At 36.8% G+C, this 57,671-nt stretch carries 58 protein-coding genes; 24 read left to right on the top strand and 34 right to left on the bottom strand.

The window, feature by feature from the left end:
* Nucleotides 1-73: 73 nt before the first annotated feature.
* Entirely contained in the window at nt 74-1,267 is a 1,194-nt protein-coding gene (gene sucC, locus GJU43_RS17505) for an ADP-forming succinate--CoA ligase subunit beta (protein WP_026986007.1), read from the top strand.
* Between the two features lie 383 nt (nt 1,268-1,650).
* Here sucC and GJU43_RS17500 read toward each other — a convergent pair whose 3' ends face one another.
* Nucleotides 1,651-2,454 carry a DUF5694 domain-containing protein gene (locus GJU43_RS17500; RefSeq protein WP_154342378.1) on the bottom strand — a complete coding sequence of 268 codons (804 nt, stop codon included), beginning with the start codon at nt 2,452-2,454 and terminating at the stop codon, nt 1,651-1,653.
* Nucleotides 2,455-2,896: 442 nt separating this feature from the next.
* Here GJU43_RS17500 and GJU43_RS17495 point away from each other — a divergent pair, with 442 nt between their 5' ends.
* Nucleotides 2,897-3,715: a sensor histidine kinase gene (locus GJU43_RS17495; RefSeq protein ID WP_229655077.1), complete on the top strand. Its 819-nt coding sequence runs from the start codon at nt 2,897-2,899 to the stop codon at nt 3,713-3,715.
* A 1-nt stretch (nt 3,716) separates the two neighbouring features.
* Nucleotides 3,717-4,421 (top strand): LytTR family DNA-binding domain-containing protein, encoded by a 705-nt coding sequence (locus tag GJU43_RS17490; protein ID WP_154342374.1) that lies wholly within the window; start codon nt 3,717-3,719, stop codon nt 4,419-4,421.
* A 442-nt stretch (nt 4,422-4,863) separates the two neighbouring features.
* Here the strand turns inward: GJU43_RS17490 and GJU43_RS17485 are convergent, their stop codons facing one another.
* The 4 genes from GJU43_RS17485 to GJU43_RS17470 all read right to left on the bottom strand — a co-directional run bounded on the left by GJU43_RS17485 (nt 4,864) and on the right by GJU43_RS17470 (nt 8,345).
* Nucleotides 4,864-5,328, bottom strand: a complete 465-nt coding sequence (locus tag GJU43_RS17485) for a DUF1456 family protein (RefSeq protein WP_154342372.1) — start codon at nt 5,326-5,328, stop codon at nt 4,864-4,866.
* 152 nt (nt 5,329-5,480) lie between these two features.
* The gene (locus tag GJU43_RS17480; protein ID WP_154342370.1) at nt 5,481-6,512 is read right to left on the bottom strand and encodes an aminotransferase class I/II-fold pyridoxal phosphate-dependent enzyme; all 1,032 of its coding nucleotides are present in this window, start codon (nt 6,510-6,512) and stop codon (nt 5,481-5,483) included.
* A gap of 5 nt (nt 6,513-6,517) precedes the next feature.
* A complete protein-coding gene (locus GJU43_RS17475) occupies nt 6,518-7,528 on the bottom strand; it encodes a dipeptide epimerase (protein ID WP_154342368.1) in 1,011 nt (336 codons plus the stop codon).
* A gap of 16 nt (nt 7,529-7,544) precedes the next feature.
* Nucleotides 7,545-8,345 carry an alpha/beta hydrolase gene (locus GJU43_RS17470; RefSeq protein ID WP_154342366.1) on the bottom strand — a complete coding sequence of 267 codons (801 nt, stop codon included), beginning with the start codon at nt 8,343-8,345 and terminating at the stop codon, nt 7,545-7,547.
* Between the two features lie 56 nt (nt 8,346-8,401).
* Here GJU43_RS17470 and GJU43_RS17465 point away from each other — a divergent pair, with 56 nt between their 5' ends.
* Nucleotides 8,402-8,803: a TerB family tellurite resistance protein gene (locus tag GJU43_RS17465; protein WP_154342364.1), complete on the top strand. Its 402-nt coding sequence runs from the start codon at nt 8,402-8,404 to the stop codon at nt 8,801-8,803.
* Here the strand turns inward: GJU43_RS17465 and uvrB are convergent.
* From uvrB to GJU43_RS17425, 8 genes are all read right to left on the bottom strand, one after another.
* Nucleotides 8,800-10,791, bottom strand: coding sequence for an excinuclease ABC subunit UvrB (uvrB, locus tag GJU43_RS17460; RefSeq protein WP_154342362.1), 1,992 nt, complete (start codon nt 10,789-10,791; stop codon nt 8,800-8,802). The genes GJU43_RS17465 and uvrB overlap by 4 nt on opposite strands.
* Before the next feature lie 82 nt (nt 10,792-10,873).
* The gene (locus tag GJU43_RS17455) at nt 10,874-11,818 is read right to left on the bottom strand and encodes an alpha/beta fold hydrolase (protein WP_154342360.1); all 945 of its coding nucleotides are present in this window, start codon (nt 11,816-11,818) and stop codon (nt 10,874-10,876) included.
* Nucleotides 11,819-11,922: 104 nt separating this feature from the next.
* Nucleotides 11,923-12,873 carry a 23S rRNA (adenine(1618)-N(6))-methyltransferase RlmF gene (gene rlmF, locus GJU43_RS17450; RefSeq protein ID WP_154342358.1) on the bottom strand — a complete coding sequence of 317 codons (951 nt, stop codon included), beginning with the start codon at nt 12,871-12,873 and terminating at the stop codon, nt 11,923-11,925.
* Nucleotides 12,874-12,985: 112 nt separating this feature from the next.
* The gene (locus GJU43_RS17445) at nt 12,986-13,648 is read right to left on the bottom strand and encodes a thiamine diphosphokinase (RefSeq protein ID WP_154342356.1); all 663 of its coding nucleotides are present in this window, start codon (nt 13,646-13,648) and stop codon (nt 12,986-12,988) included.
* Between the two features lie 67 nt (nt 13,649-13,715).
* Nucleotides 13,716-14,159 carry a DinB family protein gene (locus GJU43_RS17440; protein ID WP_154342354.1) on the bottom strand — a complete coding sequence of 148 codons (444 nt, stop codon included), beginning with the start codon at nt 14,157-14,159 and terminating at the stop codon, nt 13,716-13,718.
* 20 nt (nt 14,160-14,179) lie between these two features.
* Nucleotides 14,180-15,001 (bottom strand): DUF4249 domain-containing protein, encoded by an 822-nt coding sequence (locus GJU43_RS17435; RefSeq protein ID WP_154342352.1) that lies wholly within the window; start codon nt 14,999-15,001, stop codon nt 14,180-14,182.
* A 36-nt stretch (nt 15,002-15,037) separates the two neighbouring features.
* Nucleotides 15,038-17,419 (bottom strand): TonB-dependent receptor, encoded by a 2,382-nt coding sequence (locus GJU43_RS17430; protein ID WP_154342350.1) that lies wholly within the window; start codon nt 17,417-17,419, stop codon nt 15,038-15,040.
* Nucleotides 17,420-17,551: 132 nt separating this feature from the next.
* Nucleotides 17,552-19,774: an NADP-dependent isocitrate dehydrogenase gene (locus GJU43_RS17425; protein WP_154342348.1), complete on the bottom strand. Its 2,223-nt coding sequence runs from the start codon at nt 19,772-19,774 to the stop codon at nt 17,552-17,554.
* Between the two features lie 399 nt (nt 19,775-20,173).
* Here GJU43_RS17425 and GJU43_RS17420 point away from each other — a divergent pair, with 399 nt between their 5' ends.
* Entirely contained in the window at nt 20,174-20,584 is a 411-nt protein-coding gene (locus GJU43_RS17420) for a helix-turn-helix domain-containing protein (RefSeq protein WP_154342346.1), read from the top strand.
* 656 nt (nt 20,585-21,240) lie between these two features.
* Here the strand turns inward: GJU43_RS17420 and rplS are convergent.
* A complete protein-coding gene (rplS, locus tag GJU43_RS17415) occupies nt 21,241-21,591 on the bottom strand; it encodes a 50S ribosomal protein L19 (protein WP_059116142.1) in 351 nt (116 codons plus the stop codon).
* Nucleotides 21,592-21,845: 254 nt separating this feature from the next.
* On the bottom strand, nt 21,846-22,529 hold the full coding sequence (trmD, locus tag GJU43_RS17410; protein WP_127336879.1) for a tRNA (guanosine(37)-N1)-methyltransferase TrmD: 684 nt from the start codon (nt 22,527-22,529) through the stop codon (nt 21,846-21,848).
* Between the two features lie 247 nt (nt 22,530-22,776).
* Here trmD and GJU43_RS17405 point away from each other — a divergent pair, with 247 nt between their 5' ends.
* The 10 genes from GJU43_RS17405 (at nt 22,777) to GJU43_RS17360 (ending at nt 29,538) form a co-directional block, all read left to right on the top strand.
* Nucleotides 22,777-23,139 carry a hypothetical protein gene (locus GJU43_RS17405; protein ID WP_154342344.1) on the top strand — a complete coding sequence of 121 codons (363 nt, stop codon included), beginning with the start codon at nt 22,777-22,779 and terminating at the stop codon, nt 23,137-23,139.
* A 72-nt stretch (nt 23,140-23,211) separates the two neighbouring features.
* The gene (locus tag GJU43_RS17400; RefSeq protein ID WP_229655076.1) at nt 23,212-23,679 is read left to right on the top strand and encodes a nuclear transport factor 2 family protein; all 468 of its coding nucleotides are present in this window, start codon (nt 23,212-23,214) and stop codon (nt 23,677-23,679) included.
* Between the two features lie 34 nt (nt 23,680-23,713).
* Nucleotides 23,714-24,592, top strand: coding sequence for a sugar phosphate isomerase/epimerase (locus GJU43_RS17395; RefSeq protein WP_154342342.1), 879 nt, complete (start codon nt 23,714-23,716; stop codon nt 24,590-24,592).
* Nucleotides 24,593-24,618: 26 nt separating this feature from the next.
* A complete protein-coding gene (locus tag GJU43_RS17390; RefSeq protein ID WP_154342339.1) occupies nt 24,619-25,206 on the top strand; it encodes a hypothetical protein in 588 nt (195 codons plus the stop codon).
* A gap of 19 nt (nt 25,207-25,225) precedes the next feature.
* Nucleotides 25,226-25,924, top strand: a complete 699-nt coding sequence (locus GJU43_RS17385; protein WP_154342337.1) for an aspartate/glutamate racemase family protein — start codon at nt 25,226-25,228, stop codon at nt 25,922-25,924.
* A 6-nt stretch (nt 25,925-25,930) separates the two neighbouring features.
* Complete coding sequence (locus GJU43_RS17380) at nt 25,931-26,482, top strand: NADPH-dependent FMN reductase (protein ID WP_154342335.1); 552 nt, start codon at nt 25,931-25,933, stop codon at nt 26,480-26,482.
* 7 nt (nt 26,483-26,489) lie between these two features.
* Nucleotides 26,490-26,837, top strand: coding sequence for a cupin domain-containing protein (locus GJU43_RS17375; protein ID WP_154342333.1), 348 nt, complete (start codon nt 26,490-26,492; stop codon nt 26,835-26,837).
* 145 nt (nt 26,838-26,982) lie between these two features.
* Complete coding sequence (locus GJU43_RS17370) at nt 26,983-28,131, top strand: MFS transporter (protein ID WP_229655075.1); 1,149 nt, start codon at nt 26,983-26,985, stop codon at nt 28,129-28,131.
* Nucleotides 28,132-28,191: 60 nt separating this feature from the next.
* Nucleotides 28,192-29,124 carry a peptidylprolyl isomerase gene (locus tag GJU43_RS17365; RefSeq protein WP_154342328.1) on the top strand — a complete coding sequence of 311 codons (933 nt, stop codon included), beginning with the start codon at nt 28,192-28,194 and terminating at the stop codon, nt 29,122-29,124.
* Nucleotides 29,125-29,217: 93 nt separating this feature from the next.
* Nucleotides 29,218-29,538 carry a c-type cytochrome gene (locus tag GJU43_RS17360; RefSeq protein ID WP_154342327.1) on the top strand — a complete coding sequence of 107 codons (321 nt, stop codon included), beginning with the start codon at nt 29,218-29,220 and terminating at the stop codon, nt 29,536-29,538.
* An 86-nt stretch (nt 29,539-29,624) separates the two neighbouring features.
* Here GJU43_RS17360 and GJU43_RS17355 read toward each other — a convergent pair whose 3' ends face one another.
* A complete protein-coding gene (locus GJU43_RS17355) occupies nt 29,625-30,179 on the bottom strand; it encodes a thioredoxin family protein (RefSeq protein WP_154342325.1) in 555 nt (184 codons plus the stop codon).
* 130 nt (nt 30,180-30,309) lie between these two features.
* Nucleotides 30,310-31,203: an alpha/beta fold hydrolase gene (locus GJU43_RS17350; RefSeq protein WP_154342323.1), complete on the bottom strand. Its 894-nt coding sequence runs from the start codon at nt 31,201-31,203 to the stop codon at nt 30,310-30,312.
* Between the two features lie 132 nt (nt 31,204-31,335).
* On the opposite strand from GJU43_RS17350, the gene GJU43_RS17345 reads away from it, so the two are divergent.
* A complete protein-coding gene (locus tag GJU43_RS17345) occupies nt 31,336-31,671 on the top strand; it encodes a tRNA-binding protein (RefSeq protein WP_154342321.1) in 336 nt (111 codons plus the stop codon).
* 118 nt (nt 31,672-31,789) lie between these two features.
* Here the strand turns inward: GJU43_RS17345 and GJU43_RS17340 are convergent, their stop codons facing one another.
* From GJU43_RS17340 to GJU43_RS17325, 4 genes are all read right to left on the bottom strand, one after another.
* Nucleotides 31,790-32,341: an alpha/beta hydrolase gene (locus tag GJU43_RS17340; protein ID WP_154342319.1), complete on the bottom strand. Its 552-nt coding sequence runs from the start codon at nt 32,339-32,341 to the stop codon at nt 31,790-31,792.
* 18 nt (nt 32,342-32,359) lie between these two features.
* Nucleotides 32,360-33,190, bottom strand: coding sequence for an alpha/beta hydrolase (locus tag GJU43_RS17335; protein WP_154342318.1), 831 nt, complete (start codon nt 33,188-33,190; stop codon nt 32,360-32,362).
* Nucleotides 33,191-33,338: 148 nt separating this feature from the next.
* Complete coding sequence (locus GJU43_RS17330; RefSeq protein ID WP_026981839.1) at nt 33,339-33,707, bottom strand: PUR family DNA/RNA-binding protein; 369 nt, start codon at nt 33,705-33,707, stop codon at nt 33,339-33,341.
* A gap of 68 nt (nt 33,708-33,775) precedes the next feature.
* Nucleotides 33,776-35,554: an ABC transporter ATP-binding protein gene (locus GJU43_RS17325; RefSeq protein WP_154342316.1), complete on the bottom strand. Its 1,779-nt coding sequence runs from the start codon at nt 35,552-35,554 to the stop codon at nt 33,776-33,778.
* A 204-nt stretch (nt 35,555-35,758) separates the two neighbouring features.
* Here GJU43_RS17325 and GJU43_RS17320 point away from each other — a divergent pair, with 204 nt between their 5' ends.
* The 3 genes from GJU43_RS17320 to yajC all read left to right on the top strand — a co-directional run bounded on the left by GJU43_RS17320 (nt 35,759) and on the right by yajC (nt 38,558).
* Nucleotides 35,759-36,868 (top strand): Glu/Leu/Phe/Val dehydrogenase, encoded by a 1,110-nt coding sequence (locus GJU43_RS17320; RefSeq protein ID WP_154342314.1) that lies wholly within the window; start codon nt 35,759-35,761, stop codon nt 36,866-36,868.
* A 343-nt stretch (nt 36,869-37,211) separates the two neighbouring features.
* Nucleotides 37,212-38,123 carry a transcription antitermination factor NusB gene (nusB, locus tag GJU43_RS17315; RefSeq protein WP_154342454.1) on the top strand — a complete coding sequence of 304 codons (912 nt, stop codon included), beginning with the start codon at nt 37,212-37,214 and terminating at the stop codon, nt 38,121-38,123.
* Nucleotides 38,124-38,282: 159 nt separating this feature from the next.
* Nucleotides 38,283-38,558 carry a preprotein translocase subunit YajC gene (gene yajC, locus GJU43_RS17310; RefSeq protein ID WP_154342312.1) on the top strand — a complete coding sequence of 92 codons (276 nt, stop codon included), beginning with the start codon at nt 38,283-38,285 and terminating at the stop codon, nt 38,556-38,558.
* 143 nt (nt 38,559-38,701) lie between these two features.
* On the opposite strand, the gene GJU43_RS17305 is transcribed toward yajC, so the two are convergent.
* The 3 genes from GJU43_RS17305 to GJU43_RS17295 all read right to left on the bottom strand — a co-directional run bounded on the left by GJU43_RS17305 (nt 38,702) and on the right by GJU43_RS17295 (nt 41,823).
* Nucleotides 38,702-39,289: a YdeI family protein gene (locus GJU43_RS17305; RefSeq protein WP_154342310.1), complete on the bottom strand. Its 588-nt coding sequence runs from the start codon at nt 39,287-39,289 to the stop codon at nt 38,702-38,704.
* Nucleotides 39,290-39,293: 4 nt separating this feature from the next.
* A complete protein-coding gene (gene pepT, locus GJU43_RS17300) occupies nt 39,294-40,568 on the bottom strand; it encodes a peptidase T (protein ID WP_154342308.1) in 1,275 nt (424 codons plus the stop codon).
* A gap of 121 nt (nt 40,569-40,689) precedes the next feature.
* Entirely contained in the window at nt 40,690-41,823 is a 1,134-nt protein-coding gene (locus GJU43_RS17295) for a formylglycine-generating enzyme family protein (protein ID WP_154342306.1), read from the bottom strand.
* Nucleotides 41,824-42,071: 248 nt separating this feature from the next.
* Between GJU43_RS17295 and GJU43_RS17290 the strand changes: the two genes are divergently transcribed.
* Entirely contained in the window at nt 42,072-43,106 is a 1,035-nt protein-coding gene (locus GJU43_RS17290) for a quinone-dependent dihydroorotate dehydrogenase (RefSeq protein ID WP_154342304.1), read from the top strand.
* On the opposite strand, the gene GJU43_RS17285 is transcribed toward GJU43_RS17290, so the two are convergent.
* Both GJU43_RS17285 and GJU43_RS17280 read right to left on the bottom strand, forming a co-directional pair.
* The gene (locus GJU43_RS17285) at nt 43,092-43,808 is read right to left on the bottom strand and encodes a DUF3307 domain-containing protein (protein WP_154342303.1); all 717 of its coding nucleotides are present in this window, start codon (nt 43,806-43,808) and stop codon (nt 43,092-43,094) included. The two genes, GJU43_RS17290 and GJU43_RS17285, sit on opposite strands and share 15 nt — an antisense overlap.
* A gap of 4 nt (nt 43,809-43,812) precedes the next feature.
* Nucleotides 43,813-44,418 carry a hypothetical protein gene (locus GJU43_RS17280; RefSeq protein WP_154342301.1) on the bottom strand — a complete coding sequence of 202 codons (606 nt, stop codon included), beginning with the start codon at nt 44,416-44,418 and terminating at the stop codon, nt 43,813-43,815.
* Between the two features lie 218 nt (nt 44,419-44,636).
* Between GJU43_RS17280 and GJU43_RS17275 the strand changes: the two genes are divergently transcribed.
* From GJU43_RS17275 to guaB, 4 genes are all read left to right on the top strand, one after another.
* Nucleotides 44,637-45,503, top strand: a complete 867-nt coding sequence (locus tag GJU43_RS17275) for a hydroxymethylglutaryl-CoA lyase (RefSeq protein ID WP_154342299.1) — start codon at nt 44,637-44,639, stop codon at nt 45,501-45,503.
* Between the two features lie 104 nt (nt 45,504-45,607).
* Nucleotides 45,608-46,138, top strand: a complete 531-nt coding sequence (locus GJU43_RS17270; RefSeq protein WP_229655074.1) for a hypothetical protein — start codon at nt 45,608-45,610, stop codon at nt 46,136-46,138.
* Nucleotides 46,135-47,535: a DUF5723 family protein gene (locus tag GJU43_RS17265; protein ID WP_154342295.1), complete on the top strand. Its 1,401-nt coding sequence runs from the start codon at nt 46,135-46,137 to the stop codon at nt 47,533-47,535. The genes GJU43_RS17270 and GJU43_RS17265 overlap by 4 nt, the downstream gene beginning before the upstream one ends.
* 261 nt (nt 47,536-47,796) lie before the next feature.
* Nucleotides 47,797-49,269, top strand: a complete 1,473-nt coding sequence (guaB, locus tag GJU43_RS17260; protein WP_154342293.1) for an IMP dehydrogenase — start codon at nt 47,797-47,799, stop codon at nt 49,267-49,269.
* Between the two features lie 59 nt (nt 49,270-49,328).
* Here the strand turns inward: guaB and GJU43_RS17255 are convergent, their stop codons facing one another.
* The 8 genes from GJU43_RS17255 to GJU43_RS17220 form a co-directional block, all read right to left on the bottom strand.
* Nucleotides 49,329-49,829: a hypothetical protein gene (locus GJU43_RS17255; protein WP_154342291.1), complete on the bottom strand. Its 501-nt coding sequence runs from the start codon at nt 49,827-49,829 to the stop codon at nt 49,329-49,331.
* Between the two features lie 153 nt (nt 49,830-49,982).
* Complete coding sequence (locus tag GJU43_RS17250) at nt 49,983-50,855, bottom strand: L,D-transpeptidase (RefSeq protein ID WP_154342289.1); 873 nt, start codon at nt 50,853-50,855, stop codon at nt 49,983-49,985.
* Nucleotides 50,856-50,935: 80 nt separating this feature from the next.
* Nucleotides 50,936-51,886 (bottom strand): alpha/beta hydrolase, encoded by a 951-nt coding sequence (locus tag GJU43_RS17245; protein WP_154342287.1) that lies wholly within the window; start codon nt 51,884-51,886, stop codon nt 50,936-50,938.
* A 58-nt stretch (nt 51,887-51,944) separates the two neighbouring features.
* Nucleotides 51,945-52,529 carry an NUDIX domain-containing protein gene (locus GJU43_RS17240; RefSeq protein WP_154342286.1) on the bottom strand — a complete coding sequence of 195 codons (585 nt, stop codon included), beginning with the start codon at nt 52,527-52,529 and terminating at the stop codon, nt 51,945-51,947.
* A 54-nt stretch (nt 52,530-52,583) separates the two neighbouring features.
* The gene (locus GJU43_RS17235) at nt 52,584-53,855 is read right to left on the bottom strand and encodes an adenylosuccinate synthase (RefSeq protein ID WP_154342284.1); all 1,272 of its coding nucleotides are present in this window, start codon (nt 53,853-53,855) and stop codon (nt 52,584-52,586) included.
* Between the two features lie 97 nt (nt 53,856-53,952).
* Nucleotides 53,953-54,411: a Fur family transcriptional regulator gene (locus GJU43_RS17230; protein WP_026981862.1), complete on the bottom strand. Its 459-nt coding sequence runs from the start codon at nt 54,409-54,411 to the stop codon at nt 53,953-53,955.
* Between the two features lie 185 nt (nt 54,412-54,596).
* Nucleotides 54,597-55,139, bottom strand: a complete 543-nt coding sequence (locus GJU43_RS17225; RefSeq protein WP_154342282.1) for a hypothetical protein — start codon at nt 55,137-55,139, stop codon at nt 54,597-54,599.
* A 20-nt stretch (nt 55,140-55,159) separates the two neighbouring features.
* Nucleotides 55,160-57,379 (bottom strand): bifunctional (p)ppGpp synthetase/guanosine-3',5'-bis(diphosphate) 3'-pyrophosphohydrolase, encoded by a 2,220-nt coding sequence (locus tag GJU43_RS17220; RefSeq protein WP_154342280.1) that lies wholly within the window; start codon nt 57,377-57,379, stop codon nt 55,160-55,162.
* Nucleotides 57,380-57,671: the final 292 nt, after the last annotated feature.

Raw genomic sequence — 57,671 nt, 5'->3', positions numbered from 1 at the left:
ATTCAGTTGAATTTTGCTATTTTTGTCGCACTTTTATTCTGAAATAAATTCAGAACCAGACAAATTCTATATTATGAACATACACGAATATCAAGGAAAAGAAATTTTAGCGAGTTACGGAGTACGCATTCAACGCGGAATTGTGGCTAACAATGCAGTTGAAGCTGTAGCTGCTGCAAAACAATTAACTGCCGAAACCGGTACAGGATGGCACGTAATTAAAGCACAAATTCACGCAGGTGGCCGTGGAAAAGGTGGTGGAGTGAAGCTTGCTAAAAACTTACAACAAGTTGAAGAAATTGCAGGACAAATTATCGGAATGCAATTGATTACACCTCAGACTTCTGCTGAAGGTAAAAAAGTAAACAAAGTTTTAGTAGCAGAAGATGTTTACTATCCTGGTGAAAGTGAAACTTCTGAATTTTATGTTTCTGTTTTATTAAATAGAGCTACTGGTCGTAACATGATTATGTATTCTACTGAAGGTGGAATGGATATTGAAGAAGTTGCTGAGCACACACCACACTTAATTTTTACTGAAGAAGTTGATCCTACTGTTGGATTACAAGGTTTTCAGGCAAGAAGAATTGCCTTTAACTTAGGTCTTTCAGGAAATGCTTTCAAAGAAATGGTGAAATTCATCGATTCATTGTACAATGCTTACATTGGTTCTGATGCTTCTATGTTTGAAATCAACCCGGTTTTGAAAACTTCAGATAACAAAATTATGGCTGTTGATGCTAAAGTAAATATCGATGATAATGCTTTATACAGACAACCAAAATATGCTGAGATGCGTGATATCCGTGAGGAGAACCCAATCGAAGTGGAAGCTAAAGAAGTAGGTTTAAACTATGTAGATCTTGACGGTACTGTAGGATGTATGGTAAACGGAGCAGGTCTTGCAATGGCAACTATGGATTTAATTAAATATGCTGGTTTTGAGCCTGCTAACTTCCTTGACGTCGGTGGAACTGCTGATGCAAAACGTGTTGAAACGGCTTTCCGTATTATTTTAAAAGATCCTAACGTAAAAGCTATTCTGATCAATATTTTTGGTGGAATCGTTCGTTGTGACCGTGTGGCACAAGGAGTTGTTGACGCTTACAAAAATATGGGTGATGCTATTAAGGTGCCAATTATCGTTCGTTTGCAAGGAACAAATGCTGAAATTGCAAAAGAATTAATTGACAATTCAGGTATGCCAATTTTATCAGCTGTTCAATTTCAGGAAGCTGCTGATCAGGTTAAAGCTGCATTATCTTAATCAAATAAGAAATCAATTATATAAAAAATCCTTCCGAATATCGGAGGGATTTTTTTTTAAAGTTGTCTTAACCGCAAAGGACGCAAGGTTTTTTTATTTATAGGAGTCTATACAAACGCAAAGTTCGCAAAGCAATCTGCATAAGGATTTGCGAATATAGCCCGCGGTTTCAACCGCGGGGATCCTCAGAAAATTGTATCATATCACATTGTGTATCCGCGGTTGAAACCGCGGGCTATATTTGAAAACCAGATTTGTAATTGTAATCTTTTTAAAACGCAAAGTTCGCAAAGCTTTATCATACTAGCTTTGCGAACTTTGCGTTTATGAGTACAATACAAGGGTCTAATCTTTGCGTGCCTTGCGGTTAAATTCTCTGTTTGTTATTTTAAAACCGTCGCCAGTTCTATAATTTCGAAATTAGGATCATGCGTAACAAATTCCCTTAGCATAGCTGTATGCCCGGCTCCCAGTAAAACCATTATTTTGTCATCTTGGCTTTCAGTAAGTTTCTGAATTAAAGCATACATATAAAGGTTTCTTCTGTACCATTCCGAAACTAAATAGGCGCCAATAAAATTGTCTGTTTTTCCACCTTTAATAGCTGTTTCAAGATACCAGCTAATATTATGTTCATTTGATTTTCGAGTATTAATATCCAAAAGTAATTCGGTTAAAGAATATTTGGCAATTTTTTGATTTTGATCTGTTTCGTATTGTTTCATAATCTCCTGATTCTTTTTGATTAAATCGAGCTGATTGGCTTCTTTCATTCCTTTTACTAAACTGTCGTAAGGAAAATCGGCGTTGTTGTAGTCAATTCCGAATAACTTTTTATGGCCTAATTTTTTAGCCGACCTTAAAGCTACCTGTACTATTTCATCGGCATCTTTGTGAAGTAAACTATCTGCATTGCTGGCATAGAATTGATCCAGTTTAGCTTGTCTTTCATAGTTCCATTCCACAAATATTTTATCGGGACTAAATTTTTTAATTTTATTGGTGATGTTTTCTAATTCTTTCTGGCTTTTATCAGACATAACATTAAACGTGTTTACTTTCGCAACATCATGTCCGGGATTTTCAAAATGGAAGGTTCCAAGTAATAAAATTTGTTTCTTTTTGGATTGAGCTGAAAGAGAATGAAATGCAATAAAAAGGACTAGTAATAAGGCGATTTTTTTCATGATGATTTGTTTTAAATTCAGAACAAACATAGCAGTGTTTTTCAGGAGTAATTTTGATATTTGATAAAGGGGTCTTTTTAGTTTATAAAAAGCCCTATTGTGTGGATGAAAATTTTCGTGTACGGTTTTTTATAGTTCATCCCGGGAAACAGAGGTTTTGTATAAATATGGTTTTGATTTGAAGTCATAATTGTATTTTTGAAATAATAATAACTCAACCATGAAGTCAAAGATTCCATTTTATTACCATATTTTTCTTTTTCTAGGATTGTACTTTACTTTTTACCTGTGGGATTTTGGAGTGAACAATAAAAAGTTAGATTTCATTTTTAGCAATCTTTATTTTCTGTTTAATCTAAGTTTTGTCGGATCTATTTTCGTTGTATATCTTTTTAATTTCTATACTTTTTGCGATTGGTTTTTGAATAGGAAAAAGATCTTTTTGTACGTATTAAGTATTCCGTTTTCGTTACTGATTTTCGGAGGAGTTCGTTATTTTTTGCAGGAAGTGGTTGTTTTTGAAATTACGGGAATTCATAATTACGCAGTCCAGAGCCGGGAAATAACCTATTACATCCGGGATAATTTTTTCTTCGGATTGCCGTCTGTCACCCTAAGTGCTATAAGTTATTTGTTTTTTCAGTTTCAGGAGACACAAAAACAAAATCAGCAGTTACTTTTAGAGAATAAAAAGGCAGAATTCCAAATGCTGAAATCACAGTTGAGTCCGCATTTTTTATTCAATACCTTAAATTCCTTTTACAGCCAGTTACTTGGTAAAAACGACGAGATTGCCTCAGATGTTTTAGTCCTTTCGGATTTGCTTCGTTATGTCGTTACTGAGACAGATAAGGACGAAGCAATACTTTCAAAAGAAATCCAGTTTATAAAAAATTATATTCATTTGCAGCAAAAGAGATTTGAAGATCAGCTTTATTTAAATTTTACCCTAGAAGGAGCGTATTCAGATGAAAAAATATTACCCGCAGTTTTAATTCATTTTACAGAAAACGTTTTTAAACATGGAAAGCTCAATGATCCGGAGAAAAAAGCAATAATTTCCATTCAGATTGAAGCAGGTTTTTTAGAAATTTCTACCTTTAATTATACTGCTGAAGGAGAAAATTATTACTCCACCGGAATAGGTTTTGATAATCTTGTGAGACGTTTGGAATATGCCTATAAAAATCAATTTCTTCTGGAAAAAACAGCAGAAAACAATACCTTTAAAATGTATCTTAAAATCCCTTTAAAAAAATAAAATGAAGCTCAAATGTATAATTGTGGATGATGAACCGCCAGCTACCCGTATTTTGAAAAACTATGTGGAAAAAGTTTCTTTTCTTGAAGAAATCGGAATTTTTAATGATGCACTGAAAGCATTGGACTTTTTAAATTCCAACAAAGTAGACGTTCTTTTTCTGGATATTCAAATGCCTCAATTAACCGGATTACAGCTTTCCAGAATTATTTCAAAAGACATTAAAGTTATTTTTACAACAGCATATCCGGATTTTGCATTAGAAGGCTTTGAACTAAATGCTGTTGATTATTTGCTCAAACCAATTGCGTTTGAACGTTTTTATCAGGCTGTTTCTAAACTTAACACTGAACTAAAAACAGAAGATGTTACAAGCAATTCATCTGATTTTATATTTATTAAAACAGATGGGAAAAATAAATTTCAGAAATTATTTTTAGACGAGATTTTATATATAGAAAGTCTTCAGAATTATGTTTGTATCCATACTGTAAAGCAACAGATTATTACACATTCTTCTTTAAAAAATGTAATTGAATCATTGCCCGAAAAGAACTTTATCCAAATACATAAATCGTATGTGGTGGCTTTTAAGCAAATTGAATCTACAGATAGTTTTTCGGTTTTCATCAATGCCAAAGAATTACCCATTGGAGCGACTTTTAAAGATGCTTTTTTTGAACGAATAGATCAGAATAAGATATAAGAGGGTTATTTAATTTTGAAGTTGGTTTAACCGCAAGGCACGTAAGGTTTTTTATTTATCAAAGCCTATATAAATGCAAAGTTCGCAAAGCTATCTGCATAAAGATTTGCGAATGTAGCCCGCGGTTTCAACCGCGGGTACGCAATGTGATATGATACAATCTCTGAGGATTCCCGCGGTTGAAACTGCGGGCTATATTTAAAATTAGGATCTTTTTTAAACAGAAAAGTTCGCAAAGCTATCTGCATAAAGATTTGCGAATGTAGCCCGCGGTTTCAACCGCGGGTACACAATGTGATATGATACAATCTCTGAGGATTCCCGCGGTTGAAACCGCAGGCTATATTTAAAATTATGATCTTTTTAAACAGCAAAGTTCGCAAAGCTATTCAATTACAGCCTTGCGAACTTTGCGTAAATCGTAGCGCCCTTTGCGGTTAAATTATTTTTTATTCTTCCCGTTTTTGTAAACCACTTTTTCTACCACCTGTACTTTAGGCGCCGTTTTGGTGTTGTTTTTCTTGAACGGTTTTTTAGCAGCAGGACCATTTTTAGAAGGTGCTTTGTCGCCTCTTCCTTTTTCGGCATCTTTTGCGCTTGCTTTAAATTCAGGTCTTTCTTTTGTGCTGTCTTTCTTCGGAATTTCTGCTTTATGCTTTGCTAAAACATCATTCGGGTTCTTAGGGTTTTCTTTAGTCCCTCTTAAATGAATTACTAATCCATTCAGGAAGTTACGCAAAACCTGATCACCGCATTCCATATAGTTTTCATGATCTTCTGCTCTGAAAAAAGCTCCTAATTCTGATTTTGTAATTCTAAAATCTACTAATTCTAAAATCTCAACTATTTGGTCATCACGGAGCATCAAAGCCACGCGAAGTTTTTTTAGGATATCGTTGTTCGTCATCGTTTAATTTTTTACAAAGGTACGTTTTAAAAGTAATTTGATTACAATTTATTGAACCGGGGTGCTGTTTTTTGCCACGAATTCCACCAATTTACACGAATTGCATTGTATTTAGAAATTAATTCGTGGAATTAGTGGCATACTTTTTTACATTATTTAGAATTACAGGCGTTTAAGATATTTACTAATTTGTCCAGATCTTCTTTGAGATGATTCGCCGTAACGACAATTCTATTGATGTCTTTGGAATTTTCCTGATACCTGAAATTGGCAATAATAATTTTATTTGCCTTTAGAATTTCAGTGATACTTTCAATTTCAATATAAATCAACGGATACGTTTTATGAAATTTGATGTTTTCATTTTTGATTAGTCTGGAATCGATATACTCCAGGTTTTCTATTAATTTCTGGTGCTGAACTTTATAAATTTCACGAGCTTCTGCCAGCGTTTGTACAAAAGCAGGATTCATTCCGGCTGCAGAAATAAAAATGTCCAGATTTTTTATCTGATTGATGAAATTTAAATCGCCTGCAATCACGCCACCCGTTAAGCCGAAAGCCTTTCCCAAAGAAGAAACCATGATTTTTCGTTTAACCGGGAATTGTATTTCATTATAAATTCCACAGCCATTCTGACCTAAAATTCCAAGGGAATGTGATTCGTCAATAACCAGCGTGATTTCTTTATGCTTGGGGATTTCTTTTAAAACCGATAAATCAATTGGTTTGGTCTGATAGGAAGGAACCCCATCCGTAAGAATCGTAATTCGTTCCTGCTTTGCATCTAATAATCGCGGATTGATTGCATTAGCTTCAAAAACAGGAAGGCTGTTACGGGACTTAATGGCAGGATGTGCGTCTGGGAAATGAAAATAACAATCGGTTTCTTTGTTCAGTTCCTCAATTACCATTTTTCCTGCAAGCATTCCCGACGAAACCGTAACGGCTGCTTCCGCTTTGATATGTTGCGCTAAAAACGCTTCGCCATCGTCATAAGCGGTCACTTTTACGTTTGCGCTTCTGGAACTTCCGTACGTTGTTCCCCAGCGTAAAATGTTTTTAACGGCCAATTGCTGAAATTCTTTGTGGACCGATAAACCCAAATAAGCAGTTCCGCCAAAATACAAATAGAGTTCCTGGTCTATTTCGATAATGCGATCCGGAAATTGGCTGACTTTCATTTGAACTAAATTAAAGTTACTCCGGTTCCGTTTAGTTCAGAATAGTGGATTACGCCGTTTTTTATGGTGACACCGGTTGCAATATCCTGCGCTAAAAGCAATGCGCCGTCCATATCTACATAATCCAGTTGCGGTAATAAATGGGCGATTGCCGAAATTCCCACCGTAGATTCGGTCATACAGCCCACCATGGTTTTCAATCCAAGTTTTTTAGCTTCCTCGATCATGCGTTTTCCCGGAGTCAGTCCGCCGCACTTGACCAGTTTGACATTTACACCGTGAAAATAGGTATGGCATTTTGCAACATCTTCTTCAATAATACAGCTTTCATCGGCAATAACAGGCAAAACGGAATGTTTGTACACTTCTTTGTGGGCTTCCCAATCGTCTGCTTTCATCGGTTGTTCTAAAAACTCAACCCCTAATTTTTTTAATTCAACGGCATTGTTAATCGTTTCATCCACTCCCCAGCCACAATTGGCATCGATTCTGAAAATGGCATCCGTATGTTTCCGTAATTCTTTTACAATGGCAATATCTTCCTGGGTTCCCAGTTTAATTTTATAAATCGGCCACGGCAGTTCCTTCATTTTAGCCAACATTTTTTCGATTGAAGCAATTCCGATGGTGTAATCGGTCATTGGGTTTTTATCGGGAGAATAGCCCCACAATTCATATAATTTTTTCCCTTTTTTGCGGGCATACCAGTCATTATAAGCCAGATCCAGAGCGCATAAGGCAAACATGTCGTGTTTTAAGAAAGGATATATTCTGGACCAGAAAGTTTCGGGAGTTTCGTTTTCGGTACTTTCAATACGATTTCTGATGGCTTCTAAATCCTGCATCATGACCGGAACCGTTGTTTTGTAATACGGATTGGAAGTGGCTTCTCCAAAACCGGAAAAACCATCGCTTTTGAGTTCAACAATCAGTGAAGGCTGAAAATCAATAGATTCCCTGGAAATGGTAAAAGTATGTTTTAGTTGTAGATTGTAATCTCTTAATATCAATTCCATAATGTGTTGTTTTAATTTAATATTTCAGCCATGAAAGTGCGCCAACAAAGCTGTCACGCCAGAGTTTTTCATTATGTTCCCCGCCTTTTACAATTTTTGATTTGGTAAGATGCAGGCAATAACAACGTTTTGTATCTAATAAACGTTCCATTTTGGTCATGTCTTGCACCATATTCTCATCTTCTTTATCACCGCATAAAAAGTAAATTTTGGTCTTGATTTTGTGCGTTTTTTCCGTTAAGGTGTAAATGTCTTTCGAGAACCAGAAAGAAGGGGAAAATACAGCGGCTTTGCCAAAAACTTCCGGGTATTTTAAAATGGCGTAATACGAAACCAGTCCGCCAAGAGAACTTCCCATAATGATGGTATTTCTGGCTTTTGGTTTGGTCCTGTAGTTTTTATCTATGTATGGTTTTACTGTCTTTACGATAAAATCGAGATAATTATCTGCATTTCCGCCACCGTATTTTTCATTTTTGAAGGGCGTTAATTCATCGATTCGTTTTTCGTTTCCGTGTTCTATTCCGACAACAATTACCTTTGCTTTTAGGCTGTCCAGTTTTTCATCGACATTCCATTCGCCCACATAAGAAGTTTTGGCATCAAACAAATTCTGCGCGTCGTGCATATAAATCACGGAGTATCTTTGGTCTGAAGCGGCATAATTTTCAGGAAGATAAATCCAGATTTTTTTTGTGGTTTTCAGCTGCGGGGCTTCCATGGTAAAAGTAGAAACGTTTTTGGAGGCGGTACTTTCCTGAGCCCTTCCGCTAAAGATCAGGAGTGAAAAGATAAAAAAGAAGAATACCCGATTCATATGCTCTATTGTGTTTTAGATTTAAAAACAATATTTTAGCTAAAAATAATAAATTGATGGATACCGAAGCACAAAAGAGAAGTTTACTTTTAGAAATGATTGCTTTCTCAACAGTCGATGGCCAGCTGCATAAAAGGGAATTGGACTTTTTGTGGCTCGTAGCCCAGGAATTGAATATAGATAAAAAAGATTTCCGGGATTTATTTCATCAGGAAAACCCTCCGGTAACGATAAAATCTGAATTTCAGCGCATTCAGCAATTCTACAGGCTGGCTTTGATTATGCATTGCGATGGTGTTTTGCATGAAAAAGAGGCTAAAGCGATCCAGCAAATCGCAATAGAAATGGGTTTGAACCCCAATGCTACCAAACGCATCCTGGATTTGATGCACAAAGCACCGAATGCTATGATCAATCCTAAATTATTATTGAAAGTTTTTCAGGAACAACACAATTAAGGCAATTGTTCCTGTAGTTTTTTAATATCATCACGCAATTTTGCGGCCTGTAAAAAGTCCAGATCCTTGGCTGCTTTTTCCATTGATTTTCGTTTTTCACGTATCATTTTCTCCAGATCCGGTTTAGACATATATTTAGTGTCAGGTTCTGCAGCGGCTGTCAAAGTATGTCCCAGTTCATAATCTACTAATGGATTTTTAGTAAAAGCACTTTCGATTTTTTTGTTTAAAGCCTGCGGTGTAATATTGTGCTCGGTATTGTAATTGATTTGTTTGGTTCTTCTGTAATCCGTTTCGTCGATCGTTTTTTGCATACTCGCTGTAATTTTGTCGGCATACAAAATCGCTTTTCCATTCAGGTTTCTTGCGGCACGACCAATGGTCTGAGTCAGGGATCTGTGGCTTCTAAGGAAACCCTCTTTATCGGCATCAAGAATGGCAACAAGCGAAACTTCTGGTAAATCCAAACCTTCACGAAGTAAATTCACACCAATTAAAACATCAAAAAGACCTTTTCGTAAGTCCTGCATGATTTCGATACGTTCTAATGTGTCGACATCAGAGTGAATGTAACGACAACGGATATTTACTTTGGTTAAATACTTGGCTAATTCTTCGGCCATTCTTTTGGTTAAAGTAGTCACCAGAACCCTTTCGTCTAATTCACAGCGCACCTGAATTTCTTCGATCAGATCATCAATCTGATTTAAACTCGGACGTATTTCTATAATCGGGTCCAACAATCCAGTCGGACGAATCACCTGTTCGACGTAAACACCATCTGTTTTTTCCAGTTCATAATCGGCAGGAGTTGCCGATACATAGATTACCTGATTTTGCAATGCTTCAAATTCTTCAAATTTCAGTGGCCTGTTGTCCATTGCAGCAGGCAAACGGAACCCGTATTCCACAAGGTTTTCTTTCCGGCTTCGGTCGCCTCCGTACATGGCGTGAACCTGCGAAACGGTTACGTGACTTTCGTCAACGACCATCAGATAATCTTTAGGAAAATAATCTAAGAGGCAGAAAGGTCTTGTGCCGGGTAATCTTCCGTCAAGGTATCTTGAATAATTCTCGATTCCGGAGCAATACCCCAGTTCACGAATCATTTCTAAGTCAAAATTGGTCCGTTCTTCCAGACGTTTTGCCTCCAGGTGTTTGCCTGTTTCTTTAAAATAATCGACTTGTTTGACCAGATCCTGCTGGATTTCCCAGATAGCACCCTGTAAAACTTCCGGAGAAGTCACAAACATATTGGCGGGATAGATCGTCAGCTTTTTAAATTTTTCAATGACCTGAGAAGTCTTGGCGTCAAAAGATTCGATTTCTTCAATTTCATCTCCAAAAAAGTGAATCCTGAAAGCATCATCAGCATAACTTGGATATACTTCAACCGTATCTCCCTTAATTCTGAAAGTTCCGGGTGTAAAATCAGCTTCTGTTCGCGCATATAAACTTTGCACCAGACTGTGCAATAACTTCGTTCTTGAAATGACCTGATCTTTTTCGATGGCGATTACGTTTTTCTGAAACTCGACCGGATTTCCGATACCGTACAGACAGGAAACAGAAGCAACCACCAAAATGTCACGACGACCGGAAAGGAGCGAAGAAGTAGTGCTTAAACGCATCTTTTCAAGTTCTTCGTTGATCGATAAATCTTTTTCGATGAAAACCCCCGTTACCGGCATAAAAGCTTCCGGCTGATAATAATCGTAGTACGAAACGAAGTATTCCACCGCATTATTCGGGAAAAACTGTTTGAATTCCGAGTAAAGCTGGGCCGCCAAAGTCTTGTTATGGGCTAAAACCAAAGTCGGTTTCTGCACTTCCTGAATCACATTGGCTACTGTAAATGTTTTACCGGAACCCGTTACACCCAGCAAGGTTTGGTATTTTTCACCATCAACAACTCCTTGTGCTAATTTTTGAATGGCTTGAGGCTGATCGCCTTTTGGACTATAATCTGAGGAAACTTGAAACTCCATTTTTGAGGGATGAAAATTTTAGTTTTGTAAAGATACAAAGTTTGAATCCTATAAAATAGTGCGTTGAAATTAAAAATTCAGACTATTTCAAAAAATCAACAATCGCATCGTTTACAATTTTGGGTTGATCTATGGTTAAAAAATGCCCCGCATCTTTTACGGTTTTGGTTTTGGCGTTGACTAAATATTTTTGGGCTCTTTCCAGGCTTTCCTCAGAATTGATCACATCCGTATCGCCAATTAAAACCAATACCGGATTTGAAATCGACTTTAGTTCATCATCTGAAAAAGGATGCATTTTGAGCATGCTGGAATTGGATTTTGCATATTTGTTGGCCAGATAGAATTGTCTTCTGTATACCGGATTGATATTCTCGGGATGGGCAGCAAAAGTTTTTAGTGTTTTTCCGAATTTCTTTTCACTCGGAAAAAGTTTAAGCATCAGGGCAGAAGATGTTTTGCCGACTTTGTCAATAAATTTAAAGGTTTGTGCCGGACTCAGTAAAACTACTTTGTCAATTGAATTTGTTTTTTGAGTAGCCAGTAAAGTCGCAATCCAGCCACCTCTTGAAGCACCGATAATATCAAAGTTTTTCAGTTTATAATGATTGAATATTTCGTTGTACCAAATTGCAATTTCTTCTGATGAAAGCGCCTTCGAGGTCATAGTCGATTTTCCCGGTTCCATCAGGAAGTCAATGGCGTAGACGCGGTAGGTTTTGGCTAAAGCTTTAATGTTGGGATACCACATGGTAGAACTGGCGTCCATACCGTGAAGCAAAACCAGGTCTTTACCATTTTTTGGTCCGGCCATGACCACATGGGCGGTGCCGTAGGAGGTTTTTATATTTTCTTCTGTATACGGAATACCCCATAGTTTCAGGGACTTGTCGTAGGTAGTAATATAGGCGTTTTTGTCTTTTCTGGTTTGAAAGATGTAATCGTCAAATTTGGCCTGTTTTGTAGAAGAACAGCCTGCAAGCAAAAGAAATACCAGAAACCTGAAGAGTAATTTTGTAATATTCATAAAATTCAATTTACACTAAAGGTACTTTAAAAAAGTCCGGATGGGTATTAGAATTTTATTTTAAAGTATCAAAATTACAATGTGCACAGTTGTAAATTAATGACTTAAATTTTCCAGGTTTTCTGCTGGGCTTCCGTTAAGAACGTCCAGGCTACAATACGGCTTGTTTTTTGGCCCTGAGCCATGTCAATCGTTTTGATCGAAGCTGCATTTACTTTGTTTAAAGTTTTATAAATGCTTGAAAGATTCTCCCTTTTGGAGACCAGCGTAGTAAACCACAAACACTGCATCGGGTATTTGGCGCTTTCGTAAATCATTTGGGTTACGAAACCAATTTCACCGCCTTCACACCATAATTCGGCATTATGGCCTCCAAAGTTTAAGACAGGATTTGTTTTTTTCTTTTCTTTTGGATTCAGGTTGGAAACTTTCCTTACAGTACTTTGATTCGCATCCTCAGCCGACGCATGAAAAGGCGGATTACAGATGGTAAACGTAAAACGATCCTCGGGTGTTATGATGTTTTTGAAAATAAACCGCGCTTCGGTTTGCTGTTGCAGGCTTATGGCGTCTATCAGTTTTGGATTGGCTTCAATGATTTTACTGCAATTTTCAATTGCTTTGGGATCGATATCTGTCCCTACGAAATTCCAGTCGTAAATCGCATGGCCTAATATCGGATAGATACAATTAGCGCCTGTTCCGATATCCAGTCCTAAAACGGAAGACCCTTCAGGCATAATTCCGTTGTTGGTTTCGGCTAATAAATCGGCGAGGTAATGAATATAATCGGCACGGCCGGGAATGGGCGGGCAAAGATAATTGGCCGGGATATCCCAGCCCTGAATGTCATAATAGGTTTGTAATAATGCCCTGTTGAGCATTTTTACCACTTTGGGATCACTGAAATCAATAGTTTCGATGCCATGAACGTTTATCGCGACATGGTTCTTTAATTCCGGACAATTCGAAATAAGAAGTTCGAAATCATATCGGAAACGATGCAGATTTCTGGGATGTAAACTGTTTTTTTCGGAATTGTCTATTGCTTTCATTTTGTAAATTTCCGTGCAAAGATAGTCATTCCTTTCGGAGGAAATGAGTTATTGAAAATCCAATTTTTTAAATTCCAAAATCTAAATTCCAAACGCGATAAATGTCCCGTGTCTAATCCATACATTCCATGAGCAGTAAATCACCATCAGTATGTGTAATGGTTACGAGACCATCGTTTGCAACGGAATTACTGCTGCCGGTTCTGTAGCCAATGGTAAGCGTATCATTTTCCAGCGGATACTCTAAATTGGTAGAGAAAATACCATTTACCACTCCAATCGGTATTAATGAAATCGGTGTTTTGGCCGTATACCATTTTTCGAATTTAGCAGGCAGCAAAAATATTTTGGAATGATCGTCGAGAATGACAATTTTAAGTAAATTTCGGTAACGAACGATGTTGGTTAAATTCGTTATCGTATGATCGGCACGTCTTCCGGTGGCCCAAACCACGTTTGCAGCCGGGATTTTACGAGCAATCAAATAATCAAAAGCCTTCTCTAAATCTGTTTTGTTTTGGTCCGGAGCATATACAATTTCAATCGGATATTGCGCTGATTTATAGCTTTCAGGATCAAAACCACGGTCAAAATCTCCTAATAAGACGTCTACTTTTATACCCAGATCAATAACTCTTTCGATAGCGGAATCGAGAACGATAACCAACGGTGACCATTCGAGTAACTGACCTAATAATTCCGGATCGCAGGCAGCTCCGTTGGCAATGATTAAAGCGGGTTCCTGGTCGTCGCGTACGATATGGTGTGAAGACATTTTTTGATTTAATTTTGATTTTGAAATGTCAAAGATAGGGAATCCCGCAAACTTAGTGCCCGGAAGCCTAATCTAATAATCTTCTGTGATAATTGATTTGTCCTAAGTGATACGCTAAATGTGTGGAAAGATGCACCAGAAAAAAACCGGTCGTCATTTCTTTTTCAAAAACAACCAAAGGATAAATAGCGTCTAAATCAGATGGGGTTAGTGTGTCAAATGCTTTTTGGACTACTAAAATAGTGTCTTCAATCTTTTGTATCAATTCGGCTTTCGGAATGTCTTTTAATGAAAATTCCAGTTCGCGATTTCTGAGATAGCCGGTTTTTCCAATTTCTCCTCCAATATACGTATTGATGTTTCCGATAAGATGCAGGCAAAGATTTCCGGCTGAATTTGAAATGTTTTTGTCGATTGCCCAGATTTGGGTTTCATTTTGATACGACTCAATCTCTAGTTTCAATTTGGTAAGATCGCGGTCAAAAAGCGATTTTAGGGTTTCGATTAGCATAAATCTGGTTTTTGTTTGTATTATTCTATTATGTATTTTTTGACATCAATTTCGCTAAGAGAAAAGTACCCTAGCGGAAAGTTAGATTTATCACTGATGTTGATAATATTGCCTTTTACGGTTGCTGGAGGGGACTGAAATGGCCCTCCAACATTGCTTCCGGCAATGCTCACTAAGATGTTCATATAATTGTAATATTGTTCGGAAATTCCATAATGTACGATCTCAATCTGATCGCCTGCTTTTAAGTCATCATCATCGGAGCTGCTGTAAATTTCGTTTCCCTGGTAAAATTTATCCTCAGAGGCATAAAACGTAGAGGTCACTTTACTGGAATAGGTGTATTTAAATAAATAGAAATTATCTTCATTTCCGGGATCATTATAAAACGCTTTGACTTCAATGTCTTTTCCGGTAAAACCGCCTTCGTTGTTTTGTTCGATGCGTGTAATGGGCGCTACAGATTTCATGGTTTCACTTGCTGTATAGGTGATGCCGTTGGTCACTACAGTTAATGTATACTGTCCGTTGATTACAGGTTTGAAATTATTGCAGACATAACGTCCGGTTTTGGAAACCTCAGTAAAATTGAATTGTTCGTTCTGACTGTTTCTTATAAAAACAACTGCACCTGAAACAACCGGAATCTGATTTTCAAAATAACCCGTCGTTGTGGTTAATTTTATGGATTGCTGTGCCCCATTTGTTCCTTTTCGCCAGTTGATGGCTGCTTCAATAACTAATTTGGGAGGAGCAGTATCCAGATCGACATCCACAACTTCTTCGCAGCTTGTAAAGAAGATTGACATAAAAAGTACGATTAATAAGGTTGCTTTTTTCATGATCTATTTTTTGTTTTCTTTTTACAGAAGAATTTTTTAAAATTTAAAATTATAACTAACGGCAGGTACAATTCCGAAAATGGAAGTTTTTACGGCCTCATTTGCTCCGCTATCCACATTTTGTCTGAAATTTATCGAAGCGGCATTCTGTCGGTTGTATAAATTGTAAATGCTGAAAACCCATTCGCCTTTCCAATTTCTGTTTTTATTTTTTCTTGAAGTTAAAGTGGCTGAGACATCTAAATGGTGATAGGCCGGAAGACGGTTTTCATTCCTTAGTCCGTAGTTGGGAACTTTAATTCCTAAATATTCATATTGCGAATTTGGATAGGTGACCGGTTGTCCGGACTGTAAAGCAAAATTAGCACCAAAAGACCATTTGTCGTTTAAGTTGTAGGCAGATGTAATGGCTAAATTATGTGTTTTATCATAAGCAGAACTGTACCATTGCCCGTTGTTGATTCCGGTTTCTTCAGGAGTTCTTCCGGGGGTTTGCTGTTCTGATTTTGAGAGGGTGTACGAAATCCATCCGTTAAATTTGCCTTCATTTTTCTTAAACATAACTTCTAAACCGTAGGCTCTCATTTGCCCGTTTAGAATAACCTGTTCGATAGCATCGTTGGCAATTAAATCGGCACCGTCAATATAATCCAGTCTGTTTTGAATTTTCTTATAATACGTTTCCACTTCAAGCGAATAAGCCCCGTTATTGAGGTTCCTGAAATAACCCAGCGCGATCTGATCTGCAATTTGAGGTTTTATATATTTATCACTCGGCATCCAGACGTCAAGCGGAGTCGGGGATGAGGTATTCGAAATTAACTGAAGATATTGCGCCATTCGGTTATAACTTGCTTTAAAAGACTGATCATCATTTAATTGATAGGAAATAGCAAACCTCGGTTCTAAATTATTATAGTCCTGAATTACTTTGTTTTTACCAAAATAAGCTGTTGAAGTCGGCTTGCCTTTTTCGTAGATCTCTGTGTTTGTATTAAAAACAACGGGATTGTTATTTGCATAATAATTAACCGTAGAAGAACCCAGACGATAAAATAAACTGTAACGCAATCCGTAAGCGATGGTTATTTTTTTAGAAACCTGACTTTCGGCATCCAGATAAACAGAAGGTTCAAAAGCATATTTTTTATCTAATTGGTCCGGATTAATTCCTGAGGCCTCTCCGGTTGGTTTGATCGTTCCCGGATTGAATTCGTAATAAATGCCGCTTAACCCGTAGTTGAGTTTGAATTTGTCTGAAATATAATGTTTGAAATCGTATTTGATATTGTAATTTTTGATTCCTGAATCCCATTTGAATCCCACGAAATCCAGATCAAGACCGTAATAATAGTCGCTGTAAATCAGGGATAAATTAGAGAATAATTTATCGGAGAACAAATGATTCCAGCGCAGGTTCAGGGTTGCGTTTCCGTACGTGTTCGAAAAACTTTTGTTGATGCTGAAGACATCACGGCCAAAATAGCCGGACAGGTATAAACTGTTGTTGTCGTTTACCTTATAACTTAATTTGGTGTTTAAATCATAAAAATAGGCCGCATTATCTTTGTTGTCCTCTGATAATTTTAAAAATAAATGAGCGTAGGAAGCTCTTCCTCCAATCAAAAAGGAACCTTTGTCTTTTACCAGAGGTCCTTCAGCCAGAAGCCGGCTGGAGATTAATCCGATTCCGCCATTCATATGAAAATCTTTGCTGCTTCCGTCCTTCTGGTAAATATCTAAAACCGAGGATGCTCTTCCTCCATATCGCGCAGGAATTCCGCCTTTATATAATTTTAAATCTTTAATAGCGTCCGGATTAAAAACCGAGAAAAAACCAAATACGTGGGAAGAATTAAATATAGTGGCTTCATCCAGTAAAATCAAATTCTGATCGGCACCACCGCCACGGACATTAAATCCGGAAGCGCCTTCACCCGCATTCGTAACACCCGGAAGTAATAAAATCGATTTTAAAACATCGACTTCGCCCAAAACCACTGGCATCTTTTTGATAGTTGCAATAGAGAGTTTATTGGTACTCATTTCAGGAGATTTAATGTTGGCTTTTCCTTTATTATCGGTAATGACCACCTCCTGAAGTTCTTCTCCACCTTCATTCAGGGAGAAATTATTTTTAGTATTTTGATTTAAGTTAATTGTTTGCTGAATAGATTGATAACCCACATAACTGATTTCAATTTGTTGTTCCCCGGCAGGAACGGTTAACGAATAAAAGCCATATTCATTGGTTGTCGTTCCTATTTTTAAGGATGGAATGTAAATGTTGACGCCAATTAAGGTTTCATTGTTTTTATGGTCCGTGATAGTGCCGCTTAATGTGAATTTTTCCTGAGAAAAGGAGGTAAAGGAAGATAAAATAATGATAAGAAATACGATACTATTTTTTGAAATCATTGTATTGGTTTTGAATTACATAGTTAGGAATTCTTACGAAATATTACCGTGGAACGATTGTTAAACATTAGTTAAGAAAAAAAGGCAGCCGATCAGGGCTGCCTTAGATATAGAGGTAAAAATACTGACGTATTATTTTATTTCAGCAAGAATGGCATTGAATGTGGCACTAGGGCGCATTGCTTTGCTCACTAACTCAGGAGTTGGCTGATAGTAACCGCCAAGCGTTTGTGGTTTTCCCTGCGCTCCGATTAATTCCTCGTTAATTTTAGCTTCGTTCGCTTCAAATTGAGCAGCGATCGGAGTGAAAATAGCTTTTAATTCAGCATCTTTATTTTGGGCAGCCAAAGCCTGAGCCCAATAGAAAGCAAGGTAGAAATGAGAACCACGGTTGTCAATCTGTCCTACTTTACGAGCCGGAGATTTGTCATTTGCCAGGAATTTATCGTTGGCCTGATCTAAAGTTTCAGATAAGATAATGGCTTTAGAATTGTCTAAAGTCTGTCCTAAATGCTCCAGAGAAGCACCAAGCGCTAAAAACTCTCCTAATGAATCCCAACGTAAATAACCTTCTTCTGTAAATTGCTCCACGTGTTTTGGAGCAGAACCACCTGCACCGGTTTCGAACAAGCCGCCACCATTCATCAAAGGAACGATAGAAAGCATTTTAGCTGAAGTTCCTAATTCTAAAATCGGGAATAAATCAGTCAGGTAATCACGTAAAACATTTCCAGTTACAGAGATCGTGTCTAAACCTTTGATGATTCTGTCTAAAGTAAATTCAGTTGCAGCAACAGGGTTTAAGATACGGATATCTAAATTTGTTGTATTGTGATCTTTTAAATATTTCTGAACTTTTACGATTAATTCTCTGTCATGCGCTCTGTTTTCGTCTAACCAGAAAACAGCAGGAGTATCTGATAAACGTGCTCTGTTTACAGCCAGTTTAACCCAGTCCTGAATAGGAGCGTCTTTTGCCTGACACATTCTGAAAATGTCATTAGCTTCAACGTCCTGCTCCATTAAAACAGTTCCTTTATTGTCTAATACACGAACAACTCCGTCAGTACTTATTTGGAAAGTTTTGTCGTGAGATCCGTATTCTTCTGCTTTTTGAGCCATTAAACCTACGTTAGGAACACTTCCCATTGTTTTCGGGTCAAAAGCACCGTGTTTTTTACAGAAATTGATAGTAGCTGTATAAATTCCGGCGTAAGCACGATCCGGAATAACCGCGATTGTATCTTGTTGTTTTCCGTCTTTGTTGTACATCTGACCTGAAGTACGAATCATTGCCGGCATAGAAGCATCAACAATAACATCAGAAGGAACGTGCAGGTTTGTAATTCCTTTTTCAGAATTTACCATTGCCAAAGCCGGTCCGTTTTCGATTGCTTTTGTAATGTCAGCTTCAACTTCTGCCTGTTCCGGTCTTCCCGCAATTTTTGCGTAGATATCACCTAAACCATTACGGGTATCAATATTTAATTCAGTGAATAATTTTTCATATTTTTTGAAAAGATCAGCAAAATAAACTTCGACGATAGCGCCAAAGATAATTGGATCTGAAACTTTCATCATTGTTGCTTTTAAATGCACAGAAAGTAAAACACCTTCTTTTTTTGCATCAGCGATAGCTCCGGCAACAAAAGTTTTTAAAGCTTTTAAGTGCAATACAGAACTGTCGATGATTTCACCAGCTTTTAGAGGAGTACTTGCTTTTAAAACAGTGGTAGTACCGTCTTTTGCCACGAATTCGATTTTTACATCATTAGCCTCTGCAACAGTAAGTGATTTTTCACTTCCGTAGAAATCACCGTCCGGCATTGAAGCTACCTTTGTTTTGGAGTCAGCAGACCACGCACCCATTGAGTGTGGATTTGCTTTTGCAAAATTCTTAACCGCTCTTGGAGCTCTACGATCTGAATTTCCTTCACGTAAAACAGGATTTACGGCAGAACCTAACACCTTAGCGTATTTTGCTTTAATTTCCTTTTCAGCATCGTTTTGAGGATCTTCCGGGAAATTAGGGATATTGTATCCGTGCGATTGCAATTCAGTAATAGCAGCCTTTAATTGTGGTACTGATGCTGAAATGTTTGGTAATTTAATGATGTTAGCTTCCGGTTGCGTCGCTAACTGACCCAATTCTGCTAATGCATCTCCCGTTTTCTGAGCCTCTGTAAGAACTTCAGGAAAGTTAGATAAAATTCTGCCTGCCAAAGAGATATCTCTGGTTTCAATAGCGATACCGGCTGTAGCAGTAAAAGCCTGAACAATTGGTAGCAAAGAATAGGTCGCTAATAATGGCGCCTCATCCGTTAAGGTGTAAAAAATCTTTGAATTCTGTGTCATTTTTTTTTTTTTTTATAATCGTATCGCCAAGGGATGGCGATGTAAAAGGTATATTCGGCTCAGAATGAGCGGAGCAAATATAATAAAATCACTCCGAAAACGGTATAGTTTTACCAAGAATTACCGAAATTATCAGATTGTTATTTCGGGCTCGTTTAATTATCAAATCGATGATTTTGGTATTAAAAAATTACAGTTTTGATGAATCACAGGTAAAAGTCACCAATTTTGAAAAAGAGAAAGCTTTTCAGTTATATAAAAATAGTTTAAATTTGTATTTTTGTATGAAAAATTGTACGTTTGTATCGATAAAAAAACAGACATTAAAAGGGTAGCCTACATTGTGGAATATCTTTTTACAAGTTGTTTGTTATTAAACTTAATTATTATCTTTGAATTATGAGCACACTAACCAAACCAAGTCATATTGGCCGAAAAATCAGCCGTATTCGTGAACTGAGAGACATGAAACAGGAAGCTTTAGCACAGGCTTTAGGGACTAATCAGCAGGCTGTTTCAATTATAGAAAACAGTGAGACTATTGATGAAGAAAAGCTTGCAGAAGTTGCAAAAGCGCTTGGCGTTACCGTAGAAGCAATCAAGAATTTTTCAGAAGAAAATATGACTAGCTATTTTAATAGTTTCCATGATAACAGTTTTACAAATGGAGCATTTAATGCAAATCATTGTAATTTCAACCCATTGGATAAATTAATCGAAACTTTCCACGAAAAAGAAAAGCTTTACGAACGTTTGCTACAAGCTGAAAAAGATAAAATTGAATATTTGGAAAAACTATTGAAAAAGTAGGATACCCATTTTTCATTAAAATACAAACCGATGCTTTATAAGTGTCGGTTTTTTTATTTGGGTGTGTTCGCCGCGGCGAATCGGGCTATCCGTTTCAAGTCCTCGTACTTCCTTCGTCAGGCTGCGGGCTTTCCACTTCTGTCTCTCACGTAATCTAAGAAACCCGACAGGTTTTAAAAACCTGTCGGGTTTAGCTTGACTTGTCATTTCGACCGAAGGGAGAAATCTCCGCAAGAAACTCGACAAAGATTGGTCATTTTAGGAACGGAGTTTCTCACGAAGATTTCTCCTCCGTCGAAATGACAAGATTAAGCAGATAAAATCCGTTTTAATCTGTGTTTTCGCAAAGCGAATCCGCGTCATCCGTGTTCAATATTGTCGCCAATCTTTGTCGAATCCCGCGTGTGATTTCTCCTCCGTCGAAATGACAAACTAAACGAAAATATTGTTATGAAAACGATTGTCCTAGCCCCGATAGAAGTGGAAATCCTTTTGTGTAATGAAATGGAGCAAAAGATTGAAACGAATTGCTTCGCCAGTTCGCACTTTCAGGCTCGGGTGCGGGATTAGCTCCTGAAAAATTTAAAAATTAAGCACAAAAAAAAACTCGTTTCAAATAAATGAAACGAGCTTTTTTATAATAAAGAGATAATTGATTATCTTCTTTTATCTTTAATCTTAGCTTTTTTACCAGTAAGTTCTCTGAAGTAGAAAATTCTAGCTCTACGAACAGCTCCTTTTTTGTTGATTTCAATTTTTTGTAAAGCTGGTAAGTTTACCGGGAAGATACGCTCAACTCCGATAGCTCCAGACATTTTACGAATAGTGAAAGTTTCTGTGTTACCAGAACCTCTTCTTTGAATTACAACTCCTTTAAAAAACTGAGTTCTTGTTTTTTCACCCTCTTTAATTTCGTAGAAAACTGTGATAGTATCTCCAGCTCCGAAAACAGGGAAATCTTTTTTCTCAACTAATTCGGTTTGAACGAATTTCATTAAATCTGCCATGATATCTTTAATTATGGTTTTTATTATAGAGCAACATTCACGGATCTCGCCAGAGGTTAGTCTAATTCGGGTGCAAATGTAATTAAAAAAAGTTAAATTCCAATAAATTTAAATTCCAAATTCCAATTTCTTAACTAGTTGACTGTTTGGCGATTGTTAGTCTCGGTTTTCGGTTTTCAGTTTTCAGTCTTGGTTTTCACATTCCTACAACTGAGACTGAGACTGAGACTGAACACTAATATTGCGACTGAAAACTACTCCTGTCCTTCCAACAAGTCCGGTCGCCTGTTCTTGGTATGTTCATACGCCATATCTTCGCGCCATTTGTCGATTTTGGCAAAGTGGCCGCTGGTTAAAACTTCGGGAACTTTCCATCCTTTATAGTCTGCAGGTCTTGTGTATATAGGTCCTGAAAGTAAATTATCCTGGAAACTATCTGTCAAAGCTGAGGTTTCATCGCTTAGAACCCCCGGAATTAATCGGATTAGGGCATCGGATAAAACCAAAGCGCCTAGTTCGCCCCCGGATAACACATAATCGCCAATCGAGATTTCTTTGGTAATAAAATGATCGCGAACACGCTGATCTACACCTTTATAATGACCGCATAGAATGATGATATTTTCATACATCGACATCGTGTTGGCCATTTTTTGGTTCAGCGTTTCTCCGTCAGGGGACATATAGATGATTTCGTCGTACTCCCGTTCGCTTTTCAGATGCGTGATGCAGGCATCGATGGGTTGTACGGTCATGACCATTCCGGCACCTCCGCCAAACGGATAATCGTCGACACTTTTCTGTTTGTTGGTAGTGTAATCCCTTAAATTATGAAAATGAACTTCTACCAGGCCTTTGTCAATGGCACGTTTCATGATCGAAGCCTCAAACGGGCTTTTTAATAATTCCGGCAAAATCGTTATGATGTCAATTCGCATTTTTTTTCTTCAATAGTGTAAGCGGCAAAGATACAAAGTAAATATTTGTGAATTTTAAAGATTTAAAAAATCAGGAAATAACATGGTAAATGTCAATTTCAGATGTAATGCAGAAGCTTTTTTTTGTGAGAATCCTCTTTGTGAGTTAAAATAACATACTGATAAACAAATTGTTGTGTTTTTTACAAAGAAAAAACAGTACTTTTATGTAAGAAAATTGAAATACCACTAATAAATCTGAATTCTGATGAAAAAACACTATATATTGATCGTTATACTGTTGCTTAATGCAGCATGTACGAGTACGAAAAAATCCATGGATAGCTGGGTCGGAAAAACAAAACAAATTTTTATTAAGAATTCCGGACCACCTGTTCGCACCTTTCGCAATGATGACGGAGAAATACTTCTTTATGCCGATCAGGTTTATAAGAAAGCAGATAATACAAATGGATCTCCAATGACTGCCTCAAACTATTGGGAATATCTGTTTGTCTATATAAATAACGAAGGAAAAGTCACTTCCCTGAGAAAAGAAAAACAAAATTACCCACCACAACAAATTGATGCGAGCTTACTAAAGAACACAAATTCAATTAGTGCCAAATAAAAAAAATCTTCCGCAGAATGATTCCTTTTTTTACTTAATTTAGGATACGATATAAAATCCTCTAAATCCTAAATGATGAAGAAAGTATTTTTGGTATTAAGCACAGCGCTATTAGTTGGTTCCTGCAATAATCAGGTAAAATCACCCAATTTAGATCCAACTGAAAAAGAAAAAATAGTAAAACAGTATTTTGCGTATTTCAACAAACATCAATGGAAAGAAATGGCAGCGATGTATGCTCCTGTATCCGATTTTAAAGATCCGTCGTTCGGTAAAGAAATGATTACGCAGACCAGAAAACAAACTATTGATAAGTACGCATCGCTTGAGGCTGTTTTTCCGGACCTGCATGATGAAATTGTCAATATCTATCCTTCAGATGAGAAACATATTATTGTGGAATTTGTTTCCACCGGAACGGCTTCGGACGGATCAAAATTTAAGCTGCCGATCTGTACTATCTTTACCATTGAGAACGGAAAAATAACAAAAGATTTTACTTATTTTGATAATTTCGATGATTCTAAATCTAATAAATAAGGTTAGTTTTACTTTCTTAATTACAAGATAAAAAATGACTTCCAGACGTACTTTTATAATCAACGGCAGCCTTGCTACTGCGGCAGTTTTGGCTGTGCCGTCATTCGCTTTTACTATGAAAAAAAAAGAAATTGGTCTGCAATTGTATACGTTGCGGGAAGAACTTCCAAAAGATATAAAAGGCACTTTAGAGAAAGTGTCTTCAGCCGGATTTACAACTGTGGAGACGTATGGTTTTTCGATCAGGGACCAGTTTTGGGGACTTACACCAGCTCAGTTCAAAGAAATACTGGACATAAACCACTTAAAAGCAGTAAGCGGACATTATGGCGTAGGTTCTTTTTTGGCTGATGGAGAAACAACGGAACTTAAAGCGGCAATTGCAGCTGCGAGAACTTTAAAAAGTGACTATCTTACCATTCCGTGGGTTGATCCGCCTTTTAGAAAAAACAGCGATGATTATAAAAAAATTGCCGGCCGCTTAAACGAAGCCGGTAAAATGTGTCGGGATGCAGGTCTGAAATTAGCGTATCACAATCATGATTTCGAATTTGAAAATCATAACGGAGTTACAGGTTATGAAATTTTACTAAAAGATACTGATAAGGACCTCGTATATTTCGAAATGGATTTATACTGGGTGGTGTATGCCGGGAAAGATGCGTTGCAATTATTTCGGGAAAATCCAGGACGTTTTACCATGTGGCATGTAAAAGACATGGATAAGTTTAAACCGGCTTTAAATACCGAAGTTGGTTCCGGATCGATTGATTTTAAACCCATTTTTAACGAAGCAGAACAGGCCGGAATGAAATATTTTTTTGTAGAACAGGAGAATAATTTTGCTCCTGATTCTTTCGATTCCATAAAAAAAAGCTGTGATTTTATTCTGAATAGCCTAACCCTTAAATAATTAAAATCGTAAACAATAAAAAACGAATGGAACTAAATGTAAAAAGAGAGGTGGAAAGAGCAATTGGCGGATTGTTTTTCATGATTATAAATACAGTAATATGGACGTTAATTGCCGAATATTATTTAGAAAATAAAGACAATAAAATGGTTGGATTACTGATTGGGATGGTCATTCTGGTCTTTTTGTTTTTTTATGTTCGTTTTACAAAATTTCAAAAAACAATACCTGATACTGCTGTTGAGAGTAAAACGCAGGAAGAAGAAAAAAAGGACAAACGTTTTCTTTGGATTTTGGGTCTGGAGGGATTAGGAATCTTTTTGGCAAAAAACATACTCATCAATATCAATCACAACGAATTGTTCATTCCGTTTTTTGCCTTAATAGTCGGCCTGCACTTTTTTCCTTTAGGGAAATTGTTCAAAAGGAAGTTCGATTATTATATGGGAATCTGGACTTCTACAGTGGCGATTATCGGACTTTATATGATAATTGAAAAAGTGACAACGGTAAATTTTGCCAATGCAATCGTGAGTATCTGCTGTGCCATTTCAACGATTTGTTATGGCGTAAAAATGATAGTAAGCGGTCAGAAAGCAATACAAAATAAATAAAAACTCATAACTGAGAAATATGAAAAAACTAGGACTTGTAGGAGGGATCAGCTGGGTTTCGACCATTGATTACTATCGATTTATAAATGAAGGAATCAACGAAAAATTAGGGGGTCTTAATTTTGCCGAATGCATTATTTATTCTTTAAACTTTGATGATTTTCAAAGAAATAACACCAATGGAAATTGGGATGCCACTTTCGAATTGCTTTTAAATGCCTGTAAAAGCCTCGAAAAAAGCGGTGCTGATGCCATTGTTTTATGCGCCAATACGGCCCATGCAGTTTCAGACCGGCTGGAACAGGAAATTAAATTGCCTGTTATTCACGTAGCAACAGCTACCGCAAACGCCATTAACAAACAAGGATTAAAAAAAGTCGGTTTACTGGGGACGAAATTCACGATGGAAATGGAGTTTTACATCAAAAAACTGGCAGAAAACAATATAGAGGCCATTGTTCCTTTCCTTCAGGACGAAAGAGATTTTATTCAGCAGACCCTGAAAGAAGAGTTAGGACGCGGAATCATCAAAGAACAAACCAAAAGAGCCTATCTTTCTATTATTGAAAAACTTATTGAGAACGGTGCCGAAGGAATTATTCTGGGCTGTACCGAAATTCCGTTGTTAATCAGTCAGGAAGATGTTTCGGTTCCGGTTTTTGATACTACTAAAATTCATTCAGAAGCAGCCGTAGATTTTGCTGTTTCAGCAGAGTAAATCGAAATGACGGGACAAAAGGAAAAAATACTGGCTATTTCAGGAAGTACCAGAAAGAATTCCAGTAATTTTAAAATTCTGAAATTCATTTCTGAAAATATAAATAAGGAATTTGAGGTTGAACTATTTGAAGAGCTCGAAAGTCTTCCGCATTTTAATCCTGACTTAGATACCGAACATCCACCTGAAGCAGTTGTTAAGTTCAGGAGTAAAATTGCAGAAGCAGCAGGCGTATTGATTTGCACGCCTGAATATGTTTTCAGTTTGCCGGGCAGTCTGAAAAATGCATTGGAATGGTGCGTTTCAACAACCGTTTTTTCGAATAAAAAAGTGGGTTTGATTACCGCTTCGGCATCAGGAGAAAAAGGGCACGAACAATTAGGTTTAATCATGAAAACCATTGAAGCTAAATTTACGGATGAGACCCAACTTTTGATACAGGGAATCAGAGGAAAATTAAATGCTGAAGGAACTATTACAGATGAAAAAACGTTACATGCTATTTTAGCATTCATTACTAATTTTGAAAAAGAAATCGGGGAAGTTAAATTAAAATAAAAAGAATATGCAAAGTTCAGAGACGAGCAAAGAATTTATAAAAGGTGACGAAATAGAGTGGGAAGTTGTCGGAGAAGGCATTAAACGAAAAATTCTGGCTTATAACGATCAGGCCATGCTGGTGAATGTTCACTTTGAAAAAGGCGCTATTGGTGTTTTGCACGAACATTATCATACGCAGGTCACTTATATTTCCAGCGGTACATTTGATGTGACGATCAGCGGGGTTACAGAGACTTTAAAAGAAGGAGACAGTTTTTATATTCCGCCGCATGCGATTCATGGAGTGTTATGCCTGGAAAGCGGTACTTTGACCGATGTTTTTAGTCCGTTGCGTGAGGATTTTTTGAAATGATAACGTTTTGAATCGCAATAGAATTGATAAATGAAGCCGTTAACTGCATTGTAGCGTTGCGAAATTTATACTTTTTTTTAAGTTTAGGTTACAATTAGAATAGTATTTTTGCAAAATGAATCTATCCAAAACGAATGTCTTATTTATGGCAGCCTGCACTGGACTTATAGTTGCCAATCTGTATTACTGCCAGCCCCTTATTGTTTTAATTGCTAACGAATTTAAAATTCCGGAAGCCAATGCCGGTACGATTACTTATCTTACCCAGGCTGGTTACGCGATTGGTTTGTTTTTTATGGTACCGCTTGGTGACAAGATCGAACGTAAAAAACAAATTCTGATGACCACTTTTGCTTCGGTAATTGCTTTAATTATCGCCGCTACGGCCAAAAGCTTTTTTATATTACAAATCGCGTCTTTATTTTTGGGTATTACTTCGATAGTACCCCAGCTTATTTTGCCTTTGGCAGCTTCTTTAACGGCACCTGAACAACGCGGTAAAGTAGTAGGAACTATTATGAGCGGTTTGCTGGTGGGAATTTTACTTTCCAGAACCTTAAGCGGATTTATCGGTCAGCTTTTTGGCTGGAGGTCCATGTTTTGGATTGCAGCCGGAATCTGTCTTTTGATCTTTTTTGCTATTCAGAAGAAATTTCCGGTCAACAAACCTCAATTTCAGGGGTCTTACGGTCAATTGATTAGATCACTTTTTACACTGATCAAAACCCAGCCCGTTCTAAGAGAGGCTACTTTAATCAATGTCTTTTGTTTTGCACAGTTTGGTGCTTTCTGGACAACGATGGTATTGTTGCTTTCAGGAGAACCATTTAATTTCAATAGTGCCACAATTGGACTTTTTGGAATTGTAGGCGCTTCAGGAGCTTTGGCAGCGCCATTGGTTGGTAAAATGGGTGATAAAGGAAATCCAAGGGTTGCAGTGGGCTATGGGTGTTTACTGATGTTGATCAGTTTTATCACTTTTTACTTTTCAATCGAAAGCGTAATAGGAATAATTATCGGAATCGTTTTTATCGACATCGGAATTCAGGGGGTGCATATCTCCAACCAAACCAGGGTATATTCGCTTTTGCCGGAAGCCAGAAACAGGCTAAATACCGTATTTATGTCCTTTAGTTTTCTGGGTACTGCTGCCGGATCTGCCTACGGATTATTATTATGGAAGCTTGGCGGATGGCATGTCGTTGCGATGGGCTGTGCTCTTTTGGCAATAGCAGCATTAGTAGTGTACGGACTTAGTTATAAATCAATCCCGAAGTCCCGGGATAAAAAATAGAAAGCACAAATTGATATAAAATTAATTTGTAAATTTGCATTCAAATTAAAAATAACAACAATGGAAAACGGAATATACGCTAAATTCAATACCAGCAAAGGGTCGATTTTAGTAAAATTGACACACGACTTAACACCGGGAACAGTGGGTAACTTCGTAGGACTGGCTGAAGGAAACTTAGAAAATAAAATTAAACCACAAGGAAATAAATATTACGACGGATTATCATTTCACCGTGTAATTCCTGATTTCATGATCCAGGGAGGTTGCCCTCAGGGAACAGGAACAGGTGGTCCTGGTTACAAATTTGATGATGAGTTTCACCCAGGTTTAAAACACGATCGTCCGGGAGTATTAGCCATGGCAAATTCAGGCGTAGGAACAAACGGATCTCAATTTTATATTACACACGTTCCAACTTCATGGTTAGACGGAAAACATACTGTTTTTGGTCACGTAGTGGAAGGACAGGATATCGTTGATGCAATTGCTCAGGGCGATGCTCTTGAAACTGTTGAAATCGTAAGAGTAGGAGAAGAAGCTGAAAAATGGAATGCTATCGAAGCTTTCAGAGTTTTTGAAGGTTCCCGTGCCAAACTTGAAGCTGCTGAAAAAGCGGCTGCTGAAGCTAAAATGGAAGAACTTGCTGCCGGTTTTGATAAAACAGAAAGCGGTTTACGATACAAAATGATTCAAAAAGGAGATGGTAAAAGAGCGGAAGCCGGTAAAACAGTTGCGGTTCACTACGAAGGATCTTTAGAAACCGGAAAAGTTTTTGATTCTTCTTACCCACGCAAAAAACCAATCGAATTCAGATTAGGTCAGGGTCAGGTTATCGAAGGATGGGATGAAGGTATCGCTTTATTGCAGGTTGGAGACAAAGCCCGTTTTGTTATTCCGTCTCATTTAGCTTACGGATCTGCTGGTGCAGGGGGAGTTATTCCGCCAAACGCAACTTTGATTTTTGATGTTGAATTAATGGAAGTAAAGTAAGTAATTAGACAACTTCTAAATAGTCTTAAATAAGGAATCCCGTTCGCTTGCCGAATGGGATTTTTTTTATATTTACTTCAAAAATAAAACTGAATGAAATCAAAAATTATAACTCTTGCAGCACTAGTCTTATTCGTGGTTTCCTGCGGTACTCAAAAGTCGGCTCCGGTTGCAGCAACTGAGCCAGCAGCACCAACGGCTACTGAAACTGCTAAAGCTGTAACACTTACGCCTGAACTTGCAGAAGGTCAGAATTTGTACGAAAACAATTGTGCAAAATGCCACAAATTATTTGAGCCGAAAAAATTCACACAGGAAGAATGGTCGCCAATCCTTGTGAGAATGGGCAAAAAAGCACATTTAGATGGGGTACAAATGACATCGATTACGAATTATATTAACTCGCAATTGTAAAAAAATAAAAAAAAGCATTCTGAATCAGGATGCTTTTTTTTGATTAAACATAAAAAAGCACCTTCAAAGATGAGGTGTTTAATTTTTTATTTCCATTTGATATTACAGCCCACACTCGGTTTTTGAGGATCTTTTAAGCTTCTGTTGTAAATAAGCGCATCTATCGCACTACGCAAATCACTTCCGCTTAAAGGAATACCATTATTGGGTCTTGAATCATCCAGTTGTCCCCGATAAAATAAGCGGTCCCTATTGTCAAATAAAAAGAAATCAGGAGTACAGGCTGCATCAAAAGCTTTGGCTACTTCCTGTGTCTCATCGAATAAATACGGAAAATCGATTTTGTTGTGAAAAGCAAATTCGGTCATCATTTCGGGCGAATCCTGAGGGAATTTTTCAATATCGTTGCTCGAAATGGCAATTACACCGATTCCCTGTACGCGGTAATCATTTGCAATCATAACGATTTCATTAATTACGTGAAGTACATACGGACAGTGGTTGCACATAAAAATCACAAGTGTCCCTTTCGATCCTTTTAGATCTTCAAACGAATAGGTGTCATTAGAATTGGTGTCTTTCAGTCTGAATTCCGGAGCAATTGTTCCAAGAGCCAGCATGTTTGAAGAAGTTTGTGACATTTTTATAAAGAATTGATTACTCAAAAATAACCTTAATATTCTTTAAAAAAAAGCAGAAGAGGATTAAAAAAAATATCCAAAGCGTTTAAGAAGAACTTAAAATGCGCTTTGGATATTTGCTATAGGCAGATTACGAATTTAAGAAATTCAGTAAATCATTGTTTAGTCTTTCTCTTTCGGTGTAAAATAGGCCGTGCGGTGCGCCTTCATACACCATATAAGTGCTTTCTCGGATACCTTCAGCAGCTTTTTTGGATGTCAGTTCAATAGGAACTATTTTGTCGTCATCACCATGAATAATTAAGGTCGGAACCTTTACAAAATTCAGTTCATCCCTGAAATCGGTAAACGAAAAAGATTCAGCACATTTTAAAGTCGCTCTTGGAGAGGCAACAGAGCAAAGATTTCTATAATACTCCAGTAAAGGCGTACTTAAAGGCTTGTTGATGATGTTTACGCCAAAGAATGTTTTTCCGAAATTATCTATAAAAGCAATTCGGTCTTCCTTAATGGCATTTGCGGTAGTTTCACTTTTTTCTCTTGGATGTCCGTCAGGATTGTCATTCGTTTTTAGTAAAAAAGGAATAACAGAAGAAATCAAGGCCGCTTTGGTAACTCCTTTTCCACCATGACGGCTAAAATAACGAACTACTTCACCGCCGCCCATAGAAAAACCGACAAGTGTAGCATCTGTTAATTCTAATTGTTCGATAATTTCCTGTAAATCATCAGATAAAGTGTCATAATCGTAACCATCCCAGGGTTGTGATGATTTACCAAATCCACGACGGTCATAGGCAATAACCCTGAAACCATTCTGAACCAGGAATTCAATCTGATACTCCCACATTTCATTAGAAAGCGGCCAGCCATGAATAAGAATTACAGGTTTGCCCTGACCGTAATCTTTTACATAAAGTCTTACGTTTTGGGCTGTTTCTATATATTTATCGGTATGAACTTGTTTTAGGTTTGACTCAAAATTTTTCTCTGAAAGTGTTGAGTTGATGACATTATTTTCCATTTTTATCTTTTTTTTAACGTTAGCATGCTAATCTGTAATGTAAAATTAGAGGCTAACCTAAAAAAAGGGTTATAGAATTAGTGGTAATACTTACAAAATTAATAGGTTTGTAAATACTAAAAAAAGTACAATATGGATTTATCCTGGAATGAATTTGAAAGAACTGACATGCGTGTCGGAACAATACTGGAAGTAAATGATTTTCCTGAAGCAAGAAAACCGGCCTATCAGCTCACGATTGATTTCGGTTCCGAAATTGGTATCCGAAAATCATCAGCCCAAATTACAAAGCGCTATCAAAAAGAGGAGTTGTTAAACCGACAAATTGTTGCTGTAGTCAACTTCCCCAAAAAACAAATCGGAAAATTCATGAGTGAATGTCTCGTGCTGGGTGCGGTAGGCGAAGAAGGAGATGTTATTTTACTGGCTCCGGATTTTAAAATAGAGAATGGGCTTCGGATTGGTTAGTTTTTAGTCTCAGTTTACAGTCGCAGTCTCAGTCCCAGTTTACAGACACAATTGACACTGAAGACTGCGACTGGGACTGCTAACTTGCATGGACTGAAAACTGCGACTGTAAACTACACTAAAGAGTATTAATTTTTGCAATTAATTGTTGTAAAATCAGCTGCCCTTCTTCCCAGTATTTTAAATCGGAGTCAGAGTTGATATGACCTTGCTGTCCCACATTGATAAAATCGCTGCCCCATCTTTCTGCCAGATATTTTTTTCTCTCGAAAGAGGCATAGGGATCGTTTTCACTTGCTACAACAATGGATGGAAAAGGTAACTTTGAAGTGGGTATAGGTGAAAAATTCCGAACCGATTCAGGAGTGTGCTGAGGTGAATCTACATCGGCAGGAGCAACTAATAAAGCTCCCACAATGTTTTTATTCGTATGTGAAGCAGCCCAGTGTAAAACGAGGGAAACAGCTAAACTGTGCGCCACAAGAATAGTCGGTTGGTCTAATTTTGAAATTTCTTCTTTTAATCTTTCGAGCCATTCTTCTCTGATGGGCTCATCCCAATTGTCCTGAACAATCCTTTTGGAGTTTTTGAATTTTTCATGCCAGAAAGTTTGCCAGTGTTTTTCGCCTGAGTTTCCGAGTCCCGGTAGTATTAATAAATTAGTTTCCATTGCCGTGGATTTTTAAGTTTAGTTTAATTTTTGATGTTCTTTTATAATTCGGTTTACTTCATTGACAAGTAACGGGAAAGCGGGTTCAGTCATTCCGTGTCCGTAGCCGTCCAGTTCAAAAAGTTTGGTTTGTTTGTGTCCGACCAATTTCATCATGCGCGCCAAATAGGCGTTTTCTTCGTAACGGCCTAACATTTCGAGTTCGCGGTCCCCGGTTATTAATAATAAAGGCGGAGCATCGGCACGAACGTAAAAAAGCGGTGCAAAAGCATCAATTGTGGGTTGTGTCTCCGGAATTCCGTTTTCTCTTCTGATTTCAAAATGGGTGATGCATTGGGCACTAAACGGAATAAGACCTGCAATTTTATTAGCATCAATGCCTTCTTTTTGCAGCCATTTTTTGTCCAGTCCGGTCATTGCAGCTAAATATCCTCCCGCAGAATGCCCTGAAACGAAGATCAGCGAAGGATCACCCCCGTAACCCGCAATGTTGTTAAATGTCCAGGCAATGGCAGCGGCGGCGTCTTCGATGCTTTTTGCTGCTTTTACTTTTGGGGATAATCTGTAATTTATACCAATAACAGCAAAACCCTTATTTTTTAAAGCTTCCGGAATTTCCTTGTTTCCTCCGGTCAGTCCTCCGCCATGGAACCAGATAATAGTGGCGAAATTTTTAATGTTCGTTGGATAATAAATGTCTAATACGCAACGTTCATTGATATAAGAATCAGACTTATTGACAGCTGAATTGTAATACTGGATATTTAGTTTGGTTTCATATGCTGTTTTTTGAGCAAAAGAAGAAATTGCAAATAAGAAGAAACTAAGTAAAAGAAATATTTTTTTCATTTTTATAAGGTATTAACCAGAAATGGTGGTTTTAGCAAGATTCTAAAAATCGACTAGTCCAAAATCTGAAAATCTAAACTTAAATATATAAAAAAAGTCCAAAATGCAGGACATATTGGACTCGTACTTTTTAAAAAGTTATGTAGGACTAAATATCGTCAAAATCAATATCAGTAAAGCTGGATCTTTGTCCTTCAGGTTTATCAGAACCGTATTCTTTTTTAAAATCTTTCTGATGTCTTTCAGAGATTACTTCTTCGCCCTTGTGGTTCAGGACGTATGAAGTCATTTCTTCAAGTATTTCGGCAAAAGCACCAAAATCTTCTTTGTATAAGTAAATTTTGTGTTTTTTAAAGTGAAAAGAACCATCTTCCTCAGTGAATTTTTTGCTCTCAGTAATCGTGATATAATAATCGTCAGCTTTCGTAGCTCTTACATCAAAGAAATAAGTTCTTCTCCCTGCTCGTAATACTTTAGAAAAAATCTCTTCTTTTTCTAACATGTCATTTTCTCTCATAATACGTTCTATCATTTTTGGAATTAATAGTACTCAAAAATCATAAAAATTTATCTATTACGCAACAATTAAAGTAATTCTTTTTCCGAAAGTTGTTTTAAATATAACGCTGCATAATAACCGTCCTGATTTATTAATTGATTATGAGAGCCTTGTTGAATGATTTTACCGTCTTCCAAAATGATTATTTTGTCGGCATTTTTGGCGGATGATACCCGATGACTGACTATTATTGTAGTTTTATCTTTACAGATTTCGAACAAATTATTCAGGATCGTTTCTTCTGTTTCTGTATCGACAGCAGACAGACAATCGTCAAAAAGTAAAATCGCAGGATTTTTAATAATGGCCCTTGCAATCGATACACGCTGCTTCTGGCCACCGGAAAGGGTGATGCCCCTTTCTCCTAAAATGGTGTCGTATTGTTTGTTGAAAGCCATGATATTATCATGAACTACAGCATTTTGTGCTGCTTCAATTACTTGTTCATCAGTCGCATTCCGGTTGCCGAATTTGATGTTGTTTTTAATCGTATCCGAAAATAAAAAAGCGTCCTGAGGCACAATCCCGATATTGTTTCTTAGGTCATTTAAGTTTAAAGTGCTTATTTCATTCTGGTCAATGGTTATTCTTCCGTCCGTAACATCATACAAACGGGAAATAAGGGACAATATGGTTGATTTTCCGGAACCTGTTTTTCCGAGAATAGCTAAAGTTTCTCCTTTTTTGACGGTGAACGTTACATTTTTTAAAGCTTCAATATTGGTGTCTTCATACGTATAACTCACATTTTCAAAAGAAATAGAACCCTGGATATCGGATGGATTTTCATTGTTATTTTTGATTTCCGGTTCAATTTTCAAAAATTCATTCAGACGTTTCTGGGAAGCTTCTGCCTCCTGTACCATCGAAGAAACCCATCCCAATGAGGCTACAGGCCAGGTTAGCATGTTAACGTATAAAATAAACTCTGCGATTGTTCCGATATTCTGAATCGTTCCGTTGATGTACATCATTCCTCCGAAATAAATCACAACCAGATTACTGATTCCGATCAGGGCAATCATCAGAGGGCCAAAAAGCGATTGCACTTTTGCGAGGTTTAAACTTTTTCTTTTGCTTTCGTCGGCAAGGGCGATCATGTTGTTCTGATGCTGATTCTCCAAAGAATAAGCTTTAATTACACGGATTCCTGAAAATATTTCCTGAGAAAAACTGGAAACTTTAGATAAATATTGTTGAAAAATAGTACTCCTTTTATTGATTTCGGAACTCAGTTTAAAAATACAATATGAAAGTATCGGCAGTGGTAATATGGTATACAAGGTCAGTAATGGCGATACATTGTACATATAAATAATCACGATGGCAAAACGAATAAAGGTATTGATCGTATACATAACCGCAGGACCCACATACATGCGGACTTTTGAAACGTCTTCGCTGATTCGGTTCATCAAATCCCCGGTCCTGTTTTGTTTGTAGAAGTTTTGGGACAGGTTTTCATATTGCCTGAAGACTTCGTTTTTTAAATCGAATTCCACATGACGTGACATAACAATTAAAGTCTGACGCATTAAGAAGGTTAAAAAACCTGCAACAATTGTAGTGGCTATGATTAGCAATACGTTATGAATTAAATCCTGATGATAAGAGGCGATAATAACTTTTGATGCCTGGTCGGCTTTGGGCAGTTTGTCAAACTTTTCAATGGCGTTTAAAGACTTGCTAATCAGCTTTGGAGTAAATAAGGAAAATATTTGTGCGATTATGGTGATTAAAATTCCCAGTGAAAAACTATATTTATATTTAATGAAATATTTGTTTAAATAGCGTAATTCTTTCATTTTTTTAAGATATTCAATGTTGAAATGATATTGATTTTATAAATTACTTTCAATTAAAAGCAATAGAAACTGTAATTTAGTCAATATAAATCGATTGTTAATTTGTTATTATAAGGATAAAATATTAGCACATGTGTATTTTTTGTTTATGTTTGAGATGTCTTTTTGACAAATTCATAATTTTAACAAATAAATAGTAACGCTATGGATGCAACTTTCGCAACTGGAAAAGAACTTCAAAAAATGGATCCTGTTTTTGGTCAGTTATCTTTTAACGATCACGAACAAATTGTATTTTGCAATGACAAAGATACAGGTTTAAAAGCAATTATTGGTATTCATAATTCAGTTATGGGACCGGCTTTAGGAGGTACCAGAATGTGGAATTATAATACGGAATGGGAAGCTTTAAACGATGTTTTGCGTCTTTCAAGAGGTATGACTTATAAATCTGCAATTACCGGACTTAATATTGGTGGCGGAAAAGCAGTAATTATTGGTGATGCCAAAACACAAAAAACACCGGAGCTTATGCGTAAATTCGGTGAATTTGTACACTCGCTGAGCGGAAGATATATTACAGCTGAAGATGTCGGAATGGAAACCAAAGACATGGACACTGTGAGAGATGTAACGCCTTACGTTACGGGTATCTCAGAAGAAAGAGGAGGTTCAGGAAATCCTTCTCCGGTAACCGCTTATGGTGTTTACCTGGGAATGAAAGCTGCTGCTAAAAGTAAGTTTGGTTCTGATGTTTTAGAAGGTAAAAAAGTTTTGGTTCAGGGAATTGGACACGTTGGTGAAACTTTGGTAGAATATCTTACTAAAGAAGGAGCGCAGGTTTTTATTACGGATATTAACGAAGAGAAATTATATCAGGTAGCTCAAAAATACAACGCAACCATATTTACAGGAGAAGATTTATATACGGCCGATGTTGATATTTATGCACCATGTGCCATGGGAGCGACAATCAACGATGATACCGTAAACAAAATAAAAGCTAAAGTGATTGCCGGTGCTGCCAACAATCAATTAGCTGATGAAAATATTCACGGGGCAAGATTATCAGAAAGAGGTATTTTATATGCACCTGACTTCCTGATTAACGCTGGTGGAATCATCAATGTTTATGCTGAATTAGAGCATTATGGCAAAGAAGAAATCATGCGCAAAACCGAAAATATCTATAACACTACTTTAGAAATTATCGATTATGCCGTGAAAAACGGAATGACAACACATAAAGCGGCACTTACCATTGCTCAGAATCGTATCGATTTAAGAAAAATCGAGAACGCAGCTAAGAAGTAGTTTTTTATAGTCTCAGTTTACAGTCTTAGTCTCAGTCTCAGTCTCAGTCGCAGTCGCAGTCGCAGTTTCGCAAGTGAAAACTGTGACTGTGACTGAGACTTTTTTCATTCTGTATACTGCGACTGTGACTTAATACTGCAAACTGAGACTAAACGCTGCGACTTTTTTTACTCGTACTACTGAGACTGCCAAACTGCGACTGCGACTAAACACTGTGACTGCTTTTTGTTCGAAAATTAATGGATTTAAATTTTAATATCAGTTCTTAAATACTTATTTTTGCAGACTAATTTTTAAATGTTCTTACAAGGTGGTAAATAGAAGACACATACGCGTTAAGGTAATGCAGTCCATTTATGCAATGCATCAAAGCGGTTCTGACAATATGGAAAAAGAAGAGAAGTTTCTTTTTTACAGTATTGATAATATTCAGGATTTATATTTAATAATGCTATCTTCATTGATAGAGATCTGTAAAAAAGAATCTGTTTTTTTACATCTGTCAAGTAAAAAACATCTTGCCACTGCAGCAGAACGTAATCCAAATGAAAAATTTATCAAGAACAAAATTTTTCAGCTGCTTGCCGAAAGTAACTCCCTTAGTATCGCTTTAGAAAATCGTAAAATCAATAACTGGTCGTTAAATGATGATTATATTTTATTGCTTTTAAATGATATCAAGTCGAGTGAATTGTACGCCAACTACATGAAGACTACGACGAATACTTTTCAGGAAGACAGACAATTTATTGTAGATCTTTTTGCTGATGTTATTGTTCCGAATGATAAATTGTATGAATACCTGGAAGACGATAAGTTAACCTGGGTTGATGATATTCCTGTTGTAAATACGCATATTATCAAACAACTGAAAGCTATCAAAACTGAAGATCCGGATGATTTCAGAGTGCCGAAATTGTACAAAGATGTGGAAGATAAAGATTTTGCAAAAGATTTGTTCAGAAGAACAGTTTTAAACGAATCTATTTTAGCAAAAGAATACGAAGACAAAACACCAAATTGGGACAGCGATCGTATTGCGGAAATTGATACAATTATTCTAAAAATGGCAATTTGTGAGTTTTTAAAATTCCCTTCCATTCCGGTAAAAGTAACACTTAACGAATATTTAGAAATTGCTAAAGAGTATTCTACGCCAAAAAGCAGTATTTTTATCAACGGAATTTTAGATAATCTGGTTAAAGAGCTGGAAGCCAACAAAAAGATGATTAAAGTAGGAAGAGGTTTGATGTAATTGAAAGTAAATTTTCAATTTTTTTAAATTCCAAATTCCAATGAAGTTGTCACTCTGAGCGAAGACGAAGAGCCAAATTCCAAAATAAAGATGTCACTCTGAGCGAAGTCGAAGAGCTAAAAAAAAATATTAATAATAAACAAAAACAGAATTTAAATTATGGGAAATTATACATTGTATATCCAGTTAGGCTTAATGGCTGTGATAGTCTATTTGTTTATGATCAGACCACAACAAAAAAGAGCAAAAAACGAAAAAGAATTTGAAAGCAGCCTGAAAGTGGGGGATAAAATAATTACTAAAAGTGGTTTTCACGGTAAAGTTGTTGAACTTGGTGAAACTTCTGTAATCATCGAAACCATGTCTGGTAAATTAAAAATTGAGCGTTCTGCCATTTCTTTGGAAATGAGTTCAGCTTTGAATAAAAAGGCATAAAGTTTTTGAAATTCCAAAAAATATAAATCCCAAATTCCAATGTAACAATTGGAATTTGGGATTTTTTTATGTTTAATCTTGTCAGTTACTCTGCTTGATGTCTACAATAATTGGAATTTGGAATTTTAAATTAAAATTTACAACTATCGGTATTTATCATTCAGTCCAACATTTCCCAATATCATCGGAATCACTTTTTCTATTCTTGACAATTTGGTTTTCTCTTGTTTAGCCGTTTCAATATATTCCAGAAACTCATATTGTTTATAAGGAGAGAATTTGTGAAAAGCTTCTGATAAAGCCGGGTTTTGCTTCATTTCTTTTTCCAGTAATTCAGAAACAATTGTTTCTTTTTTAACCGGTTTTATGACTTTTCCCTGCTTTTCGTTTTCAATGGCTTCTAAGATATATTCTAAAACTTCTTTTTCGTTTACCTCTTCTTTTGAAGTAAAACGCCATTGACGCATGGATTTTGTTTTGTCTTCCTGAGCATTAATTAATCGCTTTTTCTCATCTTTCAGGAAAACTCCGTTCAAAAACCAAATGGCAAAGTAATTCTTAAAACCACCAATCCCAATAACATTTTTCTTGTTGTAGACATAAATTGGACCGCCCCATTTTATAGTTTCAACCAACTCCGTTTTGTCAATAATAGATTTGAGGAAAAGAAGTTCTTCTTCCCAGGTATTAACTTTGTCCCAAACGTGCTTTTTATCGGAATTCGGTTCCAATGTATTATTTTCTTTTAGGTTTTTCGGTTACATCAAAAGCACCTGCAATTGCCGTTAATTCCGCAATTTTTACAATCACATCAGTCGCTTTCTGAATGCTTTCTGCAGGAACATATTCGTATTTCCCATGGAAGTTGTGACCACCCGCAAAAATATTAGGACAAGGCAATCCCATAAACGATAACTGAGATCCGTCAGTTCCGCCGCGAATGGGTTTGATGATCGGTTTGATTTGTAATTCCTTCATTGCTTTTTCGGCAATGTCCACAATATGTTTTACCGGAAGTACTTTTTCCTTCATATTGTAATACTGGTCTTTTATTTCAGTGGTTACAATATCTTCTCCAAATTGTCTGGCGAATTTTTTATTGATTTTTTTTGCAATTTTCTCGATTAAGCTTTTTCTTTTTTCAAACTTACTTTTGTTGTGATCACGAATAATAAGCTCTAATACTGTTTCTTCAATACTTCCTGTCAGGTGATGCACATGGAAAAATCCTTCGTAACCTTTTGTTTCCTGTGGTGTTTCTCCTTTTGGAAGCTCATTGATGAACGCATTTGCAATCAGCATCGAATTGATCATTTTTCCTTTTGCATAACCCGGGTGAACGCTTTTTCCTTTAAAAGTAATTTTAGCACCGGCAGCATTGAAGTTTTCATATTCTAATTCACCAATCTGACTTCCATCCATTGTATACGCCCATTGGGCACCGAATTTTTCAACATCGAAATGATGTGCACCACGACCAATTTCTTCATCAGGTGTAAAACCAATCCTGATTTTTCCGTGTTTGATTTCAGGATGCTGTACCAGATATTCCATAGCCGAAACAATTTCGGTAATTCCGGCTTTATCATCAGCGCCCAAAAGTGTTGTACCGTCTGTTGTAATGATGGTCTGGCCTTTATATTGTAATAAATCTTTGAAGTAATTGGGTGATAAAATAATATTTTTTTCAGCGTTCAGCACAATATCCTTTCCGTCGTAATTTTCAATAATCTGAGGTTTTACATTAGCACCGCTAAAATCCGGGGAAGTATCAAAATGCGAAACAAATCCAATTACAGGAACTTCATGAGCAACATTACTTGGCAAAGTTGCCATAATATAGGCTTTGTCATCTATGGTAACTTCTTGTAATCCAATTGTTTTTAGGTCTTCGACTAGTTTATTGGCAAGATTCCATTGTTTTTCGGTACTTGGGGTAGTTTTTGAGTTCGGATCAGATTCTGTGTCGATTGTTACATAACTGATAAAACGATCTATAAGGTGTTGCATTTTTTTATTTTTTAGCAAATATAGACATTTTTCTGCGCTGTATTATTGCGGTTAATAATATCTAAATTCAAATAAAACACGATTCTGTTTGCTGTAGCATCCTTTTTCGGGGTTAATTTTTTTAAATGCTTTTGACGCATCTGAATCCAAGATGGTTGGCGGCAGACCGGATTTCTCCTTTTCCCCTGGTGCCTACCATATATCGGGTACAATATTGATCGGTACATAAAAAGGAACCCCCGCGATGTACCCGTTTTTTTTCAGGATCATTCTGAACGTCATAAGTATCGGGTCCCTGAGGATTTCTTGTTGTCTTTCCGTATTTGCTTAATTCAGTATAATAGGACGGACTGTACCAGTCGTTTACCCATTCCCATACATTTCCGGCCATATCATACAAGCCAAACGCATTTGGCTTAAATTGGGCGGTAGGCGCAATGCCTTTAAAACCATCTTCTCCTGTGTCTCCATCTTTAATGGGGAAATGTCCCTGATAGATATTCGCCTGAAATTTTCCGTCTGGTTTTAAGGTATTTCCCCACGCGTACAGATTTCCTGTTTTTCCGCCGCGGGCAGCGAACTCCCATTCGGCTTCGGTTGGCAATCTTTTCCCTGCCCATTTCGCATAGGCAACTGCATCTTCATAGGTAATTTGTACCACGGGATATTTTTCTTTTCCTTTTATGGAACTTTCCGGTCCCAAAGGGTGTTTCCAGTCCGTTCCGCCTACGTATGACCACCATTGAATGAAGTCGTTGAGATTTACAGCGGCCGTTGTGGGAGAAAATACTGCAGAACCTGCTATTAAATTTTCTGTCGGAACACCCGGAAATTCTTCCTGGGTTGGCTTTTGCTCGGCGACTGTAATATAACCGGTAGCGTTGACAAATTTTGCGTATTCTTCGTTGGTCACTTCCGTTTCATCCATAAAATAACCATCAACATAGACACGGTGAACGGGAGAGGCGTCTTTTGTAACGCCTTTTATGCTGCATAAACTTTCGTCTTCAATATTACTGCCCATTGAAAATTCACCGCCGGGAATCCATACCATTCCTTTTGGAGCTTTGGAGGGGGCTGAATTTTTATTAATGATAGTAGGTTCGAATTCAGATGCTGGTGTAGTAGTTGGAGTCTCTTTACAATCCATTGCGGTTGAGTTTTCTTTTGGCGTACTAAAATTGTTGAAACTAAAGGCGACTGAAATAGCAGCTGGGATCAGAATGGCAAATATCCAGTAAATTTTATTTTTCATCAGGGCAAATTTTAATTTAAAAATGATTGTTTTACAGCTGAATAGATTCGATTAAGGAAGAACAAGCTTGTCAAATAGATTTGTTTAATAAGGTTGTATAATTTTAGTTCAAAGATATAAAAATTCTACTTATTCTATAGAGTAAATATTTTTTATGCAAATTATTTTAACTTCACTGATAAAGTATGTAGGGAGATTTCAACTATTATAGTTAAATTTGCAACCGAAAAAACAACAACAACTTTACTATGTATAAATTGATAATTCGCCCGATACTTTTTTGGTTTGATCCGGAAGAAGTGCATTATTTTACTTTTTCATTTATTAGATTCCTGTCAAAAATCCCCGGCGTTTCGTCAATTATTAAATCCATTTACGAAGTAAAAGATACTCGTTTAGAACGGGAAGTTTTTGGAATTAAGTTTAAAAATCCGGTTGGACTTGCAGCAGGATTTGATAAGGACGCCAAATTGTATAAAGAGCTTTCTGATTTTGGATTTGGTTTCATCGAAATAGGAACTGTTACACCGGTGGGGCAGGAAGGAAATCCGAAGAAAAGATTGTTCAGGTTAAAAGAAGATCAGGCTATTATTAACCGAATGGGGTTTAATAATGGAGGGGTTCTGGAAGCGGCAGAACGTCTGAAAAAGAATTCAGGTGTTTTAATCGGTGGAAATATCGGTAAAAATAAAATTACCCCAAACGAAAATGCTGTTGATGATTATATCATTTGTTTTGATGCCTTGTTTGATCATGTAGATTATTTTGTGGTGAATGTAAGTTCGCCCAACACACCCAATTTAAGGGCTTTACAGGATAAGGAGCCGCTTACGGCTTTACTGCAGACTTTGCAGAACCGAAATGTAGAAAAGCAAAAAACAAGCAGTCAGAAAGTAAAACCGATCCTTTTAAAAATTGCTCCGGATTTAACGGACGAACAATTACTGGACATTATTGATATTGTAAAAACAACGCAGATTGCAGGTGTAATTGCGACCAATACGACAATTTCGCGTGAAGGATTGCAAGCTGCAAACCAAACTGAAATGGGAGGTTTGTCAGGTAAACCTTTAACAAAGCGTTCTACTGAGGTCATTCGTTTTCTTTCGGAGAAAAGCAATAAGGCATTCCCGATTATTGGTGTAGGAGGAATTCATTCAGCCGATGATGCGATCGAAAAACTAAATGCAGGGGCAAGTCTGGTGCAGTTATATACCGGTTTTATTTATGAAGGTCCGGCTTTGGTAAAAGCTATCAATAAAAAGGTTTTACAGCAGTTGTAAAAGCAGTGCCTGAACAATAAGTCCTGTAAGGATTGCGATTCCAAAACTTAATAAAGTACCAATTAAAACATATTCGGTTAGTTTCCGGTCTTTGGCTTCCTTGAGGTCTCCAAATCTAAAAATAGATTTTGCTGCCAATAAAAAACCGATTGCTTCAAAATGACCTGTCAGGATAAAACAGAAAACAAATAACCGCTCTAATATGCCAATGTAATTACCCGCATTGGCAAGCGAATGATCGCTGTGATTATTACTGCTTTCAGGACTCCATATCGAAATTATTATTTTGATAAAAATGGAAGCTGGCTTTGTGATCAATATAGTTCCCGTTACTAAAATCCAAAACTGATGATCAGGCCAGGTCATAAGTATGGATTTGTCTTGGTAGAATAGTGTTACTCCGGCTAAAACAATGAGATGCAGGAATTGGTCGGCTATAAACCAGCTGCGTTTTGTTTTGTTCTTCTGAAAATTTAATTTGACCAGATCGATAATTCCGTGTGTAACGGCAATAAGAACCGCATACGGTATAAATTGAATTTCTCCGGCAAGAATTGCGGCTAAAGTTCCGTGCAGCAGGATATGAAGATATAAATAAATGCTTTTGTGTTTTTTAGCTTCTTTATCGGCTACCCATGAGTTGGGCTGCCATATAAAATCGCCCAGTAAATGTGCTAAAAGCAGTTTTATAAATAAAATCATAAGATTATAAATTGTTTATTTGTTTTCTAAAATAGCGGTCTAAATCCATAATCAGATCAAATTGGGCACGTTTTTGTCTTCGGCTTACAGCGGCTCTTTTGACCCCCAGTTTAGGAGCTAATTCTTCCTGGGACAGACCCGGGTTTTCTATTGCAATGGCTGTAAATTCAGCAGATGGTGCAGGCCAGTTGTCCATAAAAGTTAAGGCCAGCCGGATCATTAGATTCATTTTTTCATCTGTAGCCCTGTCACCTGTGCGCACTGCTAAAGTGACGCGTTGTTTTTTTAAAGTCTCAAAAAGCTCTCCTGAATTGATAAAGGCAGAGCCATTACTTTCGGATATTTTTTCAGCATCATGTGTTTTATCCCCAAAACCGATACTCATACGGGCGTCCAGTTTTAAAGCCTTTAAATGTGCTTTTATCAGGATAGCTGACAATAACGCATCTTCAGGATTTTTTATTTCAATTTGAAATTCGTCCCCTCTGTAGATTTCCCATTCTACTGGGGTTTCTCCAAAGTGGGAGAGAATTTTTTTTAAACCTTCTACCCAGTCTTTAGATTTTTGCTTTCTCGAGTCAATTAGGTCTCCTGTAATTACACTGGTCATAGATTCAAATATAATTAAAATAAATAGATAATAATAATAGTACAAATATAAGTAAAATAATATTTTAATGTTACCTTTTTATGTAACATTTTTAATTGTTACTCTTTTAGGTAACATATTTAAATGTTACACTATTGTGGAACATTGTAATTAAAGAAAATTATAACTTTTATTTCTTTAAAAAAGAAACTAACTTAGCCTTCACTAAAGAATAAGCTTTGAATAAAGAAATCAAAATTATCGAATGTCCACGTGATGCCATGCAAGGTATCAGGGATTTTATTCCAACCCAAAATAAAGTTTCCTATATCCAGGCTTTGCTGAGGGTAGGATTTGATACCATTGACTTTGGGAGTTTTGTTTCGCCAAAAGCTATTCCGCAGATGCAGGATACCACAGCCGTTCTGGCCCAACTCGATTTGTCTCAGACAACGAGTAAACTTTTGGCTATAATTGCGAATACACAAGGTGCGGCTTCCGCTTCAGAGCATGAAGCCATTCGGTACCTGGGATTTCCTTTTTCGATATCAGAGAATTTTCAGATGCGTAATACACATAAAACCATTGCCGAATCTTTAGTCACACTGGAAGAAATCCTTGACATTGCCGACAAAAAAAATAAAGAAGTCGTTACCTATCTTTCTATGGGTTTCGGAAATCCCTACGGAGATCCGTGGAATGTTGAAATAGTAGGGGAGTGGACTGAAAAATTGTCTAAAATGGGCGTGAAAATCTTATCACTTTCAGATACGGTAGGAAGTTCGACCCCGGACGTTATTACATATCTTTTTTCAAATTTAATTCCAAAATATCCTCAAATAGAATTCGGAGCCCATTTACATACCACACCGGATAGCTGGTTCGAAAAAATAGAGGCTGCCCACCAGGCAGGCTGTACCCGTTTTGATGGTGCCATCCAGGGGTTTGGCGGATGTCCGATGGCAACAGATAAACTTACCGGAAATATGCCTACGGAAAAACTTATTTCTTATTTTACGGCTAACAAAAAAATAACCGGACTCAATTCTTTAAGCTTTGAAAGTGCTTATAACGAAGCGTCAAAATTGTTTGGTAAATTTCATTAAAAATAAAGTATCTTTATGATAAGGGAATAATAATGAGTAACTTTAATTCGTTTTAGTTAAAATCTAATTATCATACAGTCATGGGATTATACTTTAAAAATAAAATGTTTCTAGTTGTTTTTTTTCCTCTTTTATTTATTTCATGTTCAAGTAATTTAGATTTTGATCAGGTGAATGATTTGAAGCTAAAGCCTGTTTTTGTTGCCAATGTGGCTCATTTTGATGTGCCGGCAGATGAATTTACTGATAATGGACAAGAACAGCTGATTGCTATTGACGAAAAGGAATTTGATGTTTTTAAGAAGAAATTTTTCAAAGATAATCTCGTAAAATTAGAGCTGGATTGCGAAACTGAAAACACAATAGCACGTTCGTTTACAATTGATTTATTACTTTTCAATGAAAATGATGACGTACTAGAAACCATAACCCTTCAAACCCCTGCATATTCAGGAAATTCTAACCTTATAAAACATACTACTGAAATATTCGAAGGACAACGATTGGATTTATTGAAACAAACTGTTAAAATTGGATTTATTGTAAAAATGGGTGCGGGAGCTCCTTTAGATGAAAACAGCCCGGGAAGTTTAAAATTGCGATCCGGGGCAACCGCTTATCTGGTAATCGAATGAAAAAGGCTATCTATATTCTAACAGCGCTTTTTCAGCTTTCTTCTTTTTCCCAAAATAAAGAAGTACTGTATAATTTTACCGCTATTCCACAGTCCTCACTTGTAAATCCTGGTGCCGATGTTTCCTATAAATTTTATTTCGGAGTTCCCGCATTGTCAGGGGTTTCGGCAAACATGGGTTCCAAAAGCTTTTCGGCTTACGATTTATTTGCTGATAACGGAGTTGATTTCAATGATAAAGTCCGTCGAATTGTAAGCAGATCGTCTAATAATGATAAAACCCAGGTCAACCAGCAACTGGAATTGTTTTCGGGAGGTTTCAGAGTCGGAGGAAAAGAAAGTAAGTCCTATATCTCCTTTGGAGTCTATCAGGAATTTGATTTTTTAATGTACTTCCCTAAAGATATCGGTGTACTTGCCTTAGACGGAAACCGTGATTATATTGGTAAATTATTCAATTTAGGGGATGTAAATCTAAGGGCCGAAGTGCTTTCGGTATTCCATGTCGGATTTCATAAAAAAATAAGTGATAAGCTGGTTTTAGGAGGTCGTGCCAAAATCTACTCGAGTGGCGCCAATGCAACTTCTACGAAAAATTCAGGATATATTTATACCGGAAAAAATGAGGGGACAGCCAATGTGTATAATCAGATCATTTCTTCTGATTTGGAACTTAAAACTTCCGGAATTGCAAGTTTTACCAAAGACGAATACGAAGGAAGTATACCAGGAGACATAGCCCACAATACCTTCTTTAACGGGAGTCTGGGTCTGGGTTTTGATGCCGGAATTACCTATTATTTCAAAGAAAACCTTCAGTTTACGGCAAGCGTTGTCGATGTGGGTTTTATAAAACAGTCGAAAGATATCGAAACCTTAACGTATAAAGGATATTATGAATATGAAGGCGTGAATCCAATTTTTTCTGTGATCGATGAACCTGAAAATGTTTTTGATGATTTCGAAAAAGCCATTCCCCGCGACACGCTTTATAACAAATACACCACCTGGCGGCCTGTAAAATTCTATTCCTCAATGCAATATTCGTTTGGAGAATACCGCTCTGATGAAGATTGTAATTGTAAAGGAAAAGTGAGCCGAAGATACCTGAATGCAGTGGGTGGCCAGTTGTTTATGATGACAATGCCAAGAGCGCCATTTACGGCTTTTACCGCTTTTTACAAACGTAGTATTTTCGAGAAACTGGATGTAAAAGCGACTTATACTTTCGATTCCTTTTCTAAAAAAAATATTGGTTTAGGAATCGCAGGAACGATTGGAAAGTTTAATATTTACGCCCTTGTCGATAATCTCCTGGAATATAAAGATGTCACCAAAGCTAATAGTCTGGCCTTTCAATTCGGATTCAATTTTGTTTTTCAGGACCGGGAAGATTAATGAAAATATAAATTCCAATTTTTAAATTCCAAATTCCAAGTTTCAGGTTTCAGGTTTCAGGTTTGTAATTCATTGGAATTTGTACTTTTTTAGTATTTAAATTTCCTGCGCCTTTATTGGAATTTGGAATTTAAAAATTGGAATTTACCTCCTAAATCATTTGTAAGACCTTTCCTGTAAATACAATTTTATGATTAACTTAGTGAACAAGTTGCCAATTTATTCACTATATTTGCACGCAATTCAACTAGAAATTGCAACATGATAGCACACAACTCCAAGATTATCGGCGAAGGTTTAACTTACGACGATGTATTATTAGTACCTAACTACTCGAATGTGCTTCCACGCGAAGTGAGTATCAAATCAAAATTTTCAAGAAACATAACACTAAACGTTCCAATAGTATCCGCTGCTATGGATACCGTTACCGAAAGCGCAATGGCTATCGCTATGGCGCAGGAAGGCGGAATTGGTGTTTTACATAAAAACATGACTATTGAGCAGCAGGCGGCGAAGGTTAGAAAAGTAAAACGTGCAGAAGCAGGAATGATTATTGACCCTGTAACTTTACCGATGACGTCTACCATTGCAGATGCTAAAAACGCCATGAAAGAATTCGGAATTGGCGGAATTCCAATTGTTGATGAAAACAGAATCCTAAAAGGAATCGTTACCAATCGTGATTTACGTTTCGAAAAAAACGGAACCCGACCAATCGTAGAAGTAATGACCAGCAGCAACCTGGTTACTGTTGCAGAAGGAACTTCATTAGAGCAGGCCGAAGTAGTTTTACAAGGCCATAAAATCGAAAAATTACCGGTTGTAAATGATAAATACGAATTAGTTGGTTTAATCACTTTCAGGGATATTACCAAACTGACTCAAAAACCAATCGCAAATAAAGATATCTTCGGACGTTTGAGAGTTGCGGCTGCCATTGGAGTTACCGGAGATGCTGTCGAAAGAGCCGCTGCATTAGTTGCTGCGGGTGTAGACGCCATCATTATCGATACAGCTCACGGACATACCGAAGGTGTTGTAAATACCTTAAAAGAAGTAAAATCAAGATTCCCACAAATAGATGTAATCGTTGGAAACATCGCCACTCCGGAAGCAGCTAAGTACTTAGTGGCGAATGGTGCAGATGGTGTAAAAGTTGGAATCGGTCCCGGTTCTATCTGTACAACACGTATCGTTGCAGGTGTTGGTTTCCCTCAGTTCTCTGCAGTTCTTGAAGTGGCAGCAGCTATAAAAGGAACTGGTGTTCCGGTTATCGCAGATGGTGGAATTCGTTATACAGGAGATATTCCAAAAGCAATTGCTGCCGGTGCCGACTGTGTAATGTTAGGTTCATTATTAGCGGGAACAAAAGAATCTCCGGGAGAAACAATCATTTTTGAAGGAAGAAAATTCAAATCCTACCGCGGAATGGGTTCTGTAGAAGCGATGCAGACAGGTTCTAAAGACCGTTACTTCCAGGATGTGGAAGACGATGTTAAAAAATTAGTTCCGGAAGGAATTGTAGGTCGTGTTCCATACAAAGGAGAATTAAACGAAAGTATGCTTCAGTTCATTGGTGGTCTTCGTGCCGGAATGGGGTATTGTGGTTCTAAAGATATTCCAACTTTGCAGGAAACAGGACGTTTTGTGAGAATCACTTCAAGCGGAATTACCGAAAGTCATCCTCATAATGTTACCATTACAAAAGAAGCTCCAAATTATTCCAGATAATTTTAAGTTTTCATCATAAAACAAAAGGCGTAAGATTTATTTTTACGCCTTTTTTATATTTAATTGAGAATCGAAATCCCATTATTCAATTCATCAATAAGCCCCTGATTTTGTTCTATTGCTTCAGCCTGTGCGCCAAACTGCATTTGTATGGATCCGCCTTTTCCGCTGTAGAAAAATCCCTGATACTTATATAACATATCATTGTAATCGAGATCACATTCGAAATAGTTAACCGTTAAGTCTTTTATTTTCTTTTTGTAGATTTTAAGATTTTTGATTTTACCAAACTCCTTATATTCATCTTCAATCGTACTTTTTAATTTTTTATCACTAATGAAATAATCATACTCGATAAAATAGGCAGTGACTAAATTGTATTGATCATGAAATTCCACATCCCAGTCTGATGTATCTGCGCGTATCCATCTTTCAGGGGCGTATTTTATTTCATAAACTTTTTTTCGGCTGGTATAGGTCTCTAAATTTGAGTTTTTCTTAGTTTGTCCGATCATGCAGATGCCTGATAACAAAAAAAGCAGCATTAGTTTTTTTGACATTTTAATTTTAGGGTTATTTGTTTTTAATCACTTCTGCCCATTCATTGAGAAGAAGTTCGGGCGAAATTAAGAATTTAAAAAGGACTTAGTTTTAAAATTAATGATTTTAGAAAAAAAAACTTCACCACTATAAATCTTAGAAGCTCAACACCTTTACATAGAGCCTTCTCTAACTTTTTGATTTTCTAAAATATCTTTTAAGAAAGGTTTTACCTGAGTGTCAATTTCTGATTCTGAAATATTTAAAGCTTTAGGATCTTTCACTAATGCAAACCAGGGTTTTGATTCGCCAAACGGATAGCTTCCGAAAACAATAACAGGTGTCCCTTTTACTCTCACATTTTCGGAATCTTTCAGGATCCATTCATCGGCCCATTTGTACAAGTATTTGGCATCCTTTTCTAATAAACGCAGACAGGAATGTGAAGCCGGATATCCGGGCAGTTCATATTCATGAAATCCAACTCCAAGTTTGTTTTCAATATTGAAATTCCATTTCAGGTCCCATTCGTCATTAAAGGTACTGGTTGTTTTTTCGGCTTTCCAATTAGTGAAAAACAATCCGGTTGGCGTCTGGTCTTTTTTTCTTCCCATATTGGTTGGTCCTGTATAAACCAGTTCACCATTTTCGTAGGCAGCAAAAGTTTGAGCAGGGTAGGAGAAAATAAGGACTTTTGAAACTTCTTTTAAAGATGCAACATGCAGCGGGAAAGGTAAATAATATACTAAATCACCGCTAAAATCAGCAGGAATTATAATAGAATCCATTTTAGCAAGATTGGCTTTGTCTGTCCTGTTTATGGCATAAACGATATCAAATTTAGCGGAATCACTTTTGTTGATTTCAAGCCATTTTTTTGTTTTTTCAAAATGAAAACCAAATGATTTTGGTTCATTATATTCAACAGTTTTATGTGGTTTCGTTCCGGTTTTTTCTTGTACGGTCTTTTCACTCTTTTTACAAGACCCCAACAAAACTAAAACAAGTAAAAGAAGGATATTGAATGTATAGTATAACTTTTTCATAAATTGGTTTTTTGATTTGTGTAAAGTTATTTTAATAACCTCTCTAATCGCTTACACAATTTTCTGAATTGTTTATCTGATTAACATTTTCGATTTAGCAGAAAATTAGAAATATTTGCTGTCCATTCAGTTTTATTCTTTATCAAATAGTTTTCATGTCCTGTTTTTTTGTAAACATGTAGCTTTTTCGGGCACTTTAAGTTTTTGAAAATTTCATTTATTTCTTCTCTGCTAACACTTTTATCTTTTTCTCCATAAAGCAATAGAGTGGGACAAGTTATGTTAGTTGCATATTTTGTTGGATTGTGGGTAAATCCCCAGAATCCGTTTTGAAGTCCTCCCCAAAATAGTAATATGCCAGCCATTGGGAAAACAGGCGCATTGGCTCTTTCGAATCTAGCACATACTGTTTGATACATTGAACCAAATGGACATTCCAGTATTATTCCTGACGGTTTTATTTTGTCATCGTTGATGCATTTCATGATAGCGACGGCTCCCATCGAAGTCCCAAAGAGGTAAATGTTTTTTTCTCCATTTTGCTTCAAATAATCAAAGGTGGTTTTTACTTCTTTAGCTTCTTTATAGCCAATTGTCGTCTGATTCCCTTCTGAATTTCCGCTTCCCATAAAATCAACAAGCATCGTACTAAATCCTAATTTTATAAATTCGTCTGATTTTTCCAGCATTAGAGATTTTTCACCTCCGTAACCATGAAATAATAGAACAGTTCCCTTTGAATTAGCAGTTTTAATAAGCCAGCACTCAATTTCTTTATTACTTTTCAGTTTTAAAGTTTGATATTTTTGAGAAGGGAATTTTATATTTTTTGGTTTCGGGTTATTAACTCCAAAAAGTACAATTTTAGCTTTTTCAAACGAAGATAATTTTTCAGGACTTTTAGTTTTTTCAGCTTTATTATTTGAAAAATGAGTGAATTTGTATGCATGGAAAAAACCTATACCATTCATTATTATAAAAATAATCAATAGTATCTTAATAATTGTTTTTCCGTATTTAGGTAATTTCATTTAATTTTTCAGGTGAGTTTCGTCTATTAAAAAGGGCATATTTATAAGTCAGAAAAACTTAAATCAATCCTTTTATCTTAGCATATTGCAACAACATAATTGTTTTAGCATCCGTAATTTCACCGGATTCAATCATGGCATAGGCCTCATCAAAAGTATATTCGAGAACTTCAATGTTTTCCTGCTCGGCATCCAATCCGCCGCCTTCGTTCACTTTCATGGTTTCGTCGTATTCCCCAACAAACAGGTATAGAATTTCGGTTACAGAACCGGGCGACATATAGGTTTCGATCACTTTCTGAACTTTACTTAAGCGATACCCCGTTTCTTCTTCCGTTTCACGAATCACGGCTTGTTCGGCATTATCTTTATCTAAAAGTCCTGCACAAACCTCGATCATCATTCCGGTTTTATTTCCATTAAGGTAAGTCGGCAAACGAAATTGTCTTGTTAGAACGACTGTTTTTTTAGTGGTATTATAGAGTAAAATTGCTGCTCCGTTGCCACGGTCATATACTTCACGAATATGAGATTCGGTTTTACCTTCATTCTTTGTGTAGTCAAAAGTAACTTTGTTTAGTACATACCAATTATCGGATAATAATTTAGTTTCGGTTATTTTAATTTCCGGGTTTTTTCTCATGGCGAAAATAGTTTTATATAAAAAAACGCCCTGTTATCAGAGCGTTTTGTATTTTTATTTTGTTATCGTTTGTTTTCTGTCTGGCCCAACCGATACAATTTTGATTGGCACACCCACTTCTGCTTCAATAAACTCAATATATTCTTTTAGCTCGACTGGCAATTGCTCGTAAGTGGTCAATCCTGTTAAGTCGGCTTTCCATCCTTTAAATTCTTTATAAACAGGAGTTACGTTTTCCGGCTCGATGTTATAAGGAAAGTGAGAAATGTTTTGTCCTTTATAGTTGTATTCAGTACATACTTTCAAAGTTTCAAATCCGGAAAGAACATCGCCCTTCATCATCATTAACTGCGTTACTCCGTTTACCTGAACCGCATATTTTAAAGCTACTAAATCCAGCCATCCACAACGTCTTTGTCTTCCTGTAACAGAACCAAATTCGTTTCCGACTCTTGCCATTGTAGCGCCCACTTCGTCAAAAAGTTCCGTTGGGAAAGGTCCGCTACCCACACGTGTCACGTAAGCTTTAAAAATTCCGTATACTTCTTTGATTTTATTAGGAGCAATTCCCAAACCGGTACAAGCTCCGGCAGCAGTAGTATTGGATGAAGTTACGAAAGGATACGTTCCGAAATCAACATCTAATAAAGATCCCTGAGCACCTTCACATAAAATAGATTTACCTGCTTTCTGAGCCTGGTAGATATATTCTTCACTGTCAATAAAATCTAATTTTTTTAATTCTTCAACAGCTTCAAAAAATTCTTTTTCAAGTTCTGCTAAGTTATATTGAATCGCAACATCATAAAAAGCAATCATTGCTTCGTGTTTGTCGGCTAATGCTCTGTATCTTTCTTTGAAATCTTCTAATTCGATATCTCCCACACGCAATCCGTTTCTACCGGTTTTGTCCATATAAGTTGGGCCAATTCCTTTAAGTGTAGAACCAATTTTTGCTTTTCCTTTTGATGCTTCCGAAGCGGCATCTAATAAACGGTGAGTTGGTAAAATTAAATGAGCTTTTCTTGAAATGATCAGTTTGCTTTTGATGTCAAGGTTGAATTTCTCTAACCCTTCAATTTCTTTTTGAAAAACTACCGGATCTATTACAACACCATTTCCAATGATGTTTATTGATTTTTTATGAAAAATCCCGGAAGGAATCGTTCTCAGAACGTGTTTAATTCCGTCAAATTCTAATGTATGTCCTGCATTTGGTCCTCCCTGAAAACGTGCAATAATATCATAATTTGAGGTAAGAACGTCAACAATTTTTCCTTTACCTTCATCTCCCCATTGTAATCCTAGTAATAAATCTACGGTCATTCTGTTTTAATTTGCGTTGAGACAATTTAAGTTGCCCTACTGATTAATGTAGTTAATTTTCTTTTTTTTTTTATTTTTTTGAATAATTCCTTTCGGACTATTGTTTTTGTTTTTTGTTTCCGTAGAAATACAATGAATGATTGGTGATCTCAATATCAAAGATTTCTTCGATTGTTTTTTTGATGGTTTGAATTCTCGGATCGCAAAATTCAATCACTTCACCGGAATCGGTCATGATAATGTGATCGTGCTGCTTATCAAAATAAGATTTCTCGTAATAAGCCTGATTTTGCCCAAATTGATGTTTTCTAACCAAAGCGCAGTCTAACAGTAACTCGATTGTGTTGTATAGCGTTGCCCTACTCACACGATAGTTCTTGTTTTTCATTTTGATATAAAGGTTTTCTATATCAAAATGCTCTTCGCTATCGTAAATTTCCTGAAGTATAGCATAACGCTCAGGAGTTTTGCGATGCCCTTTTTGCTCAAGATACATTGTAAAAACATTTTTTACAATTTCTTGATTTTTAGTATTGTCAGTTGAAATTAGTGTCATAATCTGGCAAAGATAATTTTTTATTTTAATGAATAAAAGTTTAAGGTTCAAAGTTTAACTTTCAAATCCTGAATTAGACGCTGCCAATACTCGTGTTTAAGGGTTTTGCGGCGTATTCTTTTTATTGATTTGAAGAAACTTTATTAACATATTTGTTTTGATCTGAGATAAAACTAACAAAATTTTTATTCGGCTTTTGTCATAAACATGTACCAGTTCCATTCCCATGTTTTTCCTTTATCAGCACTCATAGCCTGGCTCCAGACCGGATTTTTCTGGTCTCGGGCATCCCATCGGAATACCTGGATTACATTTTTACCTTCAAAAATATCTTCCGAGAAAAAGTGTCCGACATTATTTTCAAAAGAACCAATGACAGGTTTGTCAAGAACACCTGTATTCGAATCCGACCAGTAAATGCTCCATAATTTTGTTACCGGATTAAAAAGGCGAACAGTCATTCCTTCAAAAGGTTCTCCGTCAAAAGTGGCCAGAAAATTATCGATGTTGCCAATTCCGTTTAAAATGGTATACATTTCCTGGGTTGATGGAAATTCGATCCATTCGGTGCAATTACACAGTCTCTTTTTTAGTTTTTTATTGATGATATTGGACTTGCCTTTAAAAAAATCAAAATCATTTTTAGAAGAAGATTCAGAAGCCGTAATGATAAGTGCTCCGTTTTCGTCAAAATCTAATTCGGGTATTTTTAAATGGTCATTTCTCATGAGGTCTTATTTATAAAGGCTTACGTTCTGTATTCCCGGGTTACTTTATCAACACCGTCAATTTTTTTGATAGCATTGATCATTTTTTTCAAAATGGTGTTATTCTTTACAATTACTGCAATCTGCCCGTGAAAAATTCCTGCATCCGTACTCAACGAAATACTCTGAATATTCACACTCATATTGTTCGAAATGACTCTCGTCAATTGGTTGGTAAGTCCTAAAACATCCATTCCGGTAATGTTGATAATGGCTTTGAATTCTTCCTGAGACGAATCAATCCATTTCGCGCTCATAATACGGTACGCATAATTCGACTGCATTCCGATCGCATTCGGACAATCTTTTTTATGGACTTTAATCCCTTCGTTGATCGTTACAAAACCAAAAACATCGTCACCCGGAATTGGGTTGCAGCATTGCGAAAGTTTATAGTCTAATTTATCATGCTCGGTTCCAAAAACCAGCATATCGTAATTACTGCTAATGACAGGTTTGTGAATATCATCGTCAGCCGTATCCTTATTTCTTTTGATTTTATTTTTAAAGAAATTGATAATGGTATTGCCTTTTTGTGCGGCATAATCTTTTAATTGCTGATTTTCAATGGCGCCGATTCCAACTCTGTAAAATAAATCTAAGCTGGTTTTGAGTTTAAAGAAGTTTACCAACTCATTGATAACCTGTTCACTTATAGTGATTTTTAAATGCTTCAGTTTTCGGGTAAGTAATTCTTTTCCTTCTTCGGCAATTTTTTTGGTGTTCTCGTTCAGAACGTTTTTGATCTTATTTTTAGCCCTTGAAGTCGTTACATATTCCAGCCAGTTCACGGTTGGTTTTTGATTGGCAGAGGTAATAACTTCGACCTGATCACCGCTTTTCAGCTCGTGATTTAAAGGAACCAGACGACCGTTTACACGTGTTCCTCTGGTTTTAATTCCGATTTCGGAGTGAATACTAAAAGCAAAGTCAAGAGAAGTGGCTCCTTTCGGCAATGATTTGATTTCTCCTTTTGGCGTAAAGACGAAGATTTCTTTTGAATACAGATTCATTTTAAAATCCTCGACAAAATCAACCGCATTCGTTTCCTGATTTTCTAAAGCCTCACGGAGTAAATTCAGCCAGACATCCAGTCCGCTTTCTTCCGTGGCTCCATTTTTATATTTGTAATGTGCCGCGTATCCTTTTTCGGCAATTTCATCCATACGTTCGCTTCGAACCTGTACTTCCACCCAACGGCCTTTTGGTCCCATGACGGTGATGTGCAGTGCTTCATAACCGGTTGATTTTGGAGATGAAATCCAGTCGCGTAAACGGCTTGGGCTCGGTCTGTAATGATCTGTTACAATGGAATATATTTTCCAGGCTACGAATTTTTCATCGTGAGGATCTGATTTATAGACGATTCTAAGTGCGAATTTGTCGTATACTTCATCAAAGCTCACATTCTGTGCACGCATTTTTCGGCGAATCGAATAAATAGATTTCGGACGGCCTTTGATGATGTAATCAATGTTTTCGTTGTCTAAAGATTTCTTCAGAACATCTGAAATATCCTTGATATAAGCGTCTTGTTCTTCTTTCGTCTCCCTGATTTTGCTGACGATATCTTCGTAAACAGCCGGTTCGGTGTATTTTAAACCTAAATCCTCGAGTTTGGTTTTAATATTATAAAGTCCCAAACGGTGGGCGAGCGGGGCATAAATGTATAAGGTTTCGGATGCGATTTTGGTTTGTTTGTATTCCACCATCGAATCCATGGTTTGCATATTGTGCAGACGATCGGCCAGTTTGATTAAGATAACGCGTACATCATCGTTCAGCGTCAGGATCATTTTTCTGAAATTCTCTGCCTGCATGGAAGCATTGAGATCTTTCTGAACCATAGAAATCTTCGTAAGGCCTTCCACCAACTGAGCCACTTTCGGATTGAATAAACGCTCAATATCTTCAACAGTTATAGGTGTATCTTCGACAACATCGTGTAATAAAGCCGCTGCAATTGAGGTCGCTCCCAAACCAATTTCGGAGGCCACAATTTTCGCAACTGCAATAGGATGAAAGATATACGCTTCCCCGGATTTCCGACGTTGTTCTTTATGGGCATCAACTGCGACATCAAAAGCTTTTCTGATTAGTTTTTTGTCAGCGGGTGATAAAGTCTGGTAGCTTATTCGAAGTAATTCTTTGTATTCGTGCGCAATTGCTTTGTTTTCTTTTTCAATATCTATTTCTATCATAACGGCATAGTTCAAGTACTAAAAATAAGCATAAGTTAGAACATACGCAAGGGAATGGATTGTAGATTTATGATATTAGATTTTAGATTTTTGCTTTGGTAAAAGGACTTCGACTTCGCTCAGTCTGACAATAGAAATGGCTACTATTTGTTCAAAAATAAATAGTAAAAATATTTGAAAACAAAAATAGTAAAGCTGCAGGCTCTTAAATTTCAATCTAAGAATCTAAGAATCTAAGAATCTAAGAATCTAAGAATCTAAGAATCTAAGAATCTAAGAATCTAAGAATCTA

Origin of the sequence: Flavobacterium sp. LC2016-23, from assembly GCF_009674775.1 — a bacterium.
Lineage (GTDB): Bacteria > Bacteroidota > Bacteroidia > Flavobacteriales > Flavobacteriaceae > Flavobacterium.
Note: the sequence above shows the minus strand (reverse complement) of the source record. Positions and strands in the feature narration are given on the sequence as shown.

Bases quoted from the DNA above. Each gene is read 5' to 3' on its own strand.
- GJU43_RS17470 (WP_154342366.1), bottom strand. From the start codon at position 8,345: ATGAATCGGGTATTCTTCTTTTTTATCTTTTCACTCCTGATCTTTAGC.
- GJU43_RS17365 (WP_154342328.1), top strand. From the start codon at position 28,192: ATGGAAAACGGAATATACGCTAAATTCAATACCAGCAAAGGGTCGATT.
- GJU43_RS17420 (WP_154342346.1), top strand. From the start codon at position 20,174: ATGAGCACACTAACCAAACCAAGTCATATTGGCCGAAAAATCAGCCGT.
- GJU43_RS17425 (WP_154342348.1), bottom strand. From the start codon at position 19,774: ATGACACAGAATTCAAAGATTTTTTACACCTTAACGGATGAGGCGCCA.
- GJU43_RS17255 (WP_154342291.1), bottom strand. From the start codon at position 49,829: ATGTCAAAAAAACTAATGCTGCTTTTTTTGTTATCAGGCATCTGCATG.
- trmD (WP_127336879.1), bottom strand. From the start codon at position 22,529: ATGCGAATTGACATCATAACGATTTTGCCGGAATTATTAAAAAGCCCG.
- GJU43_RS17370 (WP_229655075.1), top strand. From the start codon at position 26,983: ATGGCAGCCTGCACTGGACTTATAGTTGCCAATCTGTATTACTGCCAG.
- GJU43_RS17345 (WP_154342321.1), top strand. From the start codon at position 31,336: ATGGATTTATCCTGGAATGAATTTGAAAGAACTGACATGCGTGTCGGA.
- nusB (WP_154342454.1), top strand. From the start codon at position 37,212: ATGCAGTCCATTTATGCAATGCATCAAAGCGGTTCTGACAATATGGAA.
- rlmF (WP_154342358.1), bottom strand. From the start codon at position 12,873: ATGAAAGCAATAGACAATTCCGAAAAAAACAGTTTACATCCCAGAAAT.
- rplS (WP_059116142.1), bottom strand. From the start codon at position 21,591: ATGGCAGATTTAATGAAATTCGTTCAAACCGAATTAGTTGAGAAAAAA.
- GJU43_RS17250 (WP_154342289.1), bottom strand. From the start codon at position 50,855: ATGAAAAAGTTATACTATACATTCAATATCCTTCTTTTACTTGTTTTA.
- GJU43_RS17435 (WP_154342352.1), bottom strand. From the start codon at position 15,001: ATGAAAAAAGCAACCTTATTAATCGTACTTTTTATGTCAATCTTCTTT.
- GJU43_RS17440 (WP_154342354.1), bottom strand. From the start codon at position 14,159: ATGCTAATCGAAACCCTAAAATCGCTTTTTGACCGCGATCTTACCAAA.
- GJU43_RS17360 (WP_154342327.1), top strand. From the start codon at position 29,218: ATGAAATCAAAAATTATAACTCTTGCAGCACTAGTCTTATTCGTGGTT.
- GJU43_RS17500 (WP_154342378.1), bottom strand. From the start codon at position 2,454: ATGAAAAAAATCGCCTTATTACTAGTCCTTTTTATTGCATTTCATTCT.
- GJU43_RS17295 (WP_154342306.1), bottom strand. From the start codon at position 41,823: ATGAAAAATAAAATTTACTGGATATTTGCCATTCTGATCCCAGCTGCT.
- GJU43_RS17465 (WP_154342364.1), top strand. From the start codon at position 8,402: ATGGATACCGAAGCACAAAAGAGAAGTTTACTTTTAGAAATGATTGCT.
- GJU43_RS17390 (WP_154342339.1), top strand. From the start codon at position 24,619: ATGGAACTAAATGTAAAAAGAGAGGTGGAAAGAGCAATTGGCGGATTG.
- uvrB (WP_154342362.1), bottom strand. From the start codon at position 10,791: ATGGAGTTTCAAGTTTCCTCAGATTATAGTCCAAAAGGCGATCAGCCT.
- GJU43_RS17455 (WP_154342360.1), bottom strand. From the start codon at position 11,818: ATGAATATTACAAAATTACTCTTCAGGTTTCTGGTATTTCTTTTGCTT.
- GJU43_RS17430 (WP_154342350.1), bottom strand. From the start codon at position 17,419: ATGATTTCAAAAAATAGTATCGTATTTCTTATCATTATTTTATCTTCC.
- GJU43_RS17235 (WP_154342284.1), bottom strand. From the start codon at position 53,855: ATGACCGTAGATTTATTACTAGGATTACAATGGGGAGATGAAGGTAAA.
- GJU43_RS17355 (WP_154342325.1), bottom strand. From the start codon at position 30,179: ATGTCACAAACTTCTTCAAACATGCTGGCTCTTGGAACAATTGCTCCG.
- GJU43_RS17245 (WP_154342287.1), bottom strand. From the start codon at position 51,886: ATGAAATTACCTAAATACGGAAAAACAATTATTAAGATACTATTGATT.
- sucC (WP_026986007.1), top strand. From the start codon at position 74: ATGAACATACACGAATATCAAGGAAAAGAAATTTTAGCGAGTTACGGA.
- guaB (WP_154342293.1), top strand. From the start codon at position 47,797: ATGATAGCACACAACTCCAAGATTATCGGCGAAGGTTTAACTTACGAC.
- pepT (WP_154342308.1), bottom strand. From the start codon at position 40,568: ATGCAACACCTTATAGATCGTTTTATCAGTTATGTAACAATCGACACA.
- GJU43_RS17475 (WP_154342368.1), bottom strand. From the start codon at position 7,528: ATGGAATTGATATTAAGAGATTACAATCTACAACTAAAACATACTTTT.
- yajC (WP_154342312.1), top strand. From the start codon at position 38,283: ATGGGAAATTATACATTGTATATCCAGTTAGGCTTAATGGCTGTGATA.
- GJU43_RS17290 (WP_154342304.1), top strand. From the start codon at position 42,072: ATGTATAAATTGATAATTCGCCCGATACTTTTTTGGTTTGATCCGGAA.
- GJU43_RS17265 (WP_154342295.1), top strand. From the start codon at position 46,135: ATGAAAAAGGCTATCTATATTCTAACAGCGCTTTTTCAGCTTTCTTCT.
- GJU43_RS17485 (WP_154342372.1), bottom strand. From the start codon at position 5,328: ATGACGAACAACGATATCCTAAAAAAACTTCGCGTGGCTTTGATGCTC.
- GJU43_RS17225 (WP_154342282.1), bottom strand. From the start codon at position 55,139: ATGAGAAATGACCATTTAAAAATACCCGAATTAGATTTTGACGAAAAC.
- GJU43_RS17380 (WP_154342335.1), top strand. From the start codon at position 25,931: ATGACGGGACAAAAGGAAAAAATACTGGCTATTTCAGGAAGTACCAGA.
- GJU43_RS17330 (WP_026981839.1), bottom strand. From the start codon at position 33,707: ATGAGAGAAAATGACATGTTAGAAAAAGAAGAGATTTTTTCTAAAGTA.
- GJU43_RS17375 (WP_154342333.1), top strand. From the start codon at position 26,490: ATGCAAAGTTCAGAGACGAGCAAAGAATTTATAAAAGGTGACGAAATA.
- GJU43_RS17395 (WP_154342342.1), top strand. From the start codon at position 23,714: ATGACTTCCAGACGTACTTTTATAATCAACGGCAGCCTTGCTACTGCG.
- GJU43_RS17480 (WP_154342370.1), bottom strand. From the start codon at position 6,512: ATGAAAGTCAGCCAATTTCCGGATCGCATTATCGAAATAGACCAGGAA.
- GJU43_RS17385 (WP_154342337.1), top strand. From the start codon at position 25,226: ATGAAAAAACTAGGACTTGTAGGAGGGATCAGCTGGGTTTCGACCATT.
- GJU43_RS17325 (WP_154342316.1), bottom strand. From the start codon at position 35,554: ATGAAAGAATTACGCTATTTAAACAAATATTTCATTAAATATAAATAT.
- GJU43_RS17320 (WP_154342314.1), top strand. From the start codon at position 35,759: ATGGATGCAACTTTCGCAACTGGAAAAGAACTTCAAAAAATGGATCCT.
- GJU43_RS17400 (WP_229655076.1), top strand. From the start codon at position 23,212: ATGATGAAGAAAGTATTTTTGGTATTAAGCACAGCGCTATTAGTTGGT.
- GJU43_RS17335 (WP_154342318.1), bottom strand. From the start codon at position 33,190: ATGAAAAAAATATTTCTTTTACTTAGTTTCTTCTTATTTGCAATTTCT.
- GJU43_RS17270 (WP_229655074.1), top strand. From the start codon at position 45,608: ATGTTTCTAGTTGTTTTTTTTCCTCTTTTATTTATTTCATGTTCAAGT.
- GJU43_RS17285 (WP_154342303.1), bottom strand. From the start codon at position 43,808: ATGATTTTATTTATAAAACTGCTTTTAGCACATTTACTGGGCGATTTT.
- GJU43_RS17405 (WP_154342344.1), top strand. From the start codon at position 22,777: ATGAAAAAACACTATATATTGATCGTTATACTGTTGCTTAATGCAGCA.
- GJU43_RS17445 (WP_154342356.1), bottom strand. From the start codon at position 13,648: ATGTCTTCACACCATATCGTACGCGACGACCAGGAACCCGCTTTAATC.
- GJU43_RS17340 (WP_154342319.1), bottom strand. From the start codon at position 32,341: ATGGAAACTAATTTATTAATACTACCGGGACTCGGAAACTCAGGCGAA.
- GJU43_RS17240 (WP_154342286.1), bottom strand. From the start codon at position 52,529: ATGAGAAAAAACCCGGAAATTAAAATAACCGAAACTAAATTATTATCC.
- GJU43_RS17220 (WP_154342280.1), bottom strand. From the start codon at position 57,379: ATGATAGAAATAGATATTGAAAAAGAAAACAAAGCAATTGCGCACGAA.
- GJU43_RS17280 (WP_154342301.1), bottom strand. From the start codon at position 44,418: ATGACCAGTGTAATTACAGGAGACCTAATTGACTCGAGAAAGCAAAAA.
- GJU43_RS17350 (WP_154342323.1), bottom strand. From the start codon at position 31,203: ATGGAAAATAATGTCATCAACTCAACACTTTCAGAGAAAAATTTTGAG.
- GJU43_RS17490 (WP_154342374.1), top strand. From the start codon at position 3,717: ATGAAGCTCAAATGTATAATTGTGGATGATGAACCGCCAGCTACCCGT.
- GJU43_RS17230 (WP_026981862.1), bottom strand. From the start codon at position 54,411: ATGACACTAATTTCAACTGACAATACTAAAAATCAAGAAATTGTAAAA.